This window comes from Corynebacterium nasicanis (genome assembly GCF_042658165.1).
GTDB classification, from domain to species: domain Bacteria; phylum Actinomycetota; class Actinomycetes; order Mycobacteriales; family Mycobacteriaceae; genus Corynebacterium; species Corynebacterium nasicanis.
The window spans coordinates 55810-112876 of the sequence record NZ_JBHSQE010000010.1; the positions used below are offsets into that span (position 1 = coordinate 55810).

General features: G+C 68.3%; 51 protein-coding genes, 1 tRNA gene and 1 pseudogene (2 of these 53 running past the window's edge). 33 read left to right on the forward strand and 20 right to left on the reverse strand.

Annotation, left to right across the window (positions count from 1 at the left end; genetic code table 11):
• The 3 genes in view from ACFPUZ_RS12830 to thrE are tightly spaced (at most 52 nt apart) and all read right to left on the reverse strand, a layout consistent with a single transcriptional unit that may run on beyond the window.
• Positions 1-243, reverse strand: partial view of an alpha,alpha-trehalose-phosphate synthase (UDP-forming) gene (locus ACFPUZ_RS12830; RefSeq protein ID WP_377002331.1) — the 5' end (the start) only. Its footprint begins 1143 nt before the window's first position; the window shows 243 of its 1386 coding nt (coding positions 1-243); the start codon lies at positions 241-243; the stop codon falls past the left edge of the window.
• Between the two features lie 8 nt (positions 244-251).
• The gene (locus ACFPUZ_RS12835) at positions 252-569 is read right to left on the reverse strand and encodes a hypothetical protein (protein WP_377002332.1); all 318 of its coding nucleotides are present in this window, start codon (positions 567-569) and stop codon (positions 252-254) included.
• Between the two features lie 52 nt (positions 570-621).
• Positions 622-2103, reverse strand: coding sequence for a threonine/serine exporter ThrE (gene thrE / locus ACFPUZ_RS12840; protein ID WP_377002333.1), 1482 nt, complete (start codon positions 2101-2103; stop codon positions 622-624).
• Between the two features lie 86 nt (positions 2104-2189).
• Between thrE and ACFPUZ_RS12845 the strand changes: the two genes are divergently transcribed.
• The 3 genes and pseudogenes from ACFPUZ_RS12845 to ACFPUZ_RS12855 all read left to right on the forward strand — a co-directional run bounded on the left by ACFPUZ_RS12845 (position 2190) and on the right by ACFPUZ_RS12855 (position 3507).
• Positions 2190-2262, forward strand: a tRNA-Thr gene (locus tag ACFPUZ_RS12845).
• Between the two features lie 121 nt (positions 2263-2383).
• A pseudogene (locus ACFPUZ_RS12850) lies at positions 2384-2500 on the forward strand (slipin family protein); the annotation flags it as partial.
• A gap of 41 nt (positions 2501-2541) precedes the next feature.
• Positions 2542-3507: a diaminopimelate dehydrogenase gene (locus ACFPUZ_RS12855; protein ID WP_377002334.1), complete on the forward strand. Its 966-nt coding sequence runs from the start codon at positions 2542-2544 to the stop codon at positions 3505-3507.
• Here ACFPUZ_RS12855 and ACFPUZ_RS12860 read toward each other — a convergent pair.
• The 3 genes from ACFPUZ_RS12860 to ACFPUZ_RS12870 are packed head-to-tail and all read right to left on the reverse strand — an operon-like array spanning position 3488 to position 6716.
• Positions 3488-4780 carry an MFS transporter gene (locus ACFPUZ_RS12860; RefSeq protein WP_377002335.1) on the reverse strand — a complete coding sequence of 431 codons (1293 nt, stop codon included), beginning with the start codon at positions 4778-4780 and terminating at the stop codon, positions 3488-3490. The genes ACFPUZ_RS12855 and ACFPUZ_RS12860 overlap by 20 nt on opposite strands.
• A gap of 9 nt (positions 4781-4789) precedes the next feature.
• Positions 4790-5305 (reverse strand): TetR/AcrR family transcriptional regulator, encoded by a 516-nt coding sequence (locus ACFPUZ_RS12865; RefSeq protein ID WP_377002336.1) that lies wholly within the window; start codon positions 5303-5305, stop codon positions 4790-4792.
• Positions 5292-6716 (reverse strand): MFS transporter, encoded by a 1425-nt coding sequence (locus ACFPUZ_RS12870; protein WP_377002337.1) that lies wholly within the window; start codon positions 6714-6716, stop codon positions 5292-5294. Before ACFPUZ_RS12870 ends, ACFPUZ_RS12865 begins: the two co-directional genes overlap by 14 nt.
• A gap of 71 nt (positions 6717-6787) precedes the next feature.
• On the opposite strand from ACFPUZ_RS12870, the gene ACFPUZ_RS12875 reads away from it, so the two are divergent.
• Together ACFPUZ_RS12875 and ACFPUZ_RS12880 are read left to right on the forward strand one after the other, a co-directional pair.
• Positions 6788-8533, forward strand: a complete 1746-nt coding sequence (locus tag ACFPUZ_RS12875) for a pyruvate dehydrogenase (protein WP_377002338.1) — start codon at positions 6788-6790, stop codon at positions 8531-8533.
• Positions 8534-8563: 30 nt separating this feature from the next.
• Complete coding sequence (locus ACFPUZ_RS12880) at positions 8564-9565, forward strand: alanine racemase (RefSeq protein ID WP_377002339.1); 1002 nt, start codon at positions 8564-8566, stop codon at positions 9563-9565.
• On the opposite strand, the gene ACFPUZ_RS12885 is transcribed toward ACFPUZ_RS12880, so the two are convergent.
• Positions 9562-10650 (reverse strand): ATP-binding protein, encoded by a 1089-nt coding sequence (locus tag ACFPUZ_RS12885; protein WP_377002340.1) that lies wholly within the window; start codon positions 10648-10650, stop codon positions 9562-9564. The genes ACFPUZ_RS12880 and ACFPUZ_RS12885 overlap by 4 nt on opposite strands.
• Positions 10651-10789: 139 nt before the next feature.
• Here ACFPUZ_RS12885 and ACFPUZ_RS12890 point away from each other — a divergent pair, with 139 nt between their 5' ends.
• The 3 genes from ACFPUZ_RS12890 (at position 10790) to ACFPUZ_RS12900 (ending at position 13777) form a co-directional block, all read left to right on the forward strand.
• On the forward strand, positions 10790-11551 hold the full coding sequence (locus ACFPUZ_RS12890; RefSeq protein ID WP_377002341.1) for a MerR family transcriptional regulator: 762 nt from the start codon (positions 10790-10792) through the stop codon (positions 11549-11551).
• 58 nt (positions 11552-11609) lie between these two features.
• A complete protein-coding gene (locus ACFPUZ_RS12895) occupies positions 11610-12329 on the forward strand; it encodes a response regulator transcription factor (RefSeq protein WP_377002342.1) in 720 nt (239 codons plus the stop codon).
• A gap of 113 nt (positions 12330-12442) precedes the next feature.
• Entirely contained in the window at positions 12443-13777 is a 1335-nt protein-coding gene (locus ACFPUZ_RS12900) for a sensor histidine kinase (protein WP_417291730.1), read from the forward strand.
• A gap of 162 nt (positions 13778-13939) precedes the next feature.
• Here ACFPUZ_RS12900 and trpB read toward each other — a convergent pair whose 3' ends face one another.
• The 3 genes from trpB to ACFPUZ_RS12915 all read right to left on the reverse strand — a co-directional run bounded on the left by trpB (position 13940) and on the right by ACFPUZ_RS12915 (position 16107).
• Positions 13940-15286 (reverse strand): tryptophan synthase subunit beta, encoded by a 1347-nt coding sequence (trpB, locus tag ACFPUZ_RS12905; RefSeq protein ID WP_377002345.1) that lies wholly within the window; start codon positions 15284-15286, stop codon positions 13940-13942.
• Between the two features lie 115 nt (positions 15287-15401).
• Positions 15402-15677 carry a 2Fe-2S iron-sulfur cluster-binding protein gene (locus tag ACFPUZ_RS12910; RefSeq protein WP_377002346.1) on the reverse strand — a complete coding sequence of 92 codons (276 nt, stop codon included), beginning with the start codon at positions 15675-15677 and terminating at the stop codon, positions 15402-15404.
• A gap of 4 nt (positions 15678-15681) precedes the next feature.
• The gene (locus ACFPUZ_RS12915) at positions 15682-16107 is read right to left on the reverse strand and encodes an HIT family protein (RefSeq protein ID WP_377002347.1); all 426 of its coding nucleotides are present in this window, start codon (positions 16105-16107) and stop codon (positions 15682-15684) included.
• Positions 16108-16234: 127 nt separating this feature from the next.
• Between ACFPUZ_RS12915 and purD the strand changes: the two genes are divergently transcribed.
• The 5 genes from purD (at position 16235) to ACFPUZ_RS12940 (ending at position 22433) form a co-directional block, all read left to right on the forward strand.
• A complete protein-coding gene (gene purD / locus ACFPUZ_RS12920) occupies positions 16235-17512 on the forward strand; it encodes a phosphoribosylamine--glycine ligase (RefSeq protein ID WP_377002348.1) in 1278 nt (425 codons plus the stop codon).
• Positions 17513-17556: 44 nt separating this feature from the next.
• Positions 17557-18672 (forward strand): pyridoxal phosphate-dependent aminotransferase, encoded by a 1116-nt coding sequence (locus tag ACFPUZ_RS12925; RefSeq protein WP_377002404.1) that lies wholly within the window; start codon positions 17557-17559, stop codon positions 18670-18672.
• A 269-nt stretch (positions 18673-18941) separates the two neighbouring features.
• Positions 18942-19916, forward strand: coding sequence for a hypothetical protein (locus tag ACFPUZ_RS12930; protein WP_377002349.1), 975 nt, complete (start codon positions 18942-18944; stop codon positions 19914-19916).
• Positions 19917-20085: 169 nt separating this feature from the next.
• Positions 20086-21525 (forward strand): adenylosuccinate lyase, encoded by a 1440-nt coding sequence (gene purB, locus ACFPUZ_RS12935; RefSeq protein ID WP_377002405.1) that lies wholly within the window; start codon positions 20086-20088, stop codon positions 21523-21525.
• Positions 21526-21539: 14 nt separating this feature from the next.
• Positions 21540-22433 (forward strand): phosphoribosylaminoimidazolesuccinocarboxamide synthase, encoded by an 894-nt coding sequence (locus tag ACFPUZ_RS12940; RefSeq protein ID WP_377002350.1) that lies wholly within the window; start codon positions 21540-21542, stop codon positions 22431-22433.
• Positions 22434-22492: 59 nt separating this feature from the next.
• Here ACFPUZ_RS12940 and ACFPUZ_RS12945 read toward each other — a convergent pair whose 3' ends face one another.
• On the reverse strand, positions 22493-23143 hold the full coding sequence (locus ACFPUZ_RS12945; protein ID WP_377002351.1) for a hypothetical protein: 651 nt from the start codon (positions 23141-23143) through the stop codon (positions 22493-22495).
• A gap of 209 nt (positions 23144-23352) precedes the next feature.
• Between ACFPUZ_RS12945 and ACFPUZ_RS12950 the strand changes: the two genes are divergently transcribed.
• The 11 genes from ACFPUZ_RS12950 to ACFPUZ_RS13000 all read left to right on the forward strand — a co-directional run bounded on the left by ACFPUZ_RS12950 (position 23353) and on the right by ACFPUZ_RS13000 (position 40042).
• Positions 23353-25479, forward strand: coding sequence for a S9 family peptidase (locus ACFPUZ_RS12950; RefSeq protein WP_377002352.1), 2127 nt, complete (start codon positions 23353-23355; stop codon positions 25477-25479).
• Positions 25480-25940: 461 nt separating this feature from the next.
• Positions 25941-29594: a SpaA isopeptide-forming pilin-related protein gene (locus ACFPUZ_RS12955; RefSeq protein ID WP_377002353.1), complete on the forward strand. Its 3654-nt coding sequence runs from the start codon at positions 25941-25943 to the stop codon at positions 29592-29594.
• Between the two features lie 206 nt (positions 29595-29800).
• Complete coding sequence (locus tag ACFPUZ_RS12960; protein ID WP_377002354.1) at positions 29801-31345, forward strand: SpaH/EbpB family LPXTG-anchored major pilin; 1545 nt, start codon at positions 29801-29803, stop codon at positions 31343-31345.
• 118 nt (positions 31346-31463) lie between these two features.
• Positions 31464-32357: a class C sortase gene (locus ACFPUZ_RS12965; RefSeq protein WP_377002355.1), complete on the forward strand. Its 894-nt coding sequence runs from the start codon at positions 31464-31466 to the stop codon at positions 32355-32357.
• A 2-nt stretch (positions 32358-32359) separates the two neighbouring features.
• Positions 32360-33178, forward strand: coding sequence for a SpaH/EbpB family LPXTG-anchored major pilin (locus ACFPUZ_RS12970; RefSeq protein ID WP_377002356.1), 819 nt, complete (start codon positions 32360-32362; stop codon positions 33176-33178).
• The gene (locus tag ACFPUZ_RS12975) at positions 33175-34035 is read left to right on the forward strand and encodes a class C sortase (protein ID WP_377002357.1); all 861 of its coding nucleotides are present in this window, start codon (positions 33175-33177) and stop codon (positions 34033-34035) included. Before ACFPUZ_RS12970 ends, ACFPUZ_RS12975 begins: the two co-directional genes overlap by 4 nt.
• A gap of 63 nt (positions 34036-34098) precedes the next feature.
• The gene (locus ACFPUZ_RS12980; RefSeq protein WP_377002358.1) at positions 34099-34797 is read left to right on the forward strand and encodes a DUF2334 domain-containing protein; all 699 of its coding nucleotides are present in this window, start codon (positions 34099-34101) and stop codon (positions 34795-34797) included.
• Positions 34798-34930: 133 nt separating this feature from the next.
• Positions 34931-35176: a phosphoribosylformylglycinamidine synthase subunit PurS gene (gene purS, locus ACFPUZ_RS12985; protein ID WP_377002359.1), complete on the forward strand. Its 246-nt coding sequence runs from the start codon at positions 34931-34933 to the stop codon at positions 35174-35176.
• Positions 35173-35844 (forward strand): phosphoribosylformylglycinamidine synthase subunit PurQ, encoded by a 672-nt coding sequence (purQ, locus tag ACFPUZ_RS12990; RefSeq protein WP_377002360.1) that lies wholly within the window; start codon positions 35173-35175, stop codon positions 35842-35844. The genes purS and purQ overlap by 4 nt, the downstream gene beginning before the upstream one ends.
• A gap of 13 nt (positions 35845-35857) precedes the next feature.
• Entirely contained in the window at positions 35858-38131 is a 2274-nt protein-coding gene (gene purL / locus ACFPUZ_RS12995; RefSeq protein ID WP_377002361.1) for a phosphoribosylformylglycinamidine synthase subunit PurL, read from the forward strand.
• Between the two features lie 330 nt (positions 38132-38461).
• Positions 38462-40042, forward strand: coding sequence for a right-handed parallel beta-helix repeat-containing protein (locus ACFPUZ_RS13000; RefSeq protein ID WP_377002362.1), 1581 nt, complete (start codon positions 38462-38464; stop codon positions 40040-40042).
• Here ACFPUZ_RS13000 and galE read toward each other — a convergent pair.
• Genes galE through ACFPUZ_RS13015 form a run of 3 tightly spaced genes read right to left on the reverse strand, consistent with a single transcriptional unit; the run spans position 40026 to position 43848 of the window.
• A complete protein-coding gene (galE, locus tag ACFPUZ_RS13005) occupies positions 40026-41054 on the reverse strand; it encodes a UDP-glucose 4-epimerase GalE (protein ID WP_377002363.1) in 1029 nt (342 codons plus the stop codon). The genes ACFPUZ_RS13000 and galE overlap by 17 nt on opposite strands.
• On the reverse strand, positions 41042-42901 hold the full coding sequence (locus ACFPUZ_RS13010) for a glycosyltransferase family 2 protein (protein ID WP_377002364.1): 1860 nt from the start codon (positions 42899-42901) through the stop codon (positions 41042-41044). Before ACFPUZ_RS13010 ends, galE begins: the two co-directional genes overlap by 13 nt.
• Positions 42898-43848, reverse strand: a complete 951-nt coding sequence (locus ACFPUZ_RS13015) for a UDP-glucuronic acid decarboxylase family protein (protein WP_377002365.1) — start codon at positions 43846-43848, stop codon at positions 42898-42900. The genes ACFPUZ_RS13010 and ACFPUZ_RS13015 overlap by 4 nt, the downstream gene beginning before the upstream one ends.
• Positions 43849-44015: 167 nt before the next feature.
• On the opposite strand from ACFPUZ_RS13015, the gene trhA reads away from it, so the two are divergent.
• A complete protein-coding gene (trhA, locus tag ACFPUZ_RS13020; protein ID WP_377002366.1) occupies positions 44016-44696 on the forward strand; it encodes a PAQR family membrane homeostasis protein TrhA in 681 nt (226 codons plus the stop codon).
• Here trhA and ACFPUZ_RS13025 read toward each other — a convergent pair whose 3' ends face one another.
• Entirely contained in the window at positions 44697-45149 is a 453-nt protein-coding gene (locus ACFPUZ_RS13025) for an Lrp/AsnC family transcriptional regulator (RefSeq protein ID WP_377002367.1), read from the reverse strand.
• A gap of 96 nt (positions 45150-45245) precedes the next feature.
• Here ACFPUZ_RS13025 and ACFPUZ_RS13030 point away from each other — a divergent pair, with 96 nt between their 5' ends.
• On the forward strand, positions 45246-45917 hold the full coding sequence (locus ACFPUZ_RS13030) for a LysE family translocator (protein ID WP_377002368.1): 672 nt from the start codon (positions 45246-45248) through the stop codon (positions 45915-45917).
• Positions 45918-45924: 7 nt separating this feature from the next.
• Here the strand turns inward: ACFPUZ_RS13030 and ACFPUZ_RS13035 are convergent, their stop codons facing one another.
• A complete protein-coding gene (locus tag ACFPUZ_RS13035) occupies positions 45925-46917 on the reverse strand; it encodes an acyl-CoA thioesterase (RefSeq protein ID WP_377002369.1) in 993 nt (330 codons plus the stop codon).
• Positions 46918-46979: 62 nt separating this feature from the next.
• Here ACFPUZ_RS13035 and ACFPUZ_RS13040 point away from each other — a divergent pair, with 62 nt between their 5' ends.
• Genes ACFPUZ_RS13040 through purM form a run of 3 tightly spaced genes read left to right on the forward strand, consistent with a single transcriptional unit; the run spans position 46980 to position 49977 of the window.
• A complete protein-coding gene (locus tag ACFPUZ_RS13040; protein WP_377002370.1) occupies positions 46980-47330 on the forward strand; it encodes a sterol carrier family protein in 351 nt (116 codons plus the stop codon).
• Positions 47331-47356: 26 nt separating this feature from the next.
• Positions 47357-48883, forward strand: a complete 1527-nt coding sequence (gene purF / locus ACFPUZ_RS13045; RefSeq protein WP_377002406.1) for an amidophosphoribosyltransferase — start codon at positions 47357-47359, stop codon at positions 48881-48883.
• A gap of 29 nt (positions 48884-48912) precedes the next feature.
• Entirely contained in the window at positions 48913-49977 is a 1065-nt protein-coding gene (purM, locus tag ACFPUZ_RS13050) for a phosphoribosylformylglycinamidine cyclo-ligase (protein ID WP_377002371.1), read from the forward strand.
• 76 nt (positions 49978-50053) lie between these two features.
• Here purM and ACFPUZ_RS13055 read toward each other — a convergent pair whose 3' ends face one another.
• The gene (locus ACFPUZ_RS13055; protein ID WP_377002373.1) at positions 50054-50281 is read right to left on the reverse strand and encodes a DUF3073 domain-containing protein; all 228 of its coding nucleotides are present in this window, start codon (positions 50279-50281) and stop codon (positions 50054-50056) included.
• 225 nt (positions 50282-50506) lie between these two features.
• Positions 50507-51568 (reverse strand): CAF17-like 4Fe-4S cluster assembly/insertion protein YgfZ, encoded by a 1062-nt coding sequence (gene ygfZ, locus ACFPUZ_RS13060; RefSeq protein WP_377002374.1) that lies wholly within the window; start codon positions 51566-51568, stop codon positions 50507-50509.
• A 42-nt stretch (positions 51569-51610) separates the two neighbouring features.
• On the opposite strand from ygfZ, the gene ACFPUZ_RS13065 reads away from it, so the two are divergent.
• Complete coding sequence (locus ACFPUZ_RS13065; RefSeq protein WP_377002375.1) at positions 51611-52534, forward strand: aminodeoxychorismate lyase; 924 nt, start codon at positions 51611-51613, stop codon at positions 52532-52534.
• 6 nt (positions 52535-52540) lie between these two features.
• Here ACFPUZ_RS13065 and ACFPUZ_RS13070 read toward each other — a convergent pair whose 3' ends face one another.
• Positions 52541-53239 (reverse strand): heme-binding beta-barrel domain-containing protein, encoded by a 699-nt coding sequence (locus ACFPUZ_RS13070; protein WP_377002376.1) that lies wholly within the window; start codon positions 53237-53239, stop codon positions 52541-52543.
• Positions 53240-53381: 142 nt separating this feature from the next.
• Between ACFPUZ_RS13070 and ACFPUZ_RS13075 the strand changes: the two genes are divergently transcribed.
• Positions 53382-54425, forward strand: a complete 1044-nt coding sequence (locus ACFPUZ_RS13075; protein ID WP_377002377.1) for a diacylglycerol/lipid kinase family protein — start codon at positions 53382-53384, stop codon at positions 54423-54425.
• On the opposite strand, the gene ACFPUZ_RS13080 is transcribed toward ACFPUZ_RS13075, so the two are convergent.
• Positions 54422-55189 carry an LmeA family phospholipid-binding protein gene (locus ACFPUZ_RS13080; RefSeq protein ID WP_377002378.1) on the reverse strand — a complete coding sequence of 256 codons (768 nt, stop codon included), beginning with the start codon at positions 55187-55189 and terminating at the stop codon, positions 54422-54424. The genes ACFPUZ_RS13075 and ACFPUZ_RS13080 overlap by 4 nt on opposite strands.
• A gap of 33 nt (positions 55190-55222) precedes the next feature.
• Between ACFPUZ_RS13080 and mshD the strand changes: the two genes are divergently transcribed.
• On the forward strand, positions 55223-56110 hold the full coding sequence (gene mshD / locus ACFPUZ_RS13085; RefSeq protein WP_377002379.1) for a mycothiol synthase: 888 nt from the start codon (positions 55223-55225) through the stop codon (positions 56108-56110).
• A 298-nt stretch (positions 56111-56408) separates the two neighbouring features.
• Positions 56409-57067 carry the 5' portion of a phosphate ABC transporter substrate-binding protein PstS gene (gene pstS / locus ACFPUZ_RS13090; protein WP_377002380.1) on the forward strand. It continues 463 nt past the right edge of the window, so 659 of the gene's 1122 nt are visible here — the first part of the coding sequence; its start codon is at positions 56409-56411; the stop codon falls past the right edge of the window.

The window sequence follows — 57067 nt, forward strand, 5'->3', positions numbered from 1 at the left end:
GTAGAAGCCCTCGAAATCGGCGCGGGAGAGGCGCACGGGGTGGAGGAGGACCCCGCTGTCGGTGCGGAAGGGCTCGGGGGCCTCATCCGGCACGCCCGGCCAGCCCACCCAGCAGCCCTGCTGGCGTTCCAGGACAGGGGAGAGCGCGGCGACCAGCCCGCCGGGGCTGGGCGTCCAGGTGCTGCCGTGCAGGTCAACCGGAAGGCGGTTGGCCACGACCACGAAGCTGTTGTCGCCGCTCATGGCTGTACTCAGGCCTTCTTGACCGTCTTCTTGGTCGTCTTCTTGACCGCCTTCTTCACGGTCTTCTTGGTCGTCTTCTTCGTGGCCTTCTTGGCGGCCTTGCGGGTGCGCTTCGCCGGGGCCGGCTCCGGCTCCTCCAGCTCAGCGGCGATACGGGAGTAGACCAGGCCCCGCGGCTCCACGCCGAGCATGCACATCAGGGTCACACCGTCCAGGAAGTCCTGCGCGTACGTGGCGACGATCCGGCGGGCGGAGGCGGCGGTCTCCTCCTCGACGGCATGCAGGGCCTCGGGGGTCGGGCGGGTGTCAGTGACCTTGGGCGGCACGGATCCTCCTGTAAAAGTGGTGGTCAGGGCACAGTAGATTAGCCATTCTACGCTATGGACGCGGAGTTTTCCGCACTCGCCTGGTGGGACGTTCCGCCAGCTGCTGGAACGTCACCCGCCGGGCCCGGCGGAAGGAGCGGTAGGGGCGCAGCGTCGGCGGGCGGCGCAGGCGGGCGGCCACCCACTCGCCGAGGACCACGCCCGCCGCCAGCCCCGAGGCGATGGCCAGGGCGAGGGCGATGTTGGTGAAACCCACCAGCGTCTGCTCGTGCAGCGAGGCGTACATGCCCCGGTAGACCGCCAGCCCGGGCAGGAAGGGTGTGATGCCGGCCACCGCGGTGATGAGCGGCGGGATGAGGAAACGACGCGCCAGCAGGCCGCCGGCCAGACCGACGACGACCGCCGCCAGCGAGGACGCGATGACCGGCCCGGCCCCCGCCGGGATGAGGACGATGTAATAGAAGACCGAACCCGCGGTGGCCGTGATACCTGAGATGAACACCGAGGACCACTCGGCGTAACTGGCGATGGCGAAGCCCGCCGCCGCCAGCCCGCCGCACAGCACGCGGACGCTGATCGACGTGGCGTTCGGCGGGGCGGAGGTCTGCAGGGGCGGCAGGGCGATGCCCATCATGGCGACGAGCTGGATGCCGATACCCACCCCGGCGACGATGGCCCCGGTGAACAGCATCGTCTCGAAGAAGCGTGCCGACGCCGTCACCGGCGCCCCCGTGATCCCGTCCTGCAGCGACTGCACCAGCGTCAACCCCGCCAGCAGGACGATGATGCCCGAGGCGATGACCTGACTGGGTGAGATCTGCAGCCCCTGATCGGCGGCCACAGAATAGATGACCGCCGCCGGGACCGTGGCGATGATCCCGCCGAAGACATTCTGGAAGAAGTAGGGCAGCTGGTGCCGGGCGAGGAAGGTGTTGACCACCATGATGAGCACGGCCGTGAGGAAGGCGGTGCCCACCACGACGGGCCCGCCCCCGAGCAGGCCGGCGACCGAACCGCCCAGCAGGCCCCAGCCCAGGACGGCGGTGACGACTCCGTAGGAGGCGGGGCGGCGGGTGATCTCGTCGAGGATCTTCTCGGCCGTCTCCGGCGGGGTGGCGCCCGCCTGAATGGAGCGGATGAGGCGGTCGACCTCGGAGAGGCGGGAGAAGTCCGTGGTCATCCGGCGCACCACCCGGAACACCGTCACCGGCGTCTTGCGCGTCGTGCCGATCTGCGTGAACGCCGTGATGGTGTTCATCGTGATGTCGACGTGGCAGTAGTGCAGGCCGTAGGCACTGGTCACCGCGTGGATCTGCGTACGGGTGTCCGAGTTCGAGGTACCGGAGGACAACAGCACGTCGCCGATACGGACGGCGAGGTCCATGACGGCGGCGACCTGCGCCTGGTCCGTGAGGTCGACGGGGGCCAGCGGGGAGGGCGGCGGGGCGGCCTTGGCAGCATCAATGGTGGCGATGCGGCCGGAACCGGACAGCAGTGTGCGCACCGATTCCAGGCGGTCAGACAATGAGGGCACGGGCGCCACCCTAGCGCCTGCGCCGGTTTCTATCACCCCCGGGCCCTGCGGTAGCATTTCAGCCAGACGGACCAGGTTCCGTCGGTGCTGGAGTGGCGCAATCGGTAGCGCAACGGTCTTGTAAACCGTAGGTTGCGAGTTCAAGTCTCGTCTCCAGCTCGGATCGCATCATGGTTGCTGGGCGCTTCCGGTTTTCCGGGGCGTTCCCGATTGAACAGGTGCGGGCCGTGGCAGGGCCCTTTCGGGCCTTCGGGTTCAAGTCCCTCCCTCCTCCCACGCCACCCGCGCGCGGCTGGCCAGCGCGAAGGTCCTCGAGCAGAACCCGGTGCTGGCGAAGTTCCGCCTCCTGGAGGCAGTGCCGCCGGGGACCACCCTCGAGGTGCGCCCCGATCCGTAGAATGGGCGACTGACCAGTCCCCAGAATCAGGAGTCAAGCGCATGGCCAATATCAGGATCGCGATCGTCGGTTACGGAAACCTCGGCAAGTCCGTGGAGAAGCTCATCGGACAGCAGCCGGACATGGAGCTGGCGGGTGTCTTCTCCCGCCGCGCCAGCCTGGACACCGAGACCGGCGCCGCCGTCTGGCCCGTCGATGAGTTCGCGTCCTTCCGGGACGATTTCGACGTCGCGGTCCTGTGCCTCGGCTCCGCCACGGACATCCCCGAGCAGGCGCCGGAGTTCATCCGCCACGCCAACACCGTGGACACCTACGACAACCACCGCGACGTCCCCCGCCACCGCGCGGAGATGGACCGCGTGGCCCGGGAGAACGGCACCGTCGCCGTGGTCTCCACCGGCTGGGATCCGGGCATGTTCTCCCTCAACCGCACCATCGGCCAGGCACTCCTGCCGAATGGTCAGCAGCAGACCTTCTGGGGCCCGGGGCTCTCGCAGGGGCACTCCGATGCCGTGCGCCGCATCGCCGGCGTGCACAAGGGCGTCCAGTACACCATCCCCTCCCCGGAGGCTCTCGACGCAGCCCGCAAGGGTGAGGCCGGGCTCACCGGCAAGCAGGCGCACCTGCGCCGTTGCTTCATCGTCGCCGACGAGGCGGATCGCGCGCGCATCGAGGACGAGATCCGCACCATGCCCGACTACTTCGTCGGCTACGAGGTGGAGGTGAACTTCATCGACGAGGCCACCTTCGACGCCGAGCACACCGGCATGCCGCACGGCGGGCACGTCATCACCGCGGGCGACACCGGCGGCTTTGTCCAGTCCATCGAGTACAACCTCGAGCTGGAGCGCAACCCTGACTTCACTGGTGCCGTCGCCCTGGCCTACGCCCGCGCGGCCCACCGCCTGCGCGAGGGCGGGCAGTCCGGCGCCTACACCGTCCTCGAGGTCGCCCCGTACCTCATCTCCCCGACCCCGCTCGAGGAGCTCATCGCGCGCGACGTGTAGTCGGGTCCGCCACGGGCAGGAGCAGGAGGGCGCCGACCAGCAGCACCAGGCCGATGCCGAGGATGCCGTAGCGGTCGGCGCCGCCCACCGTGACGAAGAGGCCGAAGAACACCGGGGAGAGCCAGGACACGGCGCGCCCCGTGGTGACGTAGAGGCCGAAGAGCTGCCCCTCCGTCCCCTCCGGCGCCACGCGGGAGAGGAAGGAGCGGGCGGCGGACTGGGCCGGGCCGACGAACAGGCAGAGCACGAGGCCGAAGATCCAGAACATCGCGGGCCCCTCGACGACGTAGAGCACGGCGGCGGCGCCGATCATGAGTGCCAGCGAGGCGATGATGATGGGCTTGGGGCCGAGGCGGTCGTCGAGGAGCCCGCCGAGCATGGCGCCCGCGGCCGCGGCGACGTTGGCGGCGACGCCGAAGAGCAGCACGTCGCCGGGGGTGAGGCCGTAGACGGTGACGGCGAGGATCGCACCGAAGGTGAACACGCCCGCCAGGCCGTCGCGGAACACGGCGGAGGAGATGAGGAAGTAGACCGCGTTGCGGTCGCTGTGCCAGAGGTCGCGGATGGTGGCGAAGAGGCGTCGATAAGCATCGGCGACCCCCTCCGTCGCGGCGGCGCCCGAGGGGGCGATCTCCGGCACGCGGAAGAGCACCGGCAGGGCGAAGAGGCCGAACCACACCGCCGCGAACACCGCGACCAGACGGATGTTGAGGCCGCCCTCGGTGGGCAGGCCGAAGATCCCGCCCTCGCCGGCGACGAAGCCGAAGTAGCAGATGAGCAGCAGCACGATGCCGCCCGCGTAGCCCATGCCCCAGCCGAAGCCGGAGACGCGCCCCACGTTGTCCGGGGTGGAGATCTGGTTGAGCTGCGCGTAATAGTTGACCTCCGCGAACTCGAAGAGCACGGAGGCCACGGCCATGATGAGGGCGCCGACCCAGAAGTAGACGGGGGCGTCATTGCGCACGAGGAACAGCGAGAGCATCAGCGCCACCGTGACGAATGTCCACACCGCCAGCGAGCGGCGGCGCGTGCCGTGCAGGTCCGAGCGCTGTCCGACGATCGGCGCCACCACCGCGATGAGGACACCCGCCACCGCCATCACCCAGCCGTAGAGCGTGGCCGGTGTGTAGGCAGAATCCAGCGTCGCGCCGACCGAATCCGTGAGGTAGACGGAGAAGATGAAGGTGACCAGAACGGCGTTGAAGGCCGCGGACCCCCAGTCCCACAGGGCCCAGGAGGTGACGGTGACCCGGTCGGTGCGCATGCTGCTCATGAGCGGAGTTTAAGTGGGAATCTGCTCCAGCGCAGCCGCAATGAGCTTCTCCCGCGCGCGGGGGTCGAGGGGGGCGTGGTGGAGGTGGTCGTGCGCCCACAGCCCGTAGGCGATGAGCTGGATGAGGTAGGCGCCGGTGGAATCGGGCTCCGGCATCCAACGCCGGTCGACCTCCGCCCACGCCGCCTGGTAGACGGGGTCGTGGCGGGCGTCGAGGTGCATGAGCAGTTCGGGCAGGTCGGCGGTGCGGCCCATGGAGGTGACCACGGCCCGCAGTCGTTCGGTGGGGCTCAGCTCCGCGGCGGGGGCGCCGGCGAGTTCCTCCAGTTCGCGTTCCCAGGTGGTGGCCAGGTGCCGGTGGATGCCCAGGAGGAGGTCATGGCGGGAGGGGAAGTGGTAGATGATGCCCGACTTGGACAGGCCGGCGGCCGTGGCGAGGGACTCGAAGCTCAGACCCTCGAGGCCGTGCCTGCCGACGAGCTCCACCGCCGTGTCGAGGATGAGGTCACGTTTACTGCGTCGCACCGGCACTCCTGGGGTTGCCGCGGAAGCACCATGCGCTCAGGAGGGCGAACAGGGCCGCCACCGCGGTGATGATCGAGAGGATGAGGAAGTAGGCCGCATCGTAGGCCGCGCCGTCGAGTTCGACGCCCGGGCGCGCGCGCAGGGCGTAGAGCACCGGGAGGAGGGAGCCGAGGATGGCCACGGACAGCAGCGTGCCGAATTCGTAGGACACCGATTCGACGCCGGCGGCCATCCCGGCCCGCCGGACGGGGGCCGAGCCGATGATCGCCGTGGAACTGACGGACATGATCGCGCCCGCACCCGCGCCGACCAGGGCGAGCCCGGTGACGAACAGCGGCAGCACCCCTTGCGAGCCCGCCCACGTGGCCAGGCCCACGCCGCCCGCGACGGCGCCGAAGCCGCCTGCGATGAGCGGGACGAAGCCCACCCGGTGCAGCACCGCCCCGCCGAGCAGGGAGAAGGGGAACGCCGCCAGGGTCACCGCGATGACGAGCAGCCCCGCCTCCAGCGGCGAGTACCCCAGCACCATCTGGAAGCGCTGGGTGGTCAGCAGCTCGAGGCCGGAGACCGCGAACATCGCGCCACCCGCGGCGAGCACGCCGCCGGTGAAGATACGGGAGCGGAAGATGTCGAAGGTGAGTAGCGGATCGTCCAGGCGCCGCTGGCGACGCGCGAACAGCCAGGCGCCCAGCGCGGCCAGCAGCACCGCGGCGATGAGCAGCCCGCCGGGGTGGGAGAGTTCCTTGATGGCCGTGACCAGTGAGCCCAGGGTGAGCAGCGCGTAGAAGGAGCTGAGCGCATCCCAGCGGCGCGCCGGGTTGGGCATGTTCGGCGGCGCGACGGCGATGGTGGCCACGAGGGCGACCACCACCACCGGCACGTTGATGAGGAACACCGAGCCCCACCAGAAGAACTCCAGCAGCAGGCCGCCGACCACCGGGCCGAGCGCCGCGCCGACGACGGCCACCGAGGCCCACACGCCGATGGCGGTGTTGCGCTCGCGCTCATCGGAGAAGGTGAGGCGGATGAGCGCCAGGGTGGCGGGCATCATCGTGGCTGCGCCGAGCCCGAGGAAACCGCGGGCGGCGACGAGGAACCAGGCGCCGGGGGCGAAGGCGGCCGCCAGGGAGGCCGCTCCGAAGATGGCCAGTCCGATGAGGAACATGAGGCGGTGGCCGATGCGGTCGCCGAGGGTGCCCGTCCCCAGGAGCAAGCCGGAGATGACGAGGGCGTAGGCGTTGATGATCCACAGGGCCTGCGTGTCCGTCGCCCCGAGCTGCGCCCGCAGCTCGGGGAGCGCGGTGTAGAGGATCGAGTTGTCGAGCCCCACCATGAGCAGGCCCAGGGAGATGACGAGGAGGAATGTCCATCGCTGGGCCGGGGTGGAGTCCACGTTGTCGAGGTGTGTCACGCCGCGTAACCCTAACGACCGGTCATTACAGTTTCAACTCGGGGCATGCGTCTGCGCGTACGCTCGGGGACATGGCACGTACCTTCGCTCAGCAGCTTGTCGACACCCTCGAGGCCCAGGGGGTGCAACGCATCTACGGCGTCGTCGGGGACAGCCTCAACCCCATCGTCGACGCGATCCACGACTCCTCCATCGAGTGGATCCACGTCCGCAACGAAGAAGCCGCCGCCTTCGCCGCCGGCGCCGAATCCCTCCTCACCGGCGGCCTCGCCGTGTGCGCCGGCTCCTGCGGCCCCGGCAACCTCCACCTCCTGCAGGGGCTTTACGACGCCCACCGCAACGGCGCCCGCGTCCTCGCCCTGGCCTCCCACATCCCCAGCACCCAGATCGGCTCCCACTTCTTCCAGGAGACCCATCCCGAGGTGCTCTTCTCCGAGTGCTCCGGCTACTGCGAGATGGTCAATTCCGCCGACCACGGCGCCCGCCTGCTCCACCACGCCATTCAGTCCACCATGGCCGGAGACGGGGTGTCCGTGCTGGTCATCCCTGGTGACGTGGCGAAGCAGGAGGCAGGCGACCCGATGTTCCTCGACTCCGTCATCGCCACCGGCCGCCCCGTCGTCTTCCCGGACCCCCGCGAGGCCGCCGGGCTGGTGGAGGCCATCAACGCCGCCTCCCGCGTCACGCTCTTCTGCGGCGCGGGCGTGCGGGACGCCCGCGAGCAGGTCCTCGCCCTGGCGGAACGGATCAACGCACCCGTCGGCCACGCCTTCGGCGGCAAGATGCACATCCAGTACGACAACCCCTTCGACGTCGGCATGTCCGGCCTCCTCGGGTACGGGGCCTGCCACGACGCCCTGCACGAGGCCGACCTGGTCATCCTCCTCGGCACCGACTTCCCCTACACCGAGTTCCTGCCCACCGAGAACGTCGCCCAGGTGGACATCAAGGCGCGCAACATCGGCCGCCGCACGACCGTCAAGCATCCGGTGGTCGGTGACGTGGGGGCGACCATCGACAACATCCTCCCGCACATCGACGCCAAACCCGACCGCTCCTTCCTCGACGCGATGCTGCGCAAGCACTGCGACACCCTGGAGAAGGTCGTCCACGCCTACACGCAGGACGTCGACAAGCACACCCCCATCCACCCGGAGTACGTCGCGCACGTCCTCGACGAGCTGGCCGCCGAGGACGCCGTCTTCACCATCGACACCGGCATGTGCAACGTGTGGGCCGCCCGCTACCTCACGCCCAACGGGCGCCGCGCCGAGATCGGGTCCTTCCGCCATGGCACCATGGCCAACGCCCTGCCGCACGCCATCGGCGCGCAGTTCGTCGACCGGAACCGCCAGGTGATCAGCCTCAACGGCGACGGCGGCCTGGGCATGCTCCTCGGCGAGCTGCTCACCGTGAAGCTCCACGACCTCCCGGTGAAGATGGTCGTGTTCAACAACTCCTCCCTCGGCATGGTCAAACTCGAGATGCTCGTCGAGGGCCTGCGCCAGCACGGCACCGACCATGAAGAGGTCGACTACGCGGCCATCGCCGCCGCGGCCGGGATCCATTCCGTGCTTATCGACGACCCCGCCACGCTGCGGGAACAGCTGGCGGCGGCGCTGGCCCACCCGGGTCCCGTGCTTATCGACGTCCGCACCGACCCCGACGCCCTGTCCATTCCGCCGTCCATCACCTGGGAGATGCTCATCGGCTTCTCCCGCGCCGCGACCCGCTCCGTCTTCGGCGGCGGGGTCGGCGACATGGTGCATCTGGCGCGCGCCAACCTGCGCAACATCGGCGCGGCCGGGGCGGTGTAGCAGGTCCGGGACAGGGGTTACCCTGGCGGCATGACCCCCACCGTCCGGATCGACCTCGCCCGCCTCGACGCGAACATCGCCGCGCAACCGGGTCCCCTGCGCCCGCACGTGAAGACGCACAAGATCCTCGAGATCGCCCGGCGTCAACTCGCCGCCGGAGCCCACGGACTCACGGTGGCGACCATCGGCGAGGCGGAGGTCTTCGCCGAGGTCTGCGGGGACCTCTTCATCGCCTATCCCGTCTGGGCGGACAAGCGGCTGCGCGCGCTGGCCGCGCGGGTGCGGCTGAGCGTCGGGTGCGATTCGCTGGCGGCGGCCGAGCGGCTGGTCGGGGTGCCCGCAGGCGTGCTCATCGAGCTCGACTCCGGCCACCACCGCTCCGGCGTCCCCGTCTCCCGGCTGGAGGAGCTGGCCCGCGGGATCCAGGATCTGGGCCTCGACCTGCAGGGAGCGTTCACCTTCCCCGGTCACTCCTACGCCCCGGGTGCCCAGGAGCAGGCCGCCCGCGACGAGGACCAGGCCCTCCGCGCGGCCGGGGAGATCCTGCGCGCGTTGGGCGTGCCGGAGCCGGTGCTCTCCGGCGGCTCAACCCCCTCCGCCCGCTACTCCCGGGTGGCCACCGAACGCCGGCCCGGCGTCTACGTATTCAACGACGCCCAACAACTCGAACTGGGCACCTGCGACTGGTCGGGCATCGCACTGACCGTGGCGGCGCGGGTGGTCTCGCGCCGGGAGGACCTGCACCAGGTGATCGTGGTCGCAGGTTCCAAGATCCTTGGCTCCGACCGGCCCGCCTGGGCCAGCGGATACGGGCGGATCAAGGGGATGGCGGATGCCCGGATCACCGCGCTGTCCGAACACCACGCCACAGTGGCCTGGCCGGCGGGGGAGCGGCTGCCCGCCATCGGGGCGGAGCTGGCCGTGGTGCCCAACCACGTGTGCCTGGTGCTCAACCTCGTCGATGAGGTGGAGGTGGTCTCCGGCGGGCGGGTGGTCGAGCGGTGGCAGGTGGCGGCGCGGGGGAGGAACTAACGGGCGCGGAGGAAGTCGCCAAGGTAGGGGAGGCCGAAGTCCACCAGGCCGTGTCCGCTCGGGGTGATGAGTCCGCGTTCGATGAGGCGCCGACGGTAGGTGGTCTGTTGATTGGTGGGGATGCCCATCGTGGCGGCGATATCACCGGTGGGCGTGGGCGCTCCCGTGGAGGCCATGATCTCGAGGTACTCCCGCTCCCGCTCCGGAAGGCCCCGCAATGCAGGCTGATGGACCTGGATGCCAATCCTTTCGCGCACTTGGGGCAGCGCCCTGCGCACGGAATCCTCACTGATGGCATCTTCGTCTGCGAAGACCCAGGAAATCGAGCCGATGACCTGGATGAGGTAGGCGTATCCCCGGCATGCCGCCACCGCGAGTTGGAGGGCGTCATCAGTGAAGATGCGCCCGCCGGTGCGGGCAGTGGCCTGAAACGTCTCGGAGACGTCAGAATCCGGGAGGGTGCCGAGCTGGATGGGCATGGCACGGCGGAGGAACGTCGTGCCGGGCAGGTCGAGGAGCTCTGCGATCTCGAAAGGCAGTCCAGCAACCGCCAACGCGACGGGGAGTTCATCACGGACCAGATCCTGGAGGGCGTCGCTGAGCAGGTGAAGATCATCAGGGGAGGCGGATTGCAGTTCGTCAAGGGTCAGGAGCAGTCCCGAGTCTCCGGCGGCCAGGAGGGTGCAGGCCTCTCGTAGGCGGGTGCGTAGTGACTCGGTGGGTGGTTGGGACTTCACCTCGGTGGTGAGCGATCCAATTCCGGCGATGGAACCGCCGGTGATGGTCCGCTCCCTCTGTGAACCTCCGAGGTTGCTGAGCAGGTGGGGGAGGGAGACATCGCGGAGCTCTGTGATCATGTCCCGGGAGGCTGGGATCCGGATCACCTGCCAGTGCGCCGTCGTGGCCTCGTCCTCCAGGAGATTGAGCAGAACCGTCTTACCGGTACCGCGGGCACCGCTGATGAGAGTGAATCGGTAGGGGGAACCGGGGCCTTCACGGAGCGCGATGCCTACGTTGGCGACGACGCCGTCGCGGCCGGCGACGACGGCCGGAGTGATCCCGAAGCTCGGGCGGAAAGGATTCATGATACCTCCTGTACGATTTGTACGATATTCATTCTCCTGTACGATTTGTACGATTTCAACTCCGCTGTACGATTTGTACGATTTCGCCGTCCGCCCCACCCTTGCGCTTGACGCCGCGTCAAGCGGCACACTGGGCCCCGTGACCGAGTACAGCATCGGCGACGCCGCCGACATCCTCCGCGTGACCACCCGCACTCTGCGGCACTGGGACCACATCGGGCTGCTCAGCCCGGGGTGGCGTACGCACGCGGATCACCGCCTCTACACCGGGGAGGACCTGGACCGGGCGCTGGAGATCCTCGTGTACCGCGAGGCCGGGGTGCCGCTCAAGCAGATCGCGGGGATCCTGGCGGAGCCCGCCACGGCGCGGGAGGCCCTCACCCGGCAGCGCGCCGTCCTGGCTGATCGCATCGCTCACCTGCGCCGGATGGTCCGGGCAGTTGATGACCTGTTGAAGGAGCCACAGACCATGTCCATCGAGGACCGTATGAAGCTCTTCGGCGAGCAGTGGAAGCCGGAGTATCAGGAGGAGGCCGAGGCGCGGTGGGGCACCACCCCGGAGTGGGAGCAGTCCCAGGCCGCGCAGGCGAGGATGACGGACGCCGACTGGCTCCAAGTCAAGAAGCAGCAGGACGAGTTCGTGGCCCTGCTCGCGGACGCCGCCGCGCGCGGCGTGGAGCCGGGCTCGGAGGAGGCGCGGGGGATCGTCGATAAGCATCGGGCCAGCATTGGCCAGTTCTACGACGTCTCCGCGGCGAAGCAGGTGCTGCTGGCGCGGATGTACGTCGCGGATGAGCGCTTCAACGCCACGTACCAGGGGCACGCCGCGTACCTGCTCACGCTCATCGAGGCGCAGGCCGCGGCCGAGGGCGTCGACCTGGGGGCCGTGGCCTGGGAGTGATGGTCTCAAAGGGATTTCCCAGAGATCGTCCAGCGGTCGGGTCGGGAAATGGGGGACAATGGGCGTCATGACAGACCCCACCCAGAACCCGGTCAAGGTGCTCGTCGTCGATGACGAGCCCAATATCGTCGAGCTGCTCAACGTCAGCCTGAAGTTCCAGGGATTCGACGTACGCACCGCGGCCTCCGGAGTCGAGGCGCTGCGGATCGCGCGCGAGTTCAACCCGGACGCCTACATTCTCGACGTGATGATGCCGGGCATGGACGGTTTCGAACTGCTGGCCAAGCTGCGGAGCGAGGGGCTGGACGGCCCGGTGCTCTACCTCACGGCGAAGGACGCGGTGGAGAACCGCATCCACGGCCTCACCATCGGCGCGGATGATTACGTGACCAAGCCCTTCTCTCTCGAGGAGGTGATCACGCGCCTGCGGGTGATTCTGCGGCGCGGGCAGTTCAAGGAGCAGGATCCCTCGGATGCGGCGATCACCTACGCCGACCTCACCCTCAATGACGAGACCCACGAGGTGACCAAGGCGGGCCGGATCGTCGAGCTCTCGCCGACCGAGTTCAACCTCCTGCGCTACCTCATGCTCAACGCGGAGGTGGTGCTGAGCAAGTCGAAGATCCTCGACAACGTGTGGCATTACGACTTCGGCGGGGACGGCAACGTCGTGGAGTCCTACATCTCCTACCTGCGCCGCAAGATCGACACCGGGGATGTGCCGCTCATCCACACGGTGCGCGGTGTCGGCTACGTCCTGCGTACGCCCCGGCAGTGAGTTACCCCGCCTACCCCGAGTCGCCGCAGCCTACCCCGGAGCCGCGCGACGCCCTCTACCCGCCGCCGGAGCCGCAGGTCCCGGAGCGGGCGTGGCCGTTGCGCACGTGGCTGGTGGTCATCATCGTGCTGCTCTCCGGGTTGGGGCTGGCGGCGAGTTCGGTGGCGGTGTCCTCGATCATGCGCGAGGTGATGTACTCGCGCGTCGATGAGGACCTGGTCAATTCCCTCGGCGGCTGGGCGCGCAGTTCGGAGATCTTCAACTCGGACAACACCACGCGCCCGCCCTCGGATTATGTGGTGATCAAGCTCTTCGAGGACGGTTCCTCGATCGTGTTCAACGATCCGGGCGAACTGCCCCGCTTATCGACGGTCGCCGTCGGCGGCCCACCCCAGACCGTCGATTCCGCCCCCGACGCGGAGTTCAACACCCACTGGCGGGTCATCGCGCACCGGGAGGACGGCGTGACGACTGTCGTGGCCAAGGACCTCGCCCGCGAGCGCACCCTGCTCTACGGCCTGGCGATGGTCCAGCTCATCATCTCCCTGCTGGTCCTCGGCGTGCTGGCGCTGCTCAGTTACTACGTCGTGCGCCAGGCGATGGCCCCGCTCCGCGACGTCGAGCGCACCGCCGGCGCCATCGCCGCCGGCGACCTCGACCGGCGTGTTCCCGCCTGGCCGCGCACCACCGAGGTGGGGCAGCTGGCGCAGGCCCTCAACACGATGATCGGCCGCCTGCAGTCCGCGGTGGAATCCGCGCAGAGCAACGAGGAGCAGATGCGCCGCTTCGTCGGCGACGCCTCCCACGAGCTGCGCACCCCGCTCACCTCCGTCCGCGGCTACACCGAGCTCTACCGTTCGGGTGCCACCGATGACGTCGAGATGGTGCTCACGCGCATCGACGACGAATCCCGCCGCATGTCCCTCCTCGTCGAGGACCTCCTGGCACTCACCCGTGCCGAGGGCTCCCGCCTCGAGCTGGCCAGCGTCGACCTGCTGGAACTCGCCCTGTCCGTCGCCTCCTCGGCCCGTGCCGCCTTCCCCGGCCGCGCGGTGTGCGTGAAGAACGAGACCTCCTCCGTCCCCGTCGTCGAAGGCGACGCCTCGCGGCTGCACCAGGTGCTGCTCAACCTCATCTCCAACGGTCTCACCCACGGCGGCCCCGACTCCACCATCAGCGTGGGCCTGCGTCTCGACGGCCCGGACGTCGTCGTCGAGGTCGCCGACAACGGCCGCGGCATGTCCCCAGAGGTTGCCGCCAAGGTCTTCGAGCGCTTCTATCGCGCCGACGCCTCCCGCTCCCGCGCCTCCGGCGGCTCGGGGCTGGGCCTGGCGATCACGAAGTCACTCGTGGAGAAGCACGGCGGCACCATCACCGTCACCTCCGAGGAGGGCGTCGGCTCGGTGTTCACCGTCCGGCTGCCGCGCCTGGAGGAGTCCGAGAGCTAGCCTGCGTGGTGGCCCCGAGGCTGCCGCCTGATTCCCTGACATCACACCATTTCCCACCTGGGGAAACGCGCGACGCCAGGAGGTGCGGTGTCAGGGAATCAGGGGCGCGCTCGTTGTATTGCCCCGGTGAGTCGCGAACGCAGCTGACCGGGGCGCCGCCACCTAGTCGGCCTCCGCCTCCAGCGCCGCGATGGCTCCGGCGACATCCAGCTTCTCGACGCCGTGCTCGCCCGGATCCAGATCCGCCGCATCGCGCAGCATCCGTCGCACGTAGTTGACGTCCTTGTCGCCGCGGCCGGAGAGATTCACCAGGTACACGCGGTCGGTGCGGCCCGCGGCCTCGTCCTGCTCCGCCAGGTGGAGGGCATGGGCGAGGGCGTGGGAGGACTCGAGCGCGGGGATGATGCCCTCGTAGCGGGCGAGCAGGCGGAAGGCCTGCAGGGCCTCGGCGTCGGTGGCGCCCACGTAGGTGGCGCGCCCGGTCTCCATGAGCCAGGCGTGCTCCGGGCCGATGCCCGGGTAATCCAGCCCGGCGGAGATGGAGTGGGAGTTGAGCACGTCCTCGTCGCCCTCGCCCAGCATGACGTAGGAGCGGGAGCCGTGGAGGATGCCCACCCGGCCGCGGTTGAGCGGGGCCCCGTGACGCCCGGTGTCCAGGCCCTCGCCCGCGGGCTCGACGCCGATGAGCTCGACGTCGGTGTCCTCGTAGTACTCGGCGAACGCGCCGATGGCGTTGGAGCCACCGCCGACGGCGGCGATGACGGCGTCGGGAAGCCGTCCGACCTCGGCCAGCATCTGCTCGCGCGACTCCTTCGAGATCACCCGGTGGTACTCCTTGACCAGGCTCGGGAAGGGGTGCGGGCCGGCAGCGGTGCCCAGCAGGTAGTGGGTGTTTTCGTAGGACTCGACCCAGTCGAGCAGCGCGACGTCGACGGCGTTCTGCAGGCCGTTGCCGCCATCCTCATCGACGGCGACGACCTCCGCCCCCATGAGGCGCATGCGGTAGACGTTGGCCTGCTGGCGCGCGATGTCACGGGCGCCCATGTAGATGGTGCACTCCATGCCGAAGCGGGCGGCGGCCATCGCGGTGGCGGTGCCGTGCTGCCCGGCCCCGGTCTCCGCGATGAGCCGCGTCTTGCCCAGCTTCTGCGCCAGCAGTGCCTGCGCCATCACCTGGTTGCCCTTGTGCGCGCCGCCGTGCACCAGGTCCTCCCGCTTGAGGAAGATCCGCGCATGCCCCTTGCCCTTGCCCTCCCGCGGCAGGTTGACGCACTCGGTGACCGGGGTGGGGCGCCCCAGGTAGGAGCGGTAGAGCTTGTCCAGGTCGGCGATGAACTCCGGGTCCTCCAGGGCTGCGGCGTAGGCGCGCTCCAATTCGTCGAGGACTGGGTAGAGCATCGGCGGGACGAACTGGCCGCCGAACTTGCCGAAGTAGGCGGGCAGGATCGTCTCGCGGGCTTCGCCCTCGGGGATCTCGGGATTGTCGTGCAGGCGGGGGGTGAGGTTCATGCCTGTCACTCTAGGCGGGGGAGAGCAGACCTCCGGGCAAAGCAGGGAAACTCACTCCGAAACCCGCCCGGATCGCCCCCCTGGACGGGTGGTTGCGGCGTGAACTTCCCGGCGGCTATTCGTAGGACACCCGGTACGGGCCCTCGCCGTCGCGGATGGTCTGACACGCCAGGGTCTGCTCCTCCTGCTCCACCTCGTACGTCGACAGCACGTGGTTCTGGAGCATGTGGGAGGGGCCGCCCGTGAGCGTGCACTGGCACGTGCCGCAGTCCCCGTCGGTGCACGAGTACCAGGCGGGGATCGCCTCGGCGAGCATGGCGGCCAGCAAAGTCTTGTCCGCTGGCCAGGGGAACGCGTACTCGGTGCCGTCGATGTCCGCGATGTGGGTCATGGGGCTACCGCGGGTGTCCGTTCTCGTCGGTGTCGAGGATCGCGCGGAGCCGGTCCGCTGCCTCGTCCATGAGCGCCGGATCGGTCTCGTCCATGGCCATCGCCCGGGAGAAGTCGTACTCCGACATCCGGTCGGTGGGGAAGACGTGGATGTGGATGTGGGGGACGTCGAAACCGGCGATGATGTAGCCCGCGCGGGAGGCGTCGAAGGCCTCGCGGACGGCGCGCCCGACGTTCTGCGCGACCTCGTTGAGCTGCCCCCAGACGGTGGGGGAGAGGTCGGTCCAGCGGTCGGTCTCCTCCACCGGGACGATGAGCACGTGGCCGTAGCGCAGCGGCTCGATGGTGAGGAAGGCGACGACCAGATCGTCGCGGTAGACGAAGCGGCCCGGAAGCTCGCCGTTGATGATCCTGGTGAACACGCTACTCATGGCGCCCAGATTACCTTGCGGAACGGAATGCTCGTTTCTGGCGAATTGCCCGCCTCAATTCGCCAGAAACGCGCATCCTCACACCGGGATCCCCGGCTGCCCGGGCAGTCTCCTAGAATGAATGGCCATGCGCATCCTCGTGATCGGTTCGGGCGGCCGCGAACACGCCCTCCTCCGCGGCCTCGCCGCCGACCCCGCCACCACCGACCTCCACGTCACCCCGGGCAACGCCGGGATGGCGGGCCTGGCCACCGTCCACGCGGACGTCGGCAAGGCCGACGATCCGGCCGCCATGGTCGCCCTGGCCCGGGACATCGACGCCGAGCTCGTTGTCATCGGCCCGGAGATTCCGCTGGTCGCGGGCGTCGCCGATGCTCTGCGCGCCGCCGGCTTCCGCGTTTTCGGACCGAACCAGGACGCGGCCCAGATCGAGGGCTCAAAGCAGTTCGCCAAGGACGTCATGGCGGATGCCGGGGTGAAGACCGCCCGCGCCGAGCAGCTCGCCCCCGGTGCTTCCGAGGCGGACATCGATGCCGCCCTCGACCGTTTCGGCCCGACCTGGGTGGTCAAGGACGACGGCCTGGCCGGCGGCAAGGGCGTCGTGGTCACCCCCGATCGGGAGGCTGCCCGCGAGCACGTCCGCGCCGTCCATGAGCTGGGTAACCCGGTGCTGCTCGAGTCCTTCCTCAACGGCCCCGAGGTCTCCCTCTTCTGCCTGGTCGACGGCGAAACGGTCGTCCCGCTCATCCCCGCGCAGGACCACAAGCGCGCCTACGACAACGACGAAGGCCCCAACACCGGCGGCATGGGCGCCTACACCCCGCTGCCGTGGCTGCCGGCGGAGGGCGTCCAGCGGATCGTCGATGAGGTGTGCGTGCCCGTCGCGAAGGAGATGGTCCGCCGCGGCACCCCGTACTCGGGCCTGCTGTATGCGGGCATCGCGTGGGATGCGGACGGCCCGTGGGTCGTCGAGTTCAACGCGCGCTTCGGGGACCCGGAGACGCAGCCGATCCTGGCGCTGCTCGACACCCCGCTCGCGGGGCTTCTCGACGCCGTCGCGTCCGGCACCCTCGCCTCCCACCCGCCCCTGCAGTGGAAGGACGCCTACGCGCTGACCGTCGTGCTCGCGGCCGAGAACTACCCCGCGTCCCCGGTCACCGGTGGCGTCATCTCCGGTGACGTCGTCGCGGATCCGACGAAGGTGCTGCACGCCGGTACCGCACGCAACGACGCCGGCGAGCTCGTCTCCGCCGGCGGCCGCGTGCTCAACATCGTCGGCGTCGGCCCGACCCTCGAGGCGGCGCGCGACGACGCCTACGCCACCATCGCCGAGATCTCCCTCGACGGTTCCTTCTACCGGAAGGACATCGCCCTGCCGGCCGTGGAGGGAAGGATCACCCTGTGAGTGCCATGATCAGCCGCCGCGGGGAGGTCCAGCCCTTCCGCGTCATGCAGATGCTCGACATCGTCCACCGCCGGGCCCGCGAGGGCAAGCACACCATCATGCTGTGCGCCGGCCAGCCGACCACGGGCGCACCGGAGCCGGTTCTCGATGCCGTCGAGAAGTCGCTCCACTCCTCGGCGCTCGGCTACACCGAGGTCATCGGCGACCGCGACCTGCGCGAGACCATCGCCGCGTGGCACTCCGAGACCTACGGGGTGGACACGTCCGCCGACAACGTCATCATCACCACCGGTTCCTCCGGGGGCTTCGTGGCCTCCTTCCTGGCGGTCCTCGACCACGGTGACACCGTCGCCCTGTCGTGCCCGGGTTACCCGGCGTACCGCAACATCCTGGAATCGCTCGGGGCCCGCGTGGTCAACCTCGTGTGTGACGAGTCGACCCGCTTCCAGCCGACGGCTGCCATGCTCGAGGCGCTGCCTGCCGACGACCGGCCGAAGGCAGTCATCGTCACCTCGCCGGGCAACCCCTCCGGCACGATCATCGACCCGGAGGAGCTGGCGCGCATCGCCGCCTGGTGCGACGCCAACGATGCCGTGCTCATTTCCGACGAGGACTACCACGGCATGAGCTTCGGCCGCCCGCTGGCCACCGCGCGGCAGTTCTCCGACCGCGCCATCGTGGTGGGCACCCTGTCGAAGTACTTCTCCATGACCGGGTGGCGCATCGGCTGGCTCATCGTGCCCGATGAACTGGTCGTGCCGCTGGAGAATCTGCAGGCCTCGCTCGCGCTGTGCGCCCCGGCCGTCTCCCAGGTCGGTGGCCGCGCAGCGTTCTCGCCGGAATCGCGCGCGGAGCTCGACGCCCATGTCGCCCGCTACGCCGCGGCCCGGGCCGTGCTTCTCGACGAACTGCCCAAGGCGGGGTTCCCCACCATGGCGGATCCCGACGGCGGCCTCTACCTGTGGCTCAACGTCGCCCACGTCACCGATGATTCCGAGGCCTGGTGCCACGAGCTCATCGAGGAGATCGGCGTCGCCTTCGCGCCGGGCGTCGATTTCGACCCCATCGACGGCCACCACTGGGTGCGCCTGACCCTGTGCGCCCCGGAGGAGGAGACCCGCGAGGCGTGCCGCCGGCTGGCGGAGTACGTGCGGCGCTGAGGGCGGGTCGCCCCGCCCGCTCCCGCCCGCCCACGCCCGCCCACGCTGAGGCATATCGCCCCAGGGATATCAGGGTAGGAGTGGAGCGAGTGGATCTGTGCCTCCGCACGCGCGGATCTCGGCCCACCCATCGGGTGATGTGCCTGGGCTGCTATGCCTCACGCGAGAGCGGCCCGGCCTGTGGATAACTTTTGGCGGCATGAGCCGAGTTATCCACAATCCGCGTCCGTGGGCCGTCGTGGGAGGGGATGGTCGCTGATACTGCAGTCATGAGCGAATTGCTGCGTAAGTTCATCTCCCCGATGCGGGACTGGCAGAGTCAGGCCGGGCTCATCGTCATTCCCCGTGTGCCGCTCAGTGACCGGGAGTTCTGGAGACATCTGGCTGGCGGATACTACCGGCATCTGTGCCCGGAGGTGGTGATTCCCCGGTCCACATGGGCGGAGCTCCCCGGGTGGCAACGTGACGAGGTGCGGATCCAGGCGGTCGGCATGAGCGCTGACAAGGCGGTCCTGGTCGGGAGATCGGCAGCCCGCGTCCACGGCCTCCCGGTACCCGGGCGGGACGAGGTCGTGGAACTGAACCTGCCGGGGAAGAACCTTCGTCCGCCGCGGAAGCAGTGGGCGGCGGGTGTCCGGTACTGGTCGGGGTACCTGCCTGCGGAGCAGATGACCGTGGTCAACGGGCTGCGCGTGACGACCATCCACCGCACCCTCCTGGATCTGGCCCGCCACCAGGGAATGACGGATGCCATCGTCGCGTGCGATGCGGCCTTGTCGATGCCGGATGTGTCCCGCGAGTTCGTGGCGGGCCGCCTGGCGGCCCTGGGCCCGGTCCCGGGGATCCGGAAGCTCCGGCGCGTGCTGGAGCTGGCGGATGACCGGTCGGAGAGCCCACTGGAGTCATGGGCCAGGGCGCAGATCATCACGGCGGACCTGCCTGAGTTGCGGTCGCTGGAGGTGCAGGTGCCGGTGCTGGGCGGGAAGTTCCGGATAGACCAGGTGCTCAACGGCGGCATCGCGATCGAGCTGCACGGTGACATCAAGTACGACGACGTCACCACGGGCACCCGTGCCATCGACCAGATGAAGAGCGACCGCGAGCGGGAACGGAAGATCCAGAACGAGGGGTACACCATGCTCCATGCCGGGTACCCGGATCTGGTCACTCAGCGGGACGGGGAACCGGTGTTCCTCGGGAAGGTGCGGGCGGCCCTCCGGGCCTGGGAGCAGCGGGCTGCTTGAGCTCGATAGCCCCGGAGGCATATCACCCCAGCTACAGCACGGCATGAGTGGAGCGGGTGGCGCCCCACAGTAGGGAGGGTGGTTCTCGCTCTACCCATCGAGTGATATGCCTGAGCGCGCCCGGTCGCCCCCGCGCCCACCGACCACCCCCGCGTGAGCTCATGCGATAATCGGGGGCGTGGCTGATAAGAAGAAGATCGCAAATGTCCTGTCCAACCGCTATGCCTCCGCCGAGCTGAGCGAGCTGTGGAGCCCGGAGTACAAGATCATCCTGGAGCGCCAGCTGTGGATCGCCGTGATGAAGGCGCAGCAGGATCTCGGGGTGGACATTCCGGCGGCGGCGATTGACGCCTATGAGGCGGTGATCGACCAGGTCGACCTGGCGTCGATAGCCGACCGCGAGCGGGTCACCCGGCATGACGTCAAGGCCCGCATCGAGGAGTTCAACGCGCTCGCCGGGCACGAGCACATTCACAAGGGCATGACCAGCCGCGATCTCACGGAGAACGTGGAGCAGCTGCAGATTTTCCGCTCCCTGGAATTCATCCGCGATAAGTCCGTCGCCGTGGTGGCCCGTATCGCCGATCGCGCGGCGCAGTACAAGTCGCTGGTCATGGCTGGGCGTTCCCACAACGTGGCGGCGCAGGCCACCACCCTGGGCAAGCGTTTCGCCTCGGCGGCCGATGAGATGCTCGTGGCCATCGAGCGCACCGAGAACCTGCTCAGCCGCTACCCGCTGCGCGGGATCAAGGGCCCGATGGGCACCGCGCAGGACATGCTCGACCTCATGGGCGGAGACGAGAACAAGCTCTCCGCCCTGGAGACCGCCATCGCGGACCACCTCGGCTTCGCGCGCATCTTCGATTCCGTGGGTCAGGTCTACCCGCGTTCCCTTGATTTCGACGCCGTCTCCGCGCTCGTGCAGCTGGGTTCCGGCCCCTCGAGCCTCTCGCACACCATCCGCCTCATGGCCGGCACCGAGACCGTCACGGAGGGCTTCAAGGAGGGGCAGGTCGGTTCCTCGGCCATGCCCCACAAGATGAACGCCCGTTCCTGCGAGCGCGTGGGTGGCCTGCAGGTCATCCTCCGCGGTTACCTCACCATGGTGGCGGATCTCGCCGGCCAGCAGTGGAACGAGGGTGACGTGTTCTGTTCCGTCATCCGTCGTGTGGCGCTGCCGGATGCGTTCTTCGCCATTGACGGCATGTTCGAGACCTTCCTCACCGTCCTCGACGAGTTCGGCGCCTTCCCCGCGATGATCAATCGCGAGCTCGAGCGCTACCTGCCCTTCCTGGCCACCACCCGCATCCTCATGGCGGCGGTGCGTGCGGGCGTGGGCCGGGAGACGGCGCACGAGGTCATCAAGGAGAACGCCGTGGCCGTGGCCCTCAACATGCGGGAGCACGGCGCTGAGCAGGACCTCATCGAGCGTCTCGCCGCGGATGAGCGCCTGCCGATGTCGCAGGCGGATCTCGACGCCGCCCTCGCCGACCGCCACGCCTTCATCGGCGCCGCGGAATCGCAGGTCAACCACGTGCTCCGCCGGGTCCAGCTGCTTGTCGACGCCCATCCGGCGGCCGCCCAGTACAAGCCCGGCGAGATTCTGTAATAGACTCCCCTGTCATGCGTCCTGAGCTGTCCGACTACAACCACATCTCCGCCGGTAAGGTCCGTGAGATCTACGAGGTTGATGACACCACCCTCCTCATGGTCGTCTCCGACCGCATCTCGGCCTACGACCACATCCTGGATCCCGAGATCCCGGACAAGGGTCGTGTGCTCACCGCGATGAGCGTGTTCTTCTTCAACGAGATCGACTTCCCGAACCACCTCGCCGGCCCGATCGACGATCCGCGGATCCCGGAGGAGGTGCTGGGTCGGGCGCTCATCGTGAAGAAGCTGAAGATGCTGCCCTTCGAGTGTGTGGCCCGCGGCTACCTCACCGGCTCCGGTCTCAAGGAGTACCAGGCCGACGGCACCGTCTGCGGGATCACTCTGCCGGACGGCCTCGTGGAGGCCTCGCGCCTGCCGGAGCCGATCTTCACCCCGGCCACCAAGGCTGAGCTCGGTGACCATGATGAGAACGTGAGCTTTGAGGCGGTCGTCGAGAAGCTGGGTGAGAAGCGGGCGAACGAGCTGCGCGACGCCACCCTGCGGATCTACTCGGAGGCCGCCGCCCTGGCGGAGGCCAAGGGGCTCATCCTGGCGGACACGAAGTTCGAGTTCGGCCTCGACGAGGACGGCACGCTCGTGCTTGCCGACGAAGTCCTCACCCCCGACTCCTCCCGCTACTGGCCCGCCGACTCCTACGAGGAGGGGAAGGTGCAGCCGAGCTTCGACAAGCAGTACGTGCGCAACTGGCTGACCTCCCCGAAGTCCGGGTGGAACCAGTCCGACGACACCCCGCCGCCGGTCCTGCCGGGCTCCGTCGTCGAGGCCACCCGCGAGCGCTACATCGAAGCCTACGAGCGCCTGTCCGGTGCGAAGTTCTGCACCTGGGTCGGGGAGTGCGTTTAAGTACCTGACATGCGAAAAGGGGGCTCCGAGCGTGTGCTCGGAGCCCCGTTTCCGCTGTTCTACATTCCAGCCAGGTGGGTGTAGATAACGCCGTCGCGTTCGAAGATATCGATGTACGTGGGCGCGGTGGCCGACGTGTCGGGGCGCTGTGAGCGCAGCCACTCCAGCTGTTTCTCCGCACCCTCGAGCGGAGTGCACATCAACACACCGTAGGGACCGTCGTTGACACCGGGATCGAGGTCGCCGGACCGCTTGAATTCCGTCAGGCATGCGGTCTTGTCAAGGGGGCGGAGAATATCCGGGGCGGTGCCTTCCAGATCCAACTCCGCCATGAGCTCGTGATCCCACAGAACCTCGGAAGAGGGGAGGATCCGTTCCAGCTCGGCGTGAATAGCTTCCGCCTGGGCGAGGAACTCAACCGGTTGCCCCGGTGCGGGCGTGGTGGTGGGGGTTGCCAGGAGAGCCTGCTCGAGCAGCTCTGCCTCGGTGAGCTCGGTCGCGCCCGGCAGATCGGTGGCCTCGGCGGGGGTGTCGGTCACAGGGGCGGGCACCTCGGCCGGAGTCTCCGGGAGGGAATCAAGGATGTCCAGCACCATGTCGCTGGTGACGTCACCGGTGGCGTCCTGCTGGGCGATACCGGGACCGGCGAACGCAATGGTGCACAGCGCGGTGGCAGCACAGATCGCGGAGACACGCTTAACGAGCTTCATGAGCATAGAGATTAGCTCAGTAACTCCTGAAAAGACATAGCAAACTCTCAGTCGTCTCAGGATGTGTCCCAGGTGCGTTGACGTCCTCGCACGTCAACGCCATAATGGCCCACCCAAACGCCTGCCAGCTGTGACGATTCGCTCACCCCCACGGGCGCGCGTGCGGCTGAAGGTCGGCGCCCACCAACCCACCACTAAGATCGGTGCGCATGACTCTCATGCCACCGATCGCCCCGCGCCACCCCGTCACCCGGGAGTTCCACAGACGGATCTTCACCGACGACTACGAGTGGATGCGGGACAAGGAGTCCCCGGAGACCCTCACTTACCTCGAGGCAGAGAACGAGTACACCAAGCAGCAGACCGCTGACCTGGAGGAACTCACCGAGACGGTCTACACCGAGATCAAGTCGCGCATCAAGGAGACGGACATGTCCATCCCGCAGCGCGCCGGTAACTGGTGGTACTACGGTCGCACCATCGAGGGCAAGGACTATGGCCTGAGCTGCCGCATCCCCGTCGCCGAGGGGCAGGACCCCTGGGTGGCGCCCGTCATCCCGGAGGACGGGCGGCCCGAGGGGGAGCAGATCCTTCTCGACCTCAACGAACTGGCACAGGGACACGAGTTCTTCTCTCTCGGCGCGTCTGCCGTGACCACATCGGGCCGCTTCCTGGCCTACTCCGTCGACACCACCGGCGACGAACGCTTCACCCTGCGCATCAAGGACCTGGAGACCGGCGAGCTGCTGCCCGATGTCCTCGAGGACATCTACTACGGCGCGACGTGGGCGGGGGAGGAGTACCTCTTCTACCAGCGGGTTGATGCCGCCTGGCGCCCGGATTCCGTGTGGCGCCACCGCATCGGCACGGACCCGGCGGAGGATGTGTGCGTCTTCCGGGAGGAGGACGAGCAGTTCTTCACCGGCGTAGGCACCACGCGATGTGAGCAGTGGCTGGTCATCGAGGCCGCCTCGAAGATCACCTCGGAGACCCGGGTGCTCGAACTGGACAACCCGGAGGGGGAGTTCCGGGTGCTGTGGCCCCGCGAGCCGGGCGTCGAGTACGGCGTCGATCACGCGATCATCGGCGGGGAAAGCCGGTGGCTGGTCACCCACAACGCCTCCGGACCGAACTTCGAGGTCGGCGAGTGCGGGATCGATGAGCTGCCCCACCTGCGCGACCTCAACGTCCTCATCCCGCACCGGCCGGACTGGCGTATCGAAGGAGTGGACACCTTCCGGGACTTCATCGTCGCCGGCTATCGACGCGGCGCCATCGGCCGACTCTCCCTCATGATCCTGCCCGAGCAGGGCTACGGCACCTTCCGGGAGCTCGAGTTCGAGGAGGAGCTCTACACCGCCGGTTCCCTGGGCAACCCTGAGTGGGACGCCCCGGTCATCCGTATTTCCTACGGCTCCTTCACTACCCCGGCGCAGCTTTTCGACTACCGCGTGGCCACGGGCGAGTTCACCCTGCTCAAGGAGCAGGAGGTGCGCGGCGGCTACAACGCCGAGGACTACACCGCCTACCGCCTGTGGGTCACGGCGGAAGACGGTGCGGAGATCCCCGTCTCGGTTGTCCACCGCGCCGACCTGGACAACACCCGCCCGCAGCCGACTTTGCTCTACGCCTACGGATCCTATGAGTCGAGCATCGACCCCGGATTCTCCGTCGCCCGCCTTTCGTTGCTCGACCGCGGGATGATTTTCGCCGTTGCGCACGTGCGCGGCGGGGGCGAGATGGGCCGCGCCTGGTACGACAACGGCAAGCAGCTGAGCAAGAAGAACACCTTCACCGACTACATCGCGGTGGCGGATGCGCTCATCGCGCAGGGGCTCACCTCCCCGGAGCACCTCGTGGCGGAAGGCGGTTCGGCAGGAGGCATGCTCATGGGCGCCATCGCCAACATGGCCCCCGACCGCTTCGCAGGCATCCAGGCGGTGGTCCCCTTCGTCGATCCGCTGACCTCCATGCTCAAGCCGGAGCTTCCGCTCACGGTGACCGAGTGGGACGAGTGGGGCAACCCCTACGCGGATGCCGAGGTCTACGACTACATGGCCTCCTACGCCCCCTACGAGAACGTCGCCGCCCAGCAGTACCCGGATATCCTGGCCATCACCTCGCTCAATGACACCCGGGTGCTCTACGTCGAGCCCGCCAAGTGGATCGCCAAGCTGCGGGCCACGGCCACGGGAGGGGAGTTCCTGCTCAAGACGGAGATGTCAGCCGGGCACGGCGGCGTCTCGGGGCGCTACGCCCGCTGGCGTCAGACTGCCTTCGAGTACGCGTGGACGCTGCGGACGGCCGGGGCGGTGCCGGGGGCGTCGCTCAACTAGAGATTTCCTATCGGGGGGGATAGGAAATACGGGGCCCAGAATCGTGACTTCGCTCACAGGTCAGGCGAGGCTCTGATGGCTGAAATCTGAGGGGCTGCTAGAGAAACGCCTTCAGCCTTGTCTTATGTATGGCCAAACATGGAACAATATGATTCCTGTGAAGAGCACACCTTTGTCACCTTAAAAGAACCTTTGACCACGATGGATAGCGGCGGTATTCTCCTGGCGAGAAACGGTCATCGTGCTCATGTGGAGTTCGGTGGTGCTGAACGTAGCGTTTGGGTTGGCCATATTAGGCCTGGTCGCGCGCGGGAGTTCCGCCCACCTGACAAGCTGTGAATGTGATGACTGCCGAAAACTTTCTTCACAGGTGGTTGTCAATGAATGTCAGTCTTGAGCGAGTCTCGTGGCCGCTGCGCGCTCTTCTAGGCGTAGCCCTCAGTCTCCTCATTGTCGTTATCGTGGCATCCCCAACTCTCGCTTATGTTCCGGCGACCTTCCCGCCCGCCGCAGGAGACTCTCCGAGCAACAAGGTCACCATGACTCACACGGTCGTCGGCGGCGGGGACCCTGCCCCGGGGAAGACCATCGAGTACACCGGTACCTTCACCATTGCGAAGATGAAGGAACAGGGCACGACGACGACCACCACCATCATCGTCTCGGCTGACCCGAATGCCCCTTTCGTCTCTCCGGTGACGGCCGCGGATTTCAGCGGCAACTCTGCGGCGCCGAAATCGATCACCTGTAACAGCGACAACACGTCCTGCACGGTGACGTTCGAGAACCTCTCCGACGGGGTGATCACTTTCAAGAAGCGCGCGCAGATCAAGACAACCGCTCCGGCGGGCACCACCATCTATGCCACCGCCGACATCAGGACCAACGTCGCTCCCACCCTCACCCTGCAGTCGGTTGCTGAGACCTTCACCCCGGATGCCGGTCGCTGCTCGGGCACCATCACCTTCACCTCCCGAGTCGCTGGTGCCGGTGCGTGGCTCATGGACATCAAGTTCGCAGACAAGTCGGGCGGCAAGGTCACCGCCGACCCGTGGTCGAGCCCGGGGAACAGCCTGCAGGTCACCGGTCCGAACGGTGCCGACATCACCGCCCAGGTGCTCGCGGGAATGACCTACCGTGCGGACGACCCGGTGCCGCCGACGTTTCCGCAGTCGACGATCACGAACGCCACGTGGGCGGACTCTCTCAACTGGAAGTGGGATCCGACCTCGTGGACGGGTGACACCTGGATCCCCGCCGGCAGCACCATCACGATCAAGCGGCACGTGACGTACCTGAACTGCCTGCCGGGTGGATTCGCCGGCGACTTCGACACCAACCGCATGTTCGGTATGGCCATTGAGATGGCCCGCCCGCAGACCAGCGTCGAGGACTTCGCCATGGTGGGCATCCGTCTACCCGGAAGCATCAGTGCGCCCGCTAGATGTGAGCAGAACATCTACTTCACTGAGAACCGATCCATCGGTACCGGCAATGAGAACAGTCGCCTCGGCTACTTCACGCCGAATCCTGGCGCCGCGAGCCAGGCCTATACCATGATCGGTCCTGCTAATTCCGCATATTACGATGCCATTGCGATCTCCAGGCAACAGGACACCAAGATCTACTACAGCACCCGCGCCCCGCGGCTCATGTCCTATGACACCGCAACGGGTGTCCACACTGACGTCATGGCACTCCCCGGGGTGACCAATGCCCTTGGTTTCGACAAGGACGGCAACCTGTGGACCATCGACACCTCGGGTGGCATTTACCGTCTCAACTGGAACGGCACGTCCCTTGCCACGCAGTGGACTCGAGTGGGCACCATGAGCGGCATTGGAACTGGTTCCGCCCGCGACCTCGCGTTCGACGGTGACGGCAACATGTACCTGCTCGGCGGCACCTACGGTGAAGTTCTGTACCGAGCGTCTGCTGCCCAGCTGGCCGCTGGCGGCACCATCACCCCGGCCAACTGGGGTACACACACCACCAGCCCGGCGAGCCCCACCACTGAGTACTACGGCCTGGCATTCAACAGCAAGGGCAACCTCATTGTGGCGAACTACGCCTACGCAGGTGGCACCGAGCCGTTCAGAAGCAAGATCTTCGAGCGTGATCCGCTGGCAGGACCCAGTGGCACATGGACCACGTACATCAACGGCAACTACTCGCCCGACGGCCGCGTCGCTGACCTTGCCACCTGTAACTATCCGAGCACCACTGTTCCCAAGGATGGCTTCCAGGTGCAGAAGTCGGTCATCAACGCTGACGGCACCGTCTCCCCGGCCGGCACCACCGGCCAGCGCGTGACGGTCGCGGCGGACGGCTCCATCCTGGTTCGTTACCTGGTTCAGGTCACCAACATCGGCGCCACCGCGGGCACCCATCCGGTGATCAATGACAAGGTCACTGTCCCCGCCGGTTTCACCATCGAGGACGTGGCTCTCAACGGCACCTCGCAGGGCAAGACGGGTACGTTCACCATTCCGGCCGCCAACCTGGCAGGCGGCGCGGTGGCGAGCCATGTGGTCACGCTCAAGCTCAAGGCCAACCTGAGTGGGACGGTCGACTGGGCGAGCGCCGGCACCTGTAACACGCAGGGAGCGGGTACCCCGGGTACCGGATTCTTCAACGTGGTCACCATGGACAAGGATGCCGACGGCGCCGACAACAACGACGCCTGCGTCCCGGTGCAGCAGCCGCAGCTGGCGAAGCTGACGCTGATCAAGGACATCGTCAACGGCTCGGCCACCGACTCGCGCTACTTCACGCTGACGGCCGTGAACCCGGCGAGCTCGACCGGTATCTCCGGCAGCTCCCCGAGCAGTGGGCAGGTCGCAGTGAGCAGCAACGTCACGCCGGGACGCTACATCCTCGGCGAGAACGCCAACCATGACGGCGCCGGCCAGTACACCACGGGCACCTGGACCTGTAACGCCGGCAAGACCGTCGGCACCGACAACTCCATCTCCCTGGTCAACGGCGACAACGTCACCTGCCGCATCAACAACACGTACGCGCCGCCGGTGCACGTCATCAAGACCCCGACCCAGGTGGCTCCAGCGGAGCAGAACAACCCGCCGGGAGTGAACCCGCACATCGGTGCGGTCGTCGAGGCGGATGCTGACGGCAAGCTGACCCTCAACTACACCATCACGGTGGTCAATGACGGCACGGCCGTCGGCGCCACCGGTCCGGTCAACGAGTACTTCTCCGTGCCCGCAGGTCTGCTCTGGCAGTCCGGCGCCACCGCCACCATTACTTTCGACGCCAACGGGACGGGCGCGCAGGCCGTCGGCTTCAACCCGAGCAAGACGTACACCGAGGCCGAGCTTCGCGACGGCTACACGCTGGCCACGTCCATCACCGGACTGCAGCCCGGCACTGCCGGCGCGGTGAAGTTCAACATCAGCATCCCGCTCATGCTCAACAACACCAAGGCCCCCAACTTCGCGGGCACCGTCTTCGAGCAGAACGAGACGCGCCTGGGACAGTGTGTCAGCACCACGACCGGTGGCGCGGCCCACTCGAACAACACCATGGGTGTCCCGAACGTCACGTCCATCTACCAGGAGAACCAGGCCTACTCGCCGATCCCGACGCAGGACAACCTGGCGTGTATTCCGGTGATCAAGCGGGTCGTCGGTGGCGCGACGTGGGAGAAGGTCGGTGTCCCCAACCCGACGAAGCCTGATCAGGTGGTCCTTCTCGGCGAGTCCGAATGGGAGCTCACCCCGGTCACCGGCAACGGCGGCACCGCCACCGGCCCGTCGGTGAAGGTCACGGACTGCATCGCCACCGACGTGGCGCAGTGCAGTGGCCCCGACAAGGACATCGTCGCAGGAAAGTTCGCTGTCCAGGACATGCAGCTCGGCTGGTACCGCCTCGTCGAGACGAAGGCGCCCCTGGGCTTCCACAAGGACGAGACGCCCCGCTACTTCGAGGTGACCAAGTCGACCCTCACCGTCAACGTCGGACAGGTGCATAACGAACTGGTCGACACCCAGACGCTGCCCAAGACCGGCGGCATGGGAGTGATCCCGATGATCGCCATCGGCGGACTCATCATCCTGGGTGGCGCCCTCTACGGTCGCCGTCGCAACGCTCACTAAAACTTCACCCGCTTGAAAGGTCAACGATGAACACAGGAAAGTACACCCGGTGCCGCGCTGGGCCCTTGGGCACCGACCACTGATGTTGCGGCGCTGACCACCGGTCACGCTCCCGACATCACCACCAGCACAACCCCCATCCCCTGCACGCGCAGCCCCCGACAACTTCCGGGCCCAGCGTCACCATTTCCGAAAGAGGGACCCTCATGGCTTCCGTTTCCTTCAAGCGCACCGCCGCTTTCGTCGCCGCATTCGGCATCGCACTGGCTCCGGCCACCGCGGGCCTGGCCATCGCCACCGCTCAGACGAACCCGGCCCCGGCCTACAACTCCATCGACTGGACCCAGAACGGCCAGGCTTCCCTGACCGTCGTCAAGAAGCTCCTCGGCGCTGGCGAGAACCCCGGCGACCCGGCCACCGGTGAGACCATCGGCACCACCCCGGGCACCCTGCTGGAGGGCGTCACCTTCCAGCTCCAGCAGGTCACCAACGTCGACCTCTCCACCAACGAGGGCTGGGCCGCCGCCTCCAAGATCGCCAATGGCGCCGCTGACGCCGTCACCCCGGTCCTGGATGAGGGCATCACCCAGACCACCGGCGCCAACGGTGAGGCCGTGTTCTCCGGCCTGCAGTTCGGCCTCTACCTGGTCACCGAGACCGTCGTCCCGGAGGGCGTCGTCCCGTCCGCACCGTTCTACGTCTTCGTGCCGATGACCTCCCTGGCCTCCGACGGCACCCCGACCACCGCCTGGAACTACAACCCGGTGGTCTACCCGAAGAACACCTCCTCCACCGCCACCAAGGAGGTCGTGGACGCGGATGACAACGTTGGTGATTCCATCACCTACACCATTAAGTCGGACATCCCGGCCGTGGCCACCAACGCCACCACCATCACCAAGTACATCGTGCAGGATGACCTGGACGAGGAGCAGCTGACCACCACCCCGGGTCAGATCACCGTCGGCCTGTCTGACGGCACCGTCTTCGCACAGGGCACCGACTACACCGTCACCGTCAACGCCGCGACCCAGCAGGTGGAGATCGTCTTCACCGCCGCTGGTCTGCAGAAGCTGACCGACGCCAAGACGGCTAACTCGGCCGTCCAGGTGGTCACCACCATCGAGGCCGACGTCAAGGAGATCGGTGGCACCGACGGTATCGTGAAGAACCAGGCCATCGTCATCACCAACAACGGTTCCGGTGGCGGCGACACCACCACCACCACCAACGAGGTGGAGACCAAGTGGGGCAAGGTCACGATCAACAAGAAGAACGAGGCCGGCGAGACCCTCGCAGGCGCCGAGTTCCAGCTCTACCGCTGTGAGCCGGGCGCTGACGGCGGCAGCGTCCTCATCGGCGGTCCGCTGACCGTCGGCACCGGCGTCACCGAGCCGAACACCTTTGTCACCAACGCCCAGGGCACCTTCACCATCGACGGCCTCCACGTCACCAACCTGGAGAACCACGACGACGCGATCAACAAGTTCTACTGCCTGGTCGAGACCAAGGCCCCGGCCGGCTACGCCAAGCTGGTCGAGCCCATCCGCTTCCAGCTGCACCCGGGCGCCCCGGGCGTCACCGACGTCACCGGCGCCAACATCGTCTACACCGCTGACGTCCTCAACGTCGACGACGACGACTTCCTGCCGGAGACCGGTGGCATGGGTGTCGGCCTCATCATTGCCGCAGGCGCAGGCATCATCGGCGCTGGCGCATACGCCGCCCGCCGCAACTCCGCCAAGTCCTAAGAGGACTGGTGGAAAGGGGGCGTCGATAAGCATCGCTGACGCCTCCTGACCCGGCCCGCCGCGGGGAAGGCCCTAAATTCCCCGCCCCTTTTTCCCACGTCACATTGGAGTGAGCACCATGACCATCACCGCGCAGCACAGGAAGTTCGAGGAGGCCTCCGCCTTCCGACGCGTGGTCCTGCCTGCCCTGATCGTCGTCATCGGACTGGTGGTCATGCTGTACCCCGTCATCTCCTCCAACTGGAACAACATCGCCCAGCAAAAGGTCGCCCAGGAATACGAGGACCTCATCCAGGACGCCGATCCGGTGGCCCTCAACGAGGCGATCGAGGCGGCGCACGAGTACAACCGCACCCAGGTGCAGGGCCCGATCCTCGACCCGTGGCTCGTGCACGTCAACACCGACAACGACGAGTACCGCGCCTACACCGAGCAGCTGGCCGGGCAGCCGGCGATGTCCCAGGTGGTCATCCCGACGATCAACTCCCGCCTGCCCGTCTACCACGGCACCAAGGCGGACACCCTGCAGAAGGGCCTCGGCCACCTCTACGGCACGGCCCTGCCCGTCGGCGGCGACTCCACGCACTCCGTGATCACCGGTCACACCGGTATCACCAACGCCACGCTGTGGGACAACCTCATCAAGGTGAAGGAGGGCGACGCGATCTACGTGTCCACCTTCGGCGAACGCCTGAAGTACGAGGTCCACGACATCGAGGTCGTGCTGCCTCACGAGACCGACAGCATCGGCAAGGTGTCCGGTGAGGACCTGCTCACCCTCATCACCTGCACCCCCTACGGCATCAACACCCACCGCCTGCTCGTGCACGCGCACCGCGTGGAGATGGACCCGGACGACGGCAAGGTCTTCGAGTCCGCCGGTTTCCAGATGCAGTGGTGGATGTGGCTGGTCCTCGCCGTCGCGGGTCTGGTCCTCGCGGGGCTGGTGTGGTGGATCCTCCGCACTCTGCGCAACAACAAGGTCACGGTCGAGAACGAGGAGCTGGCATAGTCATGAACTCACGCAGCATTCGCCTGGGGTCCATCATGCTGGCCGGAGCGCTCGCCGCCTCCGGGCTCGGCCTGGGGGCCGGCATGGCTGACGCCCGCATTGTCGACGGCCGCGTCTCGCAGCAGGCCGTCTCCCAGATCGATCCCACCCGCCTCATCTCCCTGACCATCCGCAAGGCGAAGCCCAACCCCTTCGACGAGACCCCGGGCAACACCCTGCCCTGGGCCCCGGTGGAGGGCGTCACCTTCACCATCCAGCGCGTCCAGGGTGTGGATCTGACCACCCAGGAGGGATGGGATCTCGCCCATTCCCTCACGGTGGCCCAGGCCATCGCCCGCGGGCTGGAGGCACCCATCTCCGCGGTGACCAACGCCCAGGGCGAGGCCTATTTCACCGGCCTGCCCGTCGGCCTGTACTACGTCGTGGAGACCCCGCGCCACCTCGACGGCTACCGCTACCACACGGCCGCCCCCTTCCTGCTTACCCTGCCCACCGGCGACGTCGACGGCGTCACCTGGGACTACGACGTGGTCGTGGTGGCCAAGGGCTCGCCCGAGCCGACGCCCACCACCACCCCGCCGCCCCCGCCGCCGGGCACCACCCCGCCCCCGCCGCCACCAACCACGCCGGTCCCGCCGCCGGGGACCACCCCGGCGACCCCGCCTCCGGCCACGCCGCCCCCGGGTGGCCCCGGCGCGCCGGGTGAGCCCCCGCGCGGTCCGCTCGCCATGACCGGCGCCAGCGTCCTCGGACTCGTGGTCGCCGGCACCGCGCTCGTGCTCGGCGGCGGACTCCTGGCCCGGAGGAGGAGCCGGCAGTGACCGTCACCGCCCGGCACCGGGAGGCCCGCAGGCCGTCGACGCTGCGCCGGGTGCTCCTGCCCGTGCTCATCATCCTCGTCGGGCTGAGCGTCATGCTCTACCCCGTGATCGCGTCCAACTGGAACAACTTCGCCCAGCAGCGCGTGGCCGCCGAGTACGAGCAGAAGATCGGTGAAGCCGACCCGGTGGCCCTCAACGAGGCCATCGAGGCGGCGCACGCCTACAACCGGGAGCACACCCCGGGCCCGATTCTCGACCCCTGGGACGCGCGCGTGAGCTCCGGCAACGAGCTCTACCAGCTCTACCTCGCCCAGCTGGCGGGGCAGCCCGCGATGTCGCAGGTGGTCATCCCCAGCATTGATTCGCGCCTGCCCGTCTACCACGGCACGCAGCCCGACACCCTGCAGAAGGGTCTGGGCCACCTCTACGGTTCCGCCCTGCCCGTCGGCGGGGAGGGCACGCATTCCGTGATCACCGGGCACACCGGCATCACCAACGCCACGCTGTGGGACAACCTGGTGAAGGTGAAGGAGGGCGATGCCATCTACATCTCCACCTTCGGCGAGCGGATGAAGTACGAGGTCCACGGCATCGACGTGGTCCTGCCCAATGAGACGGACACGCTCTCCCCGGTGGCGGGGGAGGACCTCATCACCCTCATCACGTGCACGCCCTACGGCGTGAACACCCACCGCCTGCTCGTCCACGCCCACCGCGTGGAGATGGATCCGGACGACGGCAAGGTATTCGAGGACGCCGGCTTTAAGATGCAGTGGTGGATGTGGGCCGTGCTGGCCGCCGCCGTGGTGGTCATCCTCCTGCTCCTCTGGTGGATCCGCCGGATGGCACGTCGCTAAGCTGGCGCGGCGAGTGACGCGCTCGGCAGGACAGGGACGCCCGCGCATGCGATAATCGCGCCTATGCATGGTCGGCTCCTGGTATCGATCTCCAGTATCTTCTCTGATACCCGGGGAGCAGTGGCGGACATGGTCGGACGCCTCGATGCCGCCGGTATCCCGGTGTCGCTGCTGGTGGCTCCGCACATCGACGGCAACTGGCACCTGGCCAAGGATGCCGCCACCCGGGAGTGGCTCCTCGCGCAGCAGGAGGCCGGGCGCGCGCTCATCCTCAATGGCTTCGATCAGGCGGTGCAGGGGCGGCGCTCCGAGTTCGCCACGCTCGAGGCCCACGAGGCCCGCCTCCGCGTCGCCGGCGCCACCCGGCAGATGCGCAAGATCGGCATCGAGACCGATCTTTTCGCCCCGCCGCGCTGGCGCATGTCGCCCGGCACACTTGAGGTGCTCCCGGATTTCGGCTTCGCCCTGGCGGCGAGCACCCGGGGGCTGCATCTGCTGCGCTCCGACACCTTCCTCCAGTGCCGCAACCTCTCCGTCGGTGAGGGCTTCGGCGCGGCCAAGTGGTGGCGTCGCAACGTCATCCGCGCCGCCGAGCGGGGTGCTGCGCGGGGCAACACCATCCGCCTGTCGGTCTCGGGCCGCAACCTGGCGGACAAGAAGGTGGCCGCGGACTTCTTCCGGGCGGCCCGGGCCGCCGTCGCGGCGGGCGCCGAGCCCGGAGACTACCGGGGTGTCGTCTCCGGGATGCCGCTCGGAACCTGATCGCCCGGACGCCTCCGGAAACACCCGGAAGTACCCGGAGGGGTGGACCCGGAAAAAGTTTCGCGGAGTATTAGGAATGCCCTTGACGCGCTATGCTGAGACCGACCAATTCCGGCGAAGATAAGGGAAAACTGTGGCCCGTGTTGTTGTGAATGTCATGCCGAAGGCGGAGATCCTGGACCCCCAGGGGCAGGCTGTCCACCGCGCTCTGGGACGCATCGGCGTCACCGGCGTGAGCGATGTCCGCCAGGGCAAGCGTTTCGAGCTCGAGGTGGATGACTCCGTCACCGCCGCTGACCTGGAGAAGCTCGCCGAAACTCTGCTCGCCAACACCGTGATCGAGGACTTCGAGGTCGTCGGTGTGGAGGTCGCTCAGTGACCGCCAAGATCGGAGTCATCACCTTCCCCGGCACGCTCGACGATGTCGACGCGGCCCGCGCCGTGCGCATCGCCGGCGCCGAGGTGGTCAACCTCTGGCACGCCGACGAGGACCTCAAGGGCGTCGACGCCGTCGTCGTCCCCGGCGGTTTCTCCTACGGTGACTACCTGCGCTCCGGCGCCATCTCCGCCATCGCCCCGGTCATGACCTCCGTGGTCGAGGCCGCCGGCAAGGGCATGCCCGTCCTGGGCATCTGCAACGGTTTCCAGGTGCTCACCGAGGCCCGCCTGCTGCCGGGTGCGCTCACCCGCAACCAGGGCCTGCACTTCCACTGCACCGACACCTACCTCGAGGTGGTCAACGCCGACACCGCGTGGACCTCGCACTACGCGTCCGGCCAGAAGATCCTCATCCCCGCCAAGCACGGCGAGGGCCGCTTCCAGGCCGCCCCGGAGACCATCGAGATGCTCGAGGGGGAGGGCCGCGTCGTCTTCCGCTACACCGACAACTACAACGGGTCCGTCAACGCCATCGCCGGTGTCACGAACGAGACCGGCCGCGTCGTCGGCCTCATGCCGCACCCGGAGCACGCCGTCGAGGTGCTCACCGGTCCGTCGCTCGACGGCCTGGGAATGTTCCTGTCCGCCATCGGCACGATCGCAGCCTAGGAGGGCTTGAAATATGACCGTTCACAACGACACCGTCGACGCCGCCCTGGCCACCCCGGACCTCGAGCAGCCGTGGGAGGAGCTCGGCCTCAAGCAGGACGAGTACGACAAGATCAAGTCCATCCTCGGCCGCCGTCCCACCGACGCCGAGCTGACCACGTACTCCGTCATGTGGTCCGAGCACTGCTCCTACAAGTCCTCCAAGGTGCACCTGCGCTACTTCGGTGAGACCACCACCGAGGAGATGGCCTCCAAGATTCTCGCCGGCATCGGCGAGAACGCCGGCGTGGTCGACATCGGCGGCGGCGACGCCGTCACCTTCCGCGTCGAGTCCCACAACTCCCCGTCCTTCGTCGAGCCGTACCAGGGTGCCGCCACCGGCATCGGCGGCATCGTCCGCGACATCATGGCCATGGGCGCCCGCCCGATCGCCGTCATGGATCAGCTGCGCTTCGGCCCGGCTGACGCCGCCGACACCAGCCGCGTCCTGCCCGGCGTCGTCGCCGGCATCGGCGGCTACGGCAACTCCCTGGGCCTGCCCAACATCGGCGGCGAGACCATCTTCGACGAGGCCTACCTGGGTAACCCGCTGGTCAACGCGCTGTGCGTGGGCACCCTCAAGGTCGAGGACCTCAAGCTGGCCTTCGCCTCCGGTTCCGGCAACAAGGTCATGCTCTTCGGCTCCCGCACCGGCCTCGACGGCATCGGCGGCGTGTCCGTCCTCGGTTCCGCCAACTTCGAGGAGGGCGAGGAGCGCAAGCTCCCCGCCGTCCAGGTCGGCGACCCCTTCGCCGAGAAGGTGCTCATCGAGTGCTGCCTCGAGCTTTACGACGCCGGCGTCGTCGTCGGTATCCAGGACCTCGGCGGCGGCGGCCTCGCGTGCGCCACCTCCGAGCTGGCTGCCGCCGGTGACGGCGGCATGCGCGTCAACCTCGACGCCGTGCCGCTGCGCGCCGAGAACATGACCGCCGCCGAGATCCTCGCCTCCGAATCCCAGGAGCGCATGTGCGCCGTGGTGACCCCGGAGAACGTCGAGAAGTTCAAGGAGATCTGCGCCCGCTGGGAGGTCACCTGCGCCGAGATCGGCGAGGTCACCGACGAGCCCGACCGCCTCCTCGTCGTCCACAACGGCGAGATCGTCATGGACGCCCCGCCGTCCACCATCGACGAGGGCCCCGTCTACAACCGCCCCTTCGCCCGCCCCGAGTGGCAGGACGCGCTGCAGGAGTACACCCCCGTCGAGCGCCCGGAGGACCTGGGCCAGGCCCTCTTCGACATGGTCACCTCCCCGCACCTGTGCTCCCGCGACTTCATCACGGAGCAGTTCGACCGTTACGTGCGCGGTAACACCGTCAAGGCGAAGTACTCCGACGCCGGTGTCCTGCGCATCAACGAGGAGAGCAACCGCGGCGTCGCCGTCTCCGCCGACGCCTCCGGCCGCTACACCAAGCTGGACCCGAGCACCGGCGCCCGCCTGGCGCTGGCCGAGGCGTACCGCAACGTCGCCGTCACCGGCGCCCGCCCGGTGGCCGTGACCAACTGCCTCAACTTCGGTTCCCCGGAGAACCCGGACGTCATGTGGCAGTTCCGCGAGTCCGTCCACGGACTGGCCGACGGCGCCAAGGAGCTGGGCATCCCGGTCTCCGGCGGCAACGTCTCCTTCTACAACCAGACCGGCGAGACCCCGATCCTGCCGACCCCGGTCGTCGGTGTCCTCGGCGTCATCGAGGACGTCCACGACGCCATCGGGCACGACCTCGGCTCCGTCGACGAGAAGGAGGTGCTCATCCTCCTGGGTGACACCGCCGACGAGTTCGGTGGCTCCATCTGGCAGAAGATCTCCGGCGGCGGCCTGGCCGGCCTGCCCCCGCAGGTCGACCTGGCCAACGAAGAGCGCCTCGCCGACTTCTTCGTCGGCAACTCGCTGCTCACCGCCGCCCACGACCTCTCCGAGGGCGGCCTGGCGCAGGCCGTCGCCGAGATGGCCTTCCGCTACACGGGCGGCGTCGCCCTCGACCTCGCGGGAGTCCACAAGGAAGAGTTCGTCGCGCTGTTCTCCGAGTCCGCGTCCCGCGCGCTCGTGGCCACCACCGAGGACAATGTCGACGCCGTGCTCGCACGCGCCGCCGAGCTCGGTGTCCCGGCCGTCCGCATCGGTGAGACCACGCAGGGCCGTGACCTCACCTTCGGCTCCACGACCGTCAACATCGACGAGCTCAAGGACGCCTGGAAGGCCACCCTGCCGGACCTCTTCGGTCACGCGACGGGTGCCAACGCAGTCGTCTAGCAGGTCCAGTCAGCGGAGAGACCGCACCCGAGAATAGTCCGGGTGCGGTCTCTACGTGTTTCGGTGTCTGACCGGGCCGGCGTGAGCTTTTCAGGTTCGAGATGACTCCAACCGCGAAAAGTCCCAGGTCGCGTCCGAGCCACCGCCGCGGGATCCTGAAGATCTGACGGTGGGTGTGACTCCTTGGGCGTCGATAAGCGGCGCACGGGGAGGGGCGGGAAAAGGGGTGGGATGCCGATGACACTGATAGTCTCTGTCCCAACGACAGATCGGTTTACCCGGCAAGCATCCGGAGGGCCGGACACGGGTGACACCAGGAAAGGGATGTGCGTGATCCGGACGTGGCGGGCGGTGGCGGTGCTGGTGTCGGCGATGCTGCTGGCGGGGTGTGGGGTGGCGTTCACGAAGGGACCGGTCACCTACTACGTGTCCGCCGACGGCGATGATGACGCTTCCGGACTGCGCCCCGAGCGGGCCTGGGCCAGCCTCGAGCGGGCCACCGAGCAGGAGCTCGCGCCGGGCGAGACGATCGTGCTCACCGGTGACCGGCCCCTGCCCGGCACGCTGCGTGTGACCAGCGAGGATGCCGGCGCCCCCGAGCTTCCCGTGCGGATCACTGCGGACGAGTCCTTCCCCGGCATCGTGGCCGAGGGGAAGGCCGGTATCGATATCGTCGACACCTCTGGCGTCGAGGTGAGCGGAGTGGACATCATCGTGGAGGGTGATGCCCCCGTCGACGGTGTACTGGTCACCGTGAGCCCGGGTGGGGGACGTCACTCGGCGATCACCCTGCGGGATCTCGCCATCGACGGGGCCTACCAGGGCGTGGCCGTGGGGGCCGAGCGGGCCGGCGACGGCTTCGACGGTGTCACCATCGAGGCGGTCCACGTCACCGGGGCGCAGCGCAACGGCATCATCACCTACGGAGCCACCGCACCCGACTACGCCCTCAGTGACCTGCGGATCAGAGACAGCGTGGTCACCGGCACGCGAGGCATCGAAAGGGAGGAGGTCAACACGGGAAGCGGCATCGTCATCGGCTCCGTGGACGGAGCTGTCGTCGAGCGGAATGACACCTCCCGCAACGGGGCGGAGTCCCACGCCCCCGAAGGACCCATCGGATTGTGGACCCACGACTCCACCGACGTCATCATCCGGGACAACACCTCCCACCACAACCGTTCCGGCTGGACCGACGGCGGAGGCTTCGGCGTCGACATCTCAGCGACCGACGTCCTGGTCGAACGCAATCTCTCACACGACAACCACGGCGCCGGGTTCCTCGTCTACACCCACGGGAAGGGTACGCCCACCGGCAGGGTCACCTTCCGCTACAACGCCTCCGTGGGCGACGGTCATACCGACCAACTGCCCTCCGGCTTCGCGGTGCTCGGGGGGCTGGACACCGATGACCCGGACGTCTTTGTCCACGACATCCACCTCCACCACAACACTGTCGTCACGCGGGGAGGAGACGGTGCGGGTGCCTCTGCGCTCCTGCTCATGGGCACGGTGCGCAACCTGCGTGTCCATCACAACATCCTCGACACCAGTGCGGGTTCCGCTCCCGCAGTGAGAATCCGCAGTTTCGATGCAGCGGGGCAGCTCGAGTTCGCGGCCAACCAGCTGGCGGTGTCACCGCAGGTCCCGCTCCTGGACTGGGACGGAGGGCTGGCCCACGACATCGACGAGGTTTCCGGTTTCCTCCCCGGGGCGGGACACAATGTCGCCCGGGCTCCGGACTTCCTCGACCGTGACGATCTCCCGAATGGTCTGGCCGTGCATTCGCCCCTGCGCGTGGCGTTCCCACCGACCACCGACCTACGTGTGGAACCCGCCACCGGCGACCTGCTCGGCCGTCCGATCGCAGGAGGGGAGGACAGTGTCGGCGCGGTCAGTCCCCGCGACTGAGTCGCGCGCCCTGCTGCTCGTAGCGCCACGTGTCCGCGCACATGTCCGCCACCGTGAACTCCGGGCGCCAGCCCCACTCCTCCTGCACGAGGCGCGCGTCAGCCACGAGGGAGGAGACGTCACCGTCGCGCCGGGGCGCGATGCGGTAGGGGATCTCCCGGCCGCAGGCCTCCTCCATGGCGTCGATAAGCTCGAGCACGCTGGTGCCCACCCCGCTGCCGATGTTGAACACCCGCGCAGCACCTGCCTCCAGGTGGCGCAGGGCGAGGACGTGCACCCGGGCGACGTCGACGACGTGCAGGTAGTCCCGCACGCACGTGCCGTCCGGGGTGGGCCAGTCGTCGCCGAAGACCGCGAGCTCCGGCTGCCGGCCGCTCGCCACATCCACCAGCCAGGGCATGATGTTGAGCGGGCGCCCCTTCCCGGCCTCGCCGAGCAGACCACTCGGGTGCGCGCCGATGGGGTTGAAGTAGCGCAGCGCCACCGTCGCCCAGGAGGGGTCCGCCCCGACCAGCCGCGCGAGCATCTGCTCGCCGGTGAGTTTGGTGTAGGCGTAGGGGTTCGCCGGGGCGACGGGGGAGTCCTCGTTGAGCGGGGTCGGGTCGGTCTCCCCGTGGACGGAGCAGGAGGAGGAGAACACGAGGGTGCGCACTCCGGCGTCGTGCAGCGCGGCCACCAGCGTCGCGGTGCCGCCGATGTTGACGTCGAGGTAGGTGGCGGGGATTTCCACGGACTCACCCACCGCCTTCTTCGCGGCGAAGTGGATGGCCGCGCCGGGCCGGTGCCGGGCGAGGACGTCGGCGAGGAAGGCGCGGTCGCGGATGTCACCGACCTCGAGCACCGGCTCCGCTCCGCCGAGCTCGGCCACCGCGTGCAGGACGGCCGGGTGGGAGTTGGAGAGGTCGTCGATGATGACCACCTGGCGGCCGTCGCGAAGCAGCTCGACGACTATATGGCTGCCGATGAAACCGGTGCCTCCGGTGACCAGCACCGGTTGATCTAGACGATCCATTGATAACCTCCGAAAAACACTGAGACGAACAGGGCCAGAGCCGCCAGCGAGAGCAGGAACACGCCCACCCCGAGGAGCAGCGGGGTGCGGACCGCCGCGATGCGCTCCGCGCGCGTGCCCACCCCCAAAGGCAGCTCCCGCAGGTGCATCCACGGGATGAAGAAGGAGAGGAACCCGTAGGTCACCGCACCCAACAAGGTCAGACCGGCGTAACCGAGCGCGCGGTCGGTGACGGTGCCCCACCCGCCGATGCCGGTGAGGACGAGCGCGAGAACGACATAGGGCACGATCACCTTCACCGACATGGGGGTCAGGCCCGTGTCCCCCTTGGGGGTGACCCGGAACTGCACCTGCTTCCGCGTGAGCACCTGCCGGACACCAGCCAGCGCGCCCTGCAGGAGATAAGGCCAGCGGACCAGCTGGAACACCCCCGACTCCCAGTTGATGAGGGGAACGTCGTTGGGACGGAGCAGGCCCGCCCGCCGTTGGATCCACGTCACACCGACGAGCGGCAGCGTGACCAGGAAGGTCAGCAGCAGGAACATGAGGAAGTTCATGCGCATCCACTGCTGGTCGAGCACCACCGCCAGCGGGGCGATGAGGAAGCCGGCCGCGGCCATCACCCCGACCAGCGAGGAGAACAGCAGCGCATAACTGAAGCGGAATCGCAGCCGCGGGTGGAACACCGGCAGGGTCCGGCTCACCAGCCCGAGAAAGAGGACCACCAGTGAGCGGGTCCACTGGAACTCCTGGGTGACCATCGCGGCGAAGGTGGGAGGACCCTGCCCGTGCGCCCGGGCATCGATGGCGAAGACCCCGTCCGCGCCGGTGAGGCGGATGACGTAGGAGGTGGAGAAATCCTCGGCGAGTTCCGGGCCGAGGCCCCCGGCCCGGGCGAGCGCCGACGTGCGCACCGCATAGTGGGAGCCGATGCACGTCGGGGTGAGCCCGCCGTTGTGCGAGAGCTGGAAGGGGCCGTGGATGTGGGCCTCGGCATAGAGGCGTCCCCGGCCGGACCAGGATTCCGCGCGGTTGAGGTCGCACATGCTGGGCGCGGCCACGTAGCCGACGTCCGGGTGGGAGAAGGGCCGCAGGATCGCCTCGAGGTAGTCCGGAGCGGGTATGTGGTCGCAGTCGAACTGGGCGACGATCTCGTAGTTGTCGTAGCCGTGGGTGTCGTAGAAGTAGGCGAGGTTGCCCTCCTTGCAGCGGGTGCGCCGGGGCCACTCGTCGCGGTGGTAGGCCTCGACCCCCTCGCGGGTGGACACCTGCACGCCGTGCGCCGTGCACCAGGCGAGGATCTCATCGGTGGGGGCTTCATCGGCCAGCCACACGTCATAGGGGAATGTGGTGTCCTGAGAGAGCATCGCCTCCAGGGTGGGGCGGACCTCGGAGAACGGTTCACTGGGGGCGCGGGTGGTGATCATGGCGACGCGGGCGTCGGGAAGCGGCAGGTCGCGTCGTACCCGACGCAGCCCACGCATGCGGAACACATAGCCGGCGGGGATGAGCAGCATGAACCAGACGACGATGGAGTTGGACACGAGGCCGAAGGTGGTGCCGACGTGCTGGGGTTGGAACCACCACACCCCGAAGACGATGATGAGTGACCACCACAGCACCACCATGAGGTCGAGGAAGCGCTGTTGCCGCGGACTCAGCGCCGCTTCAAAAAGCTCCGCGGGCGCGTTCCTGATCTGCCGCGCCGGCTGCCGCGCCAGGACCGGCCCGCTCGGGGCGATGTCGGCGACGCAGCCACCGCTCAACGAGCGGATCTCCGCGGCGAGTGCACGGCGTTCCTCTGCTAAAGCGCGCGACTGCTGGACCTGGAGGGAATGCCTGCTCACGCGGGCAGCTTCGAGGCCGCCAGGACCTGCCGCTGCCAGGCGATCACCTGGCTCATTCCCTCCTCCAGTCCGACGACCGGCTCCCATCCCAGGACCTCCTTGGCGCGGGCGATCTGCGGACGGCGGCGCGCCGGGTCATCCCCGGGCAGAGGCTCGTGGACGATGGGGGAGGACGATCCCGTGAGCCGCCGGATGTAATGGGCCATGTCGAGGACGCTGTGCTCGAGGGGGTTACCCAGGTTGACGGGCCCCGGGTGATCGGAGTTGCCCAGGAGCCACAGTCCGCGGACGAGGTCGCTGACGTAGCAGAAGCTCCGGGTCTGGGAGCCGTTGCCGAAGACGGTGAGGGGTTCCCCGGCGAGCGCCTGCCGGACGAATCCGGAGATGACGCGACCATCGTGCGGGTGCATCCGGGGACCGTAGGTGTTGAAGATCCGGGCGATGCCGGAGTTGAGCCCGTGCTCCAGGCGCATCGCGGTAATAAGGGCCTCACCGTAGCGTTTCCCCTCGTCGTAGCAGCTGCGCTCGCCGATGGGGTTGACGTTGCCCCAGTCGCCCTCCACCTGCGGGTGGTGCAGTGGGTCACCGTAGACCTCGCTTGTCGACGCCTGCACCAGCCGCGCCCCGCTGTCCAGGGCGAGGCGCGCGGCGTGGTAGACCCCGAGGGAGTTGGTGAGCAGGCAGTCGACCCGTTGCGCGGTGAACACCGGGGGCGAGGCGGGTGAGGCCAGGTGGAACACGATATCCACCGGCCCATCGACCTGCAGCGGGTAGCGGACGTCGCACTCGCGGAAGGTGAAGGCGGGGTGGGGGAGAAGGTGGCAGATGTTTGCGCGGGAACCGGTGTGCAGCGAATCGAGGACGAGTACCTCATGCCCTTGCTGGATGATGAGGTCCGCGAGGTGGCTGCCCAAGAAGCCGGCACCTCCGGTGATGACGCAACGCATGATCTGTCCTTTCCGAATGGCCAGGGAAGAAATTCCCTGGACCTTGACAGTTATTGTAGAGGAAAGTGACATGTTGAGTAACACGGAAAGTAAAATTTTACAGAACGGGCGTGTACTGTGGCCTACGCGACCGTAAGTTACGGTGTGGAAGGTGCGGAAGGCGCAACATGGCAGAGACAATCACCCTCACCCGACACGTGTTCGACCGCGGCGCCCGCCCGGTCACGCGCGGCTGGTTCCATTTCTTCGCGGCCCTGACCTCCGTGATCGCCGGCTCCGTCCTATCGACCTTCGCCTGGATGACCCTGCCCTGGTGGCAGGCCCTCGGCGTGAACGTCTACGCGGTGTCCGTCGTGGTGCTCTTCGGGGTGTCCGCCGCCTACCATCTCGGCCACTGGCGCTCCGGCCGCACGGTCCAGTGGTGGCGCCGCGCGGATCACGCCACCATCGCCTTCTTCATCGCCGCCACCTACACCCCGCTGTGCCTCATCGGGCTACCCGCCACGCAGGCCGCCTGGATGCTGGGGTTGGCCTGGTCCGGGGCGGCGCTGGGGATGGTGCTCAACCTCGTGTGGATCACCCACCCCCGCTGGCTCGACGTCGTCGTCTACCTCACGCTCGGCTGGCTCATCGTTCCGCTCGTCCCCTCCCTGTGGGCGACCGCAGGCCCGACGGTGGTGTGGCTGCTCTTCGCCGGCGGCCTCATCTACTCCCTCGGCGCCCTGGTCTACGGCTTCCGCTGGCCGGGGCGGCAGGCGCGGGTCTTCGGCTACCACGAGCACTTCCACACCGCGACCATCGTCGCCGCCGCAGTCCACCAGGTGGCGGTGTGGATGGTGGTGGCCTGATCAGAGCGGGAGGGGGCCGTCCTTGACGATCTCCCGCATCACCAGCGTCGACGTGATCCGCGCGACGCCCGGCAGCTCGCTGAGGTGCTCATCGCGCAGGCGCTGGTAGTCCGCCAGGTCACGGGCCGCCACGCGGACGAGGAAATCCGGGTCACCGAAGAGCCGCTCCGCCGAGAGCACCTGCGGCAACGCCGCGAGCCCGTCCTCGAGAGCCGCCACCGTCGCCCGGTCCTCCCGCTCGAGGGTGATGAAGGCGATGACCTGAGTCCCGTAGCCCACCGCCGCCGGATTGAGGCGCGTGTGGAAGCCCGTGATCACGCCCTCGCGTTCCAGCGCGCGGAGCCGCCGCAGGCAGGTGCTCGACGACACGCCCGTGCGATAGGCCAGCTCCGCGGCCGTGATGCGCGCATTCGACTGCACCAGTGACAGAATCTGGCGATCCACCTCATCCATGTGGCCGATTCTCTCACAACGGCGCGGAAAAGAGCGCCGGATGAATGAAAGAGGCGGGAGTATCCGGGGCGTCGATAAGCGGGCACGATGACCGGCATGAACATGACGGACCTCCTCGGCTTCAGCGCGCTCAGCCTCCTGCTGATCCTCACCCCGGGCCCCGACTGGGCGTTCGTGATCGGGCAGGCCCTGCGACGCCGCCCGCTCATCCGGGCGCTGTCGGGCATCGGGCTCGGCTACCTCGGGCTGACCGTGGTCGTCGCCGGGGGACTCGGCGCCCTGGTGGCGCGGCATCCGGTGCTGCTCACCGTGGTCACGCTCGCTGGCGTCGGGGTCCTACTGGTCCTCGGCTGGCAGATGCTGCGCGCCGCCTACGCCGGGCCGGTCACGGTGGAGGTGCAGTCAACCGCACCGGAGCCGCGGGGCGGGGGCTCGGGCGGGGGCGGGGGAGTGGCGACCCTGACCCGCCCGTCAGCGGTGACCACCGGCGCTGCCGTCAGCGGCCTCAACCCCAAGGGGCTGCTGTTGTTCGTCGCCCTGCTGCCGCAGTTCATCGGCGAGGGCGGCTGGCCGGCGTGGTCGCAGATGTTCGTGCTCGGCCTGGTGTTCATCGTCTCCGCGCTGGCCGTCTACGCGCTGCTGGGCATCTTCGCAGGAAGGGTGCTGGCGGGCTCGGCGCGGGCCTCGCGCCTGCTCACCGGCGTGGCCGGGGCGGCCATGCTGTGCGTCGCCGCCGGGATGGCGGCGCAGCACTTCCTGTCGATCTAGTCCTGTTCTAGTCGATGTGCAGCGGGGTCGCCTGCGAGACGAGCGGCATGGGGGCGTACTCGGCGCGCAGCTCACGCAGCTTGGTGGCGTGCTCGGCGAGCCGGACATCCTCGGTGGTGCGCGGGATGAACTGGCGGGCGGGCAGGGCGTTGCCGTCGGTGTCCGTGGCCAGGTAGGTGACGGTCGCGTGGATGGCGGTCCGCAGATTCTCCCGTCCGCCGCGCGGGTTGCCCGAGCGCACGTGAATGGACATCTGCATGGAGCGGGAATCGGTGCGCATCATGCGGGCGTCCACCTCGATGAGGTCGCCGATGGCGATGGGACGGTAGAAACGGATGCCGCCGGCGTACACCGCTACCGTGTGCTCGCCGGACCACTCCATGGTGCAGGCGGCGCCGGCCTCGTCGATCCACTCCATCGCCGTGCCACCGTGGACCTTGCCGCCCCAGTTGATGTCGGTGGGCTTGGCCAGGAAACGGTTGATCAGGCGCGGGGCCTCGGAGGGGCCGTCGTAGGTCTGCTCCTCCATCTCCGCCTCGATGGCCTTGCGCAGGTCGATGCGGGAGAGGGCGGCGTCGAGGACGCGGCGTTCCTCGTCGTTGGCCGGGATGAACTCGGGCACCGCCTGGGTCTTGCCGGTGGCGGTGTCCTTGGCCACGAAGATGACCAGGCAGTCGCAGGCGCGGGTGAACTTCCCCTCCCGCGGGTCGGCGGAAAAGACCTCGTTGACGATGTGCATCGAGGAACGCCCCGTCATGGCGATGCGCGAGCGCACCTCCACCATGTGGCCGGAGGGGATGGGGCGGTTGAAGTGGATGTGGCCCACGTAGGCGGTCACGCAGTAGGTGCCCGACCACTGGACGGCGCAGGCGTAGGCCGCCTTGTCGATCCACTCCAGGACACGCCCGCCGCTGACCCCCTGGTTGCCGGCCATGAGGACATCGGTCGGCGCGGCGAGGAAGCGGAGCGTGACTTTGGGGGACTTGTGGTTGTTCGGCATGCGGACAGGCTTTCTCTGAGCGAACTTGCTGGGCTTCGGTGCTACCTTACTAGACTCAATCTATGCTGCCTTGCGAAGTTTTGGAGTGGGTCACAGACCCGGCGGGCACCCCGCCACCACCGCGCGCCGTCCTCGCCGCCGCCGTCCGGAGCAGCGCCCGCGCGCTGGCGGACAAGGCCCCCGGCAAGACCGTCGAAGTCCGCATCCCGCCCTTCATCGCGGTCCAGTGCATCGCCGGCCCCGCGCACACGCGCGGCACCCCGCCCAACGTCTTCGAGACCGACCCGCTCACCTGGCTCCAGCTGGCCACCGGACAGCTGCTTCTCGACGCCGCCCTCTCCCGCGGCCTCGTCGACGCCTCCGGCTCCCGGGTCGGCGAGGTGGCCGGGCTGCTGCCGGTCATTAGTCTGTGAGGGACTGACAGACTACAGTGGTGGGCGTGGTAATTAAGGACCGTTCCCGGACCGATTCTGCCCCCCTCGCCCCGCTGGATGACCGCGGCGAGACCGAACCGCGCGAAGAGTGCGGTGTCTTCGGTGTGTGGGCGCCCGGCGAGGAAGTCGCCAAACTGACCTATTTCGGACTCTTCGCTCTGCAGCACCGCGGCCAGGAGGCCGCGGGCATCGCGGTCGGCGATGGCGAACGCATCGTCGTGTTCAAGGACATGGGCCTGGTGTCCCAGGTCTTCGACGAGTCCATCCTCAGCTCCCTGCACGGTGACATCGCCCTGGGGCACACCCGCTACTCCACCGCCGGAGGCAAGAAGTGGGAGAACGTCCAGCCGATGTTCCGCACCTCCCCCGACGGCACCGACGTGGCGCTGGGGCACAACGGCAACCTGGTCAACCCGGTGGAGCTGCGGGCGGAGGCCGTCGAGCGCGGCCTCGGCGAGTTCGCCAACGACACCGAGGAGGCCTGCTCGGACACCGCCGTCATCACGGCGCTGCTGGCCGACGCCGTCCGCGACGGCCGCACCGTCTTCGACTCCGCGCAGGAACTCCTCCCGCGCGTCAAGGGCGCCTTCTGCCTCACCTTCACCGACGGCAAGACCCTCTACGCCGCCCGCGACCCGCACGGCGTGCGCCCGCTGGTCCTCGGCCGCCTCGAGCGCGGCTGGGTCGTCGCCTCCGAGACCTGTGCGCTCGACATCGTCGGCGCCGCCTTCGTCCGCGAGATCGAGCCGGGTGAGCTCGTCGCCATCGACGCCGGCGGCGTGCGCAGCGCCCGCTTCGCCGAGACCACCCACCGCGGCTGCATCTTCGAGTACGTCTACCTGGCCCGCCCCGACACGGTGATCCGCAAGCGCTCCGTCAACGCGACCCGCATCGAGATCGGCCGCCGCCTCGCCCGCGAGCACCCCGCCGAGGGCGACCTGGTCATCCCCGTGCCCGATTCCGGCACCCCCGCCGCCGTCGGCTACGCCCGCGAGGCCGGCATCCCCTTCGGGCAGGGCCTGGTGAAGAACGCCTACGTCGGCCGCACCTTCATCCAGCCCTCCCAGACCCTGCGGCAGCTGGGCATCCGCCTCAAGCTCAACCCGCTGCGGCAGGTCATCGCCGGCAAGAAGCTCATCGTCGTCGACGACTCCATCGTCCGCGGCAACACGCAGCGCGCGCTCATCCGCATGCTGCGCGAGGCGGGGGCGGCCGAGGTGCACGTCCGGATCGCCTCCCCGCCGGTGAAGTGGCCGTGTTTCTACGGCATCGACTTCGCCAGCCCCGGGGAGCTCATCGCCAACGCCATCGCGGGGGACACCCCCAACGGCACCGCCGCGCTCACCGAGTCGATCCGCAGCGCCATCGACGCCGACTCCCTCGGCTTCGTCACCATCGACGAGATGGTGGAGGCGACCGAGCAGTCCCGCGACGAACTGTGCGTGGCCTGCTTCGACGGCCGGTACCCGCTGGGTCTGCCGACCGGCAACGCGAACGCCGACCTCGTGGCCACGATGCAGGCCAACCAGTAGAACCTGACAGAAAGAGACGTGAAGAACCCATGACCGACAACCAGGGTGCCTCCTACGCCGCCGCCGGAGTCGACATCGAGGCCGGTGACCGCGCCGTCGAACTCTTCGCCCCGCTGGCCAAGCGCGCCACGCGACCGGAGGTGCGCGGCGGCCTCGGCGGCTTCGCCGGACTCTTCGCCCTCGGCCAGTACAAGGAGCCGCTCCTGGCCGCCGGTTCCGACGGCGTGGGCACCAAGCTCGCCGTCGCCCAGGCCATGGACAAGCACGACACCATCGGCATCGACCTCGTCGCCATGTGCGTCGACGACCTCGTGGTCTGCGGCGCCGAACCGCTGTTCCTGCAGGACTACATCGCGATCGGCAAGGTCGTCCCGGAGCACGTGGCGCAGATCGTCGCCGGCATCGCCGAGGGCTGCGTCCAGGCCGGCTGCGCCCTGCTCGGCGGCGAGACCGCGGAGCATCCCGGCGTCATGGAGCCCGGCCACTACGACGTCTCCGCCACCGCCGTCGGTGTCGTCGAGGCCGATGAGCTGCTCGGCCCCCAACGGGTCCGCTCCGGCGACATCATTATCGGCATGGCCTCCTCCGGCCTGCACTCCAACGGCTACTCCCTGGCCCGCCACGTCCTCCTGGAGAAGGCTGCCCTGCCCCTCGACGGCTACGTCGAAGAGCTCGGCCGCACCCTCGGTGAGGAGCTGCTCGAGCCCACCCGCATCTACGCCAAGGACTGCCTGGCGCTGGCCGCCGAGTGCACCGTCCGCACCTTCTGCCACGTCACCGGCGGCGGCCTGGCCGGCAACATGGAGCGCATCATCCCCGAGGGCCTCGTCGCCGAGATGAGCCGCGCCACCTGGACCCCGGGCCAGATCTTCCGCACCATCGCTGACCTGGGCAAGGTGCCCCGCGAAGAGATGGAAAAGACCTTCAACATGGGTGTCGGCATGGTCGCCATCGTGGCCCCGGAGGACCGGGACCGCGCCCTGGCGATGCTCACCGCCCGCCACATCGACGCCTGGGAGCTGGGCACCGTCCGCGCCGCCACGGTCGGCGAGACCCAGCGGGCCCTGCTCGGTGGCGAGCACCCCGGTTACTGACCCGCAGAAACACAAAGGCGCGGCACCCGCCCTGGAAACAGGGGGGTGCCGCGCCTTCGTGCGTGCGCCGCCGGGATCAGCGGCCGGAGTAGGACGCTCCCTGGGGATCGTCCTCGTCCTCATCGGACCAGTCCGAGTAGTCGGCGTACTGATCGTCGTCGTCGACTCCAGCGTCATCGTAGGAACGGCGAGGACTCTGCGAAGCGAGTTCGCGCTGGAGTGAGTCCAGATCCATTTCGGGCGTGTTGTACTTGAGCTGGCGTGCAACCTTGGTCTGCTTTGCCTTTGCGCGACCGCGTCCCATGGCCTGACCCCCTTGAGGTATGTGAGAGCGATCCAGGGAATTCGGATGCCCCATCGGCTTTACGTCTGTGTGTATTCCTGAAGAACACAATAGCGTGAATGGTCGGAAAAATCCTCACCGGGTCCCTGAGCACGGCGAATGGGGGACAAATAGGGAAAAACGCAAGATCACTGTGACGAATCCGGGGGGAGCAGGGGGTGACGCCTGCAAAGTCGGCGAAGCCGCTCAGCCGCGCCCCCGCAGCCGATCCACGGCCGCCCGACCAGCCTGTTCCCCGCGCTCCGCGGGCAGCGAGGCCGGGTCGACCATCACCGCGACATCGCCCACCAGCAGGGGCTGCTCCAGGGCCGTGCGCTTGATCACGGCCAGCGCGATGGGCCCGAAATCATGGTCATGCACCACCGTGCCCAGGCGCCCCACCGCCCGCCCGCCGGCCGCGCCGTGGATCTCGGCACCCGGGGCCGGGGTCTCCGGCGCCGAGCCGTCGAGCTGCAGCATGACGAGCACGCGCGGGGAGCGGCCCAGATTCTCCACCCGCGCCACCGTCTCCTGCCCGCGGTAGCAGCCCTTCTCCAGATGCACGGCCCCCGGCTGTTCACCCCGGCCGATCCAGGCGGGCACCTCATGGGGGATGGACTTGTCGTCGAGGTCCGCCCCCAGCTCCGGCTCGAGGGCCCGGACGCGCTCGGCGGTGAAGGCCATGAGTCCCGCCACGTCCGCACCTGCGGACTCCAGGGCGGCGACCGACTCCGCCAGGGTGGCACGCGGCACCAACACATCGCGCCGCCACCCATGGTCGCGGACAACCGCTCCCTCCGGCACCGCCACGGGCGCACCGAGCAGGGAGAGCACCGCCAGGTCGGCCTCCGCTATCTCCACCTGGGACCAGAAGATCATCTTCTGCAGGAAGGAGAGAAAGGTGTCGAACTGCCCGGCGGGCACATCAAGGAGGAAGCCCTCCTCGGTCCGGGAGACATCGGCGTGGTGCAGGATATGCCCCTGGATATCGAGGTCGAGGGCGGCGGCGGAGTAGCCGACGGGGACGTCGAGAAGCTTCTGGGACAGGAGGTTGTTGAGGAACTCCGCGGCATCCGGGCCCGTCACCTGCACCACCCGCCGCTGGGAGCGGTCCACGACGATCGTGCCGGACTCCGCGCGGCGCTGCTCGCCGAGCGGATCGCCGTAATGCCAGGCGACGCCGGTGGCGTCGAGAAGCGAGTCCGGGTCCTGCAGGGCAGCGGCACCGGGGCGGTCAAGGAGCGGGGAACGGTACGTAGTGGTCGTCACACACCCGATGGTAGCCCGCGATCCGGGGCATAATGCAGGGATATGGACTCCACCTCGCCCATCATCTACGTCGTCGAGCCTTATGGCGGCTCGATCCGGCGGCACAATTCGGCGCTCCCGCTCATCTACTGGGACGACGCCGCGGTCACCCGCGGGGACGGGATCTTCGAGACCCTCCTCATCCGGGACGGACACCCCGCCAACCTGCAGCGGCACCTCGACCGTTTCCGCGCCTCCGCGCGGCTGATGGAACTGCCCGAGCCGATCGTGGAGGACTGGATCACGGCCACCCGGGAGGCGGTCAGTGAGTGGTCGCAACGCTCGGACGAGGACGCGACCTGCGTATGGACCTACACCCGCGGCCGCGCCTCCACCGGCCGGCCCAGCGCCTGGCTCACGCTCACGCCCGTGTCGGACACCGTGCTCCGGCAGCGGCGGAAGGGGGTCAAGGTGATGACGAGCCCCCGCGGCTTCAGCATCGACACCTCCCTGCCCGGCGTCGAGGAGGCCACCGAAGGCGGCTCGCCCCGGCCCGCCCCCTGGCTCACCGTCGGCGCGAAGACCCTCAACTACGCGGCGAACATGGCCGCCCTGCGCTACGCACGCAGCCGCGGCCTCGACGACGTCATCTACCTCGACCCCGGCACCGGCCGGGTCCTCGAGGGCGCGACCTCCACGGTGATCACCGTCCGCGCCGGCGGCAAACTGCGCACCCCCGTCTCCGGCGGCGACATCCTCCCCGGCACCACCCAGGCAGCACTCTTCGACTACGCCGAAACTCACGGGTGGCGCTGCAAAGCGAAGGAGATGACCGTCGAGCGGCTTCTCGACGCCGACTCCGTCTGGCTCGTCTCCTCCGTCCGCGTCGCCGTCCGTGTCACCGAGATCGACGGCGTGAAGCTCCCCGCCCCCGACAACGAGGACGAGGTACGCGAGCTCATCAACGCCGCGCTCGGCGCCGAGTAGGCTGGCCTATCCTGCGATGCGCTGCAGCTGCGCGGACATCCGCGGACGCAGCTCGCCGTCGATGAGCCGCTCATCCACCCAGCCCAGGTCGTTGTTCGGCATGAGGCCGTAGAGGCGCTTGCCCGCACCGAGGGTGGTGGAGCAGCTGGAGGTGACCATCGTCGAAGCCGTCTCCAACTCCCAGGCACGCTCGTTGACGGGTTCCCCGTAGAAGATCTCCGCGACACCGGTGGAGTGGGTGCACACGAACTCGATCTCGTCCTGCAGGGAGATGCGCCAGAAGCCGGACTCGCGGTGATCCGGCCCGACGGTGTTGCCCTCCTCGTCGAGCTTCCAGATGCGCGACTCGTAGGTGAGGTAGTTCTCGCCGTCATGGGCGATGATGAGCTGCTGGCCGAAGGCGTACTGGCCCTCGCCCGGCACATCGGCGCGGCCCTCGCCGCGCCACACGCCGACCAGGGGCAGCAGAGCCAGCAGTCCGTCGTGGATGTTCGGCCCCTGCCGCAGGTTGGCGGTGTCGTCCGGGACGGGGAGATCGCCCAGGCCCAGCGGGGGGATGTTGCGGTGGGCGGTGTTCTTCGCCTGCTCGGCCGCGAGGTTGACGGCGTCGCTGCCGCTCAGGCCGGGCTGCGCGCCGGCGGCTGCGGCGGCTGCGGCGGCATCGCCGGGGGTGTCGGACGGGGTGTTCTTCGACTGCTCATTCATGGCCTACAGCCTAGACGCGGCGGGGGTGCGTGCGCACGCACCCGTTTGTTCGCCGCCACCGCGTGCCGACCTGGCCTTTTAACTCAGCCCCGCGGACAGCCGGGTACGCGACAACGCGGGCCCCCGGCTAGGCTGAGCCACCGTGCGCGTCCTGTTGATAGCGAACCCGAATTCCACCTCCCAGAGCGACGGCCTCTTCCGACGGATCATCCCCCTGCTGCGCTCGGTGCCCGGCCTGCGGCTGACGGGTCGTTTCACGCACCACCCCGGACATGCCGAGGAGATCTGCCGGGGCCTGACGCGGAAAGACGTGGACCTCATCGTGGTGGTCGGCGGCGACGGCACCGTCAACGAAGCCGTCAACGGGCTGCTCGGCGCGGTGGGGGAGAGCACCCCGGCGGCAGAGGACGTGCCGTGCCTGGCGGTCATCCCGACCGGATCCGCGAATGTCTTCGCGCGTGCCCTGGGTTTCCCGCCGGAACCGGTGGCCGCGACCGAGATGTTGACCCATCTCATCCGCGCTGACCTGCGGCGGACGATCTGCCTGGGCACGTGGAACACGCGCTGGTTCGCGGTCAACGCCGGCTTCGGGATGGACGCCGATGTCGTCGCCCGGGTCGACGAGGCCCGGACCATGGGTTTCGCAGCGACCCCTCTGCGCTACCTCGCCGTGTGCCTGCTCGTGTGGACGCGCGCGCAACGCCGGCCCCCGCGTATCAGTGTCACCGCCACAGCAGCCGCCCCCGACAGCCGCACCCTGCGCCTGCGCCAGGTCCCGCTGTTCGTCGCCTCCAACACCAACCCCTGGACCTTCCTCGGCCCGTTGCCGGTGGTGACCAACCCGCGCAACTCCTTCGACCGGGGGCTGGGGCTGTTCGGGCTCACCGATCTGCAGGGGCTGCGGGGCGCGGCGAGCATGCTCCACCTCATCGGCTTCGGGCACCGCACGGTGCTGGAGGACTGGATCCGCAGCCGCACGGTGCAGTTCGACGACGCCGACGAGGTGCTGCTCACCTGCCCGGAGCCTCAGCCCTTCCAGGCCGACGGCGAGTACGAGGGTGAGTTCGCGCGGGCGCAGCTGGGCAGCCGTCGGGATGCCATCGAGGTGTACGCCCCGCGGCAGGCGTACCCGGTGACCTCGCGGACCTGGCGGCAGGTGGTCCGCGACGTCTTCCGCATCCACTAGTCGCCGGAGGAGACCTCGACCGGGGAGAGCGCGGACATGGCGACGGAGACGTTGAAGCGCTGCGCCTCGAAGAAGATGGAGCCGCCGGACATGTTCACGGTGCTGGCGCGGCCAGCCAGGGGCAGCTTCCGGGTGTCGAGCGTGAGCGTGAAGGCCTCCCGGATGGCCTCCGCCTCGGCGGGGGTCTGCTCGGCGGGGGCGTCGATGATCTCCCGGGGGGTCATGCGGAACTCGTTGCCCACCAGCCGGAGATCGACCAGCACCGTGGAGGGTTCCCGCTGGTTGAAGGGGGTTCCGCTGAGGCGGGCCTCGGCGGCGGTGCCGCCCCCGGGGGAGATGTCGTAGGGGTTGGAGATGTCGAGGTCCGTCATGTCGAGCAACCGGCCGAGCGCCACGCCGTCGAGTCGAATCGTGCGGGTGAAGGAGCGCGCCGGGGCGCCGGAGATGTCCCCGGACAGCACCTGCGCGCGCGTGACCTCCACCTCGGTGAGGCGGGTCTGGGCGTTGACCATGCCGATGTCGGCCACGTCGACATCGAGGGCATGGACGTGGACCGCCGGAATCTCTCCGGTGACCAGGGCCGCCAGGTAGGGCACCCCGTCGACGTTGACCCGCGGGCTGACGTCGAGCCGGGCGGCCTCCTCCACCTCCCGCGAGATGGTCCTCTCGACCCGGGAGGCCGCGATGCTGTCGACGAGCCACCCCGCCCCGACCAGGACGGCGAGGACAGTGACGATGAGCAGCGGCAGACGAGGAACGTACACCTCTATATATCTACCAGCGTTACGCTGGGGTTCATGATGATCCAGCCGATTGACCTGCCAGCCGATCCGGAGCGGGCCGCCGCCGTGCACGACATTCTCGCCGAGGCCGCCCGGGTGGACGGCGTCGACGCCTTCTCCGAACAGTTCCTCCTCGGCCTCACCGATGCCCGTCGCGGGCACCGGCACCTCCTCGCCCTCGAAGAGGAGGAAGTCCGGGGCGTGGCGGCCGGCGACGGCGCCTCGTGGGAGATGGTCGTCGCCCCCGCTTATCGACGCCGCGGTGTCGGCACCGCCCTCCTCCAGGCGCTCGGCGAGGGGGATGTGTGGGCGCACGGCAACCTCCCTGCGGCGCAGGCGCTGGCGCAGTCGCAGGGGCGCCGGATGACGCGCCGCCTGCTGGTCATGGCGATTACGGGGGAGGAGCTGCAGGCGGCGGCGCAGTTCCACCCGCACCCGGAAGTGGAGGCCCTTGACCTACCGGCCGCCATTGAACGTTACAGGCGGGACGTGGTGGAGGAGGCCTGGCTGACGGCCAACAACGAGGCCTTCTCCTGGCACCCGGAGCAGGGCGGCTGGGACCGGGAGCGGCTCAGCCGGGCCCAGGAGACGGACTGGTTCGCCGCGGAGGACGTCCTCTTCCTGTGGGAGACCGGGCAGCCGCATCTGGCCGGTTTCCACTGGACGAAGTGGCACACGGAGGAGCGGCCGGAGTTCGGCGAGGTCTACGTCGTCGGGCTGGCTTCCGCGTTCCGGGGGCGGGGGCTCGGCGGGCCGCTGCTGCGCCTGGGCTTGCAGCACATGGTGGGCAAGGGGGCGGGCAAGGTCATCCTCTACGTGGAGGCAGACAACGCCCCGGCGGTACGGGTGTACGAGGACCTGGGATTCGCCATCGCGGAGGAGCATGTCGTGTGGAGTCTCTGAACCACCTCACAATCCCCTGGCAATTGTGAGCCATAGCCCACCTCTACGTGACCGGGGCGACAAATGCCCCGGTCAGGCGGAAAAGTTCTCCGGAAGCTCGTCAATTGTTAACTCGTTGTTCACGGAACTGGACCTGTTCGGTTAACCAGCGACCCCTAGCTTTAGTGGACGTGAGCAACACCCCTGCCTGCCCCGGCGAGTGAATTCTGGGAACAGGCTGGAATGTGGGACGCCCTGACTGGATCCCGCGGTTGCTCGGACCACCACATTGACTGATCTGTACCGGAAAGGTTCCACCGTGATCCGTAACTTCAAGCGCACCGCCGCCATCCTCGGCGTCGTCGCCGCCAGCTCCGCCGCTCTCGTCGCCTGTGGCGACTCTGACAACGGTTCTGCCGACACCGCCACCACCGCAGCGGGAGGCGCTGAAGGCACCACCGACGGCCTCTCCGGTACCTCCGGCCAGCTCGTCGCCGAGGGCGCTTCCTCCCAGCAGAACGCCATGAACTACTTCGGCCAGAAGTACCAGGAGTCCGTCTCCGGCGCTTCCCTCGCCTACAACGCCACCGGATCCGGCGCAGGCCGCACCAACTTCATCGGCGGCCAGGTCATGTTCGCCGGCTCCGACTCCCCGCTCAAGGACGACCAGGTCGAGCCCGCCGCACAGCGTTGCGGTGGCAACGAGGCCTGGCACCTGCCGTTCGTCATCGGCCCGGTCGCCATCGCCTACAACCTCGAGGGCGTGGACAACCTCAACCTCGACGTCGACACTGTCGCCAAGATCTTCAAGGGCGAGATCACCAAGTGGAACGACCCGGCCATCGCCGAGGACAACGAGGGCACCGAGCTGCCCGACACCAACATCTCCGTCGTCTACCGCTCCGATGAGTCCGGTACCTCCGACAACTTCCAGAAGTTCCTCGGCAGCGCGACCGACATCTGGGACACCGAGGGCCA

Bases quoted from the DNA above. Each gene is read 5' to 3' on its own strand.
- trhA (WP_377002366.1), top strand. From the start codon at position 44,016: ATGGCAGAGACAATCACCCTCACCCGACACGTGTTCGACCGCGGCGCC.
- ACFPUZ_RS12860 (WP_377002335.1), bottom strand. From the start codon at position 4,780: ATGAGCAGCATGCGCACCGACCGGGTCACCGTCACCTCCTGGGCCCTG.
- ACFPUZ_RS13030 (WP_377002368.1), top strand. From the start codon at position 45,246: ATGAACATGACGGACCTCCTCGGCTTCAGCGCGCTCAGCCTCCTGCTG.
- ACFPUZ_RS12925 (WP_377002404.1), top strand. From the start codon at position 17,557: ATGCAGATGCTCGACATCGTCCACCGCCGGGCCCGCGAGGGCAAGCAC.
- ACFPUZ_RS12880 (WP_377002339.1), top strand. From the start codon at position 8,564: ATGACCCCCACCGTCCGGATCGACCTCGCCCGCCTCGACGCGAACATC.
- ACFPUZ_RS12960 (WP_377002354.1), top strand. From the start codon at position 29,801: ATGGCTTCCGTTTCCTTCAAGCGCACCGCCGCTTTCGTCGCCGCATTC.
- ACFPUZ_RS13025 (WP_377002367.1), bottom strand. From the start codon at position 45,149: ATGGATGAGGTGGATCGCCAGATTCTGTCACTGGTGCAGTCGAATGCG.
- ACFPUZ_RS12855 (WP_377002334.1), top strand. From the start codon at position 2,542: ATGGCCAATATCAGGATCGCGATCGTCGGTTACGGAAACCTCGGCAAG.
- ACFPUZ_RS13040 (WP_377002370.1), top strand. From the start codon at position 46,980: ATGCTGCCTTGCGAAGTTTTGGAGTGGGTCACAGACCCGGCGGGCACC.
- ACFPUZ_RS12945 (WP_377002351.1), bottom strand. From the start codon at position 23,143: ATGAAGCTCGTTAAGCGTGTCTCCGCGATCTGTGCTGCCACCGCGCTG.
- purL (WP_377002361.1), top strand. From the start codon at position 35,858: ATGACCGTTCACAACGACACCGTCGACGCCGCCCTGGCCACCCCGGAC.
- ACFPUZ_RS12950 (WP_377002352.1), top strand. From the start codon at position 23,353: ATGACTCTCATGCCACCGATCGCCCCGCGCCACCCCGTCACCCGGGAG.
- purM (WP_377002371.1), top strand. From the start codon at position 48,913: ATGACCGACAACCAGGGTGCCTCCTACGCCGCCGCCGGAGTCGACATC.
- ACFPUZ_RS12965 (WP_377002355.1), top strand. From the start codon at position 31,464: ATGACCATCACCGCGCAGCACAGGAAGTTCGAGGAGGCCTCCGCCTTC.
- purD (WP_377002348.1), top strand. From the start codon at position 16,235: ATGCGCATCCTCGTGATCGGTTCGGGCGGCCGCGAACACGCCCTCCTC.
- ACFPUZ_RS13055 (WP_377002373.1), bottom strand. From the start codon at position 50,281: ATGGGACGCGGTCGCGCAAAGGCAAAGCAGACCAAGGTTGCACGCCAG.
- trpB (WP_377002345.1), bottom strand. From the start codon at position 15,286: ATGAACCTCACCCCCCGCCTGCACGACAATCCCGAGATCCCCGAGGGC.
- ACFPUZ_RS12940 (WP_377002350.1), top strand. From the start codon at position 21,540: ATGCGTCCTGAGCTGTCCGACTACAACCACATCTCCGCCGGTAAGGTC.
- ACFPUZ_RS13065 (WP_377002375.1), top strand. From the start codon at position 51,611: ATGGACTCCACCTCGCCCATCATCTACGTCGTCGAGCCTTATGGCGGC.
- ACFPUZ_RS12910 (WP_377002346.1), bottom strand. From the start codon at position 15,677: ATGACCCACATCGCGGACATCGACGGCACCGAGTACGCGTTCCCCTGG.
- ACFPUZ_RS12980 (WP_377002358.1), top strand. From the start codon at position 34,099: ATGCATGGTCGGCTCCTGGTATCGATCTCCAGTATCTTCTCTGATACC.
- ACFPUZ_RS12915 (WP_377002347.1), bottom strand. From the start codon at position 16,107: ATGAGTAGCGTGTTCACCAGGATCATCAACGGCGAGCTTCCGGGCCGC.
- ACFPUZ_RS12895 (WP_377002342.1), top strand. From the start codon at position 11,610: ATGGGCGTCATGACAGACCCCACCCAGAACCCGGTCAAGGTGCTCGTC.
- ACFPUZ_RS13070 (WP_377002376.1), bottom strand. From the start codon at position 53,239: ATGAATGAGCAGTCGAAGAACACCCCGTCCGACACCCCCGGCGATGCC.
- ACFPUZ_RS12930 (WP_377002349.1), top strand. From the start codon at position 18,942: ATGAGCGAATTGCTGCGTAAGTTCATCTCCCCGATGCGGGACTGGCAG.
- ACFPUZ_RS12970 (WP_377002356.1), top strand. From the start codon at position 32,360: ATGAACTCACGCAGCATTCGCCTGGGGTCCATCATGCTGGCCGGAGCG.
- mshD (WP_377002379.1), top strand. From the start codon at position 55,223: ATGATGATCCAGCCGATTGACCTGCCAGCCGATCCGGAGCGGGCCGCC.
- ACFPUZ_RS13035 (WP_377002369.1), bottom strand. From the start codon at position 46,917: ATGCCGAACAACCACAAGTCCCCCAAAGTCACGCTCCGCTTCCTCGCC.
- ACFPUZ_RS12885 (WP_377002340.1), bottom strand. From the start codon at position 10,650: ATGAATCCTTTCCGCCCGAGCTTCGGGATCACTCCGGCCGTCGTCGCC.
- ACFPUZ_RS12875 (WP_377002338.1), top strand. From the start codon at position 6,788: ATGGCACGTACCTTCGCTCAGCAGCTTGTCGACACCCTCGAGGCCCAG.
- ACFPUZ_RS13015 (WP_377002365.1), bottom strand. From the start codon at position 43,848: ATGCGTTGCGTCATCACCGGAGGTGCCGGCTTCTTGGGCAGCCACCTC.
- galE (WP_377002363.1), bottom strand. From the start codon at position 41,054: ATGGATCGTCTAGATCAACCGGTGCTGGTCACCGGAGGCACCGGTTTC.